Annotated in this window: 56 protein-coding genes (1 of these 56 only partly in view); 48 read left to right on the top strand and 8 right to left on the bottom strand. The window is 64.0% G+C overall.

The genetic code is table 11. The annotated features are described in order from the left end of the window. Positions 1–947: the 5' portion of a tripartite tricarboxylate transporter substrate binding protein gene (locus tag FJ694_RS02050; RefSeq protein ID WP_157263959.1), read on the bottom strand. Its footprint begins 67 nt before the window's first position; the window shows 947 of its 1,014 coding nt (coding positions 1–947); its start codon is at positions 945–947; its stop codon lies beyond the left edge, outside the window. Between the two features lie 221 nt (positions 948–1,168). On the opposite strand from FJ694_RS02050, the gene FJ694_RS02045 reads away from it, so the two are divergent. The 6 genes from FJ694_RS02045 (at position 1,169) to FJ694_RS02020 (ending at position 8,689) form a co-directional block, all read left to right on the top strand. Then, complete coding sequence (locus tag FJ694_RS02045; RefSeq protein ID WP_157263957.1) at positions 1,169–2,068, top strand: LysR family transcriptional regulator; 900 nt, start codon at positions 1,169–1,171, stop codon at positions 2,066–2,068. A 143-nt stretch (positions 2,069–2,211) separates the two neighbouring features. Continuing rightward, positions 2,212–3,204, top strand: a complete 993-nt coding sequence (locus FJ694_RS02040) for a Bug family tripartite tricarboxylate transporter substrate binding protein (protein WP_157263955.1) — start codon at positions 2,212–2,214, stop codon at positions 3,202–3,204. A gap of 16 nt (positions 3,205–3,220) precedes the next feature. Next, positions 3,221–4,201, top strand: coding sequence for a Bug family tripartite tricarboxylate transporter substrate binding protein (locus FJ694_RS02035; RefSeq protein ID WP_157263953.1), 981 nt, complete (start codon positions 3,221–3,223; stop codon positions 4,199–4,201). Between the two features lie 4 nt (positions 4,202–4,205). Beyond that, a complete protein-coding gene (locus tag FJ694_RS02030) occupies positions 4,206–5,264 on the top strand; it encodes a lactonase family protein (RefSeq protein WP_310735026.1) in 1,059 nt (352 codons plus the stop codon). Between the two features lie 19 nt (positions 5,265–5,283). Next, positions 5,284–7,917 (top strand): aconitate hydratase AcnA, encoded by a 2,634-nt coding sequence (acnA, locus tag FJ694_RS02025; protein WP_157263951.1) that lies wholly within the window; start codon positions 5,284–5,286, stop codon positions 7,915–7,917. A gap of 22 nt (positions 7,918–7,939) precedes the next feature. Next, entirely contained in the window at positions 7,940–8,689 is a 750-nt protein-coding gene (locus tag FJ694_RS02020) for an ABC transporter substrate-binding protein (protein WP_157263949.1), read from the top strand. Positions 8,690–8,801: 112 nt separating this feature from the next. On the opposite strand, the gene FJ694_RS02015 is transcribed toward FJ694_RS02020, so the two are convergent. Next, positions 8,802–10,829, bottom strand: a complete 2,028-nt coding sequence (locus tag FJ694_RS02015; RefSeq protein WP_157263947.1) for a sigma-54-dependent Fis family transcriptional regulator — start codon at positions 10,827–10,829, stop codon at positions 8,802–8,804. A gap of 401 nt (positions 10,830–11,230) precedes the next feature. On the opposite strand from FJ694_RS02015, the gene FJ694_RS02010 reads away from it, so the two are divergent. From FJ694_RS02010 to FJ694_RS37550, 5 genes are all read left to right on the top strand, one after another. Next, the gene (locus tag FJ694_RS02010; protein WP_198320686.1) at positions 11,231–11,854 is read left to right on the top strand and encodes a QcrA and Rieske domain-containing protein; all 624 of its coding nucleotides are present in this window, start codon (positions 11,231–11,233) and stop codon (positions 11,852–11,854) included. 80 nt (positions 11,855–11,934) lie between these two features. Continuing rightward, a complete protein-coding gene (locus FJ694_RS02005; RefSeq protein ID WP_157263945.1) occupies positions 11,935–13,656 on the top strand; it encodes a methanol/ethanol family PQQ-dependent dehydrogenase in 1,722 nt (573 codons plus the stop codon). Between the two features lie 25 nt (positions 13,657–13,681). Next, positions 13,682–14,152 carry a DUF1097 domain-containing protein gene (locus FJ694_RS02000; RefSeq protein ID WP_157263943.1) on the top strand — a complete coding sequence of 157 codons (471 nt, stop codon included), beginning with the start codon at positions 13,682–13,684 and terminating at the stop codon, positions 14,150–14,152. A 42-nt stretch (positions 14,153–14,194) separates the two neighbouring features. Continuing rightward, entirely contained in the window at positions 14,195–15,634 is a 1,440-nt protein-coding gene (gene aldA / locus FJ694_RS01995) for an aldehyde dehydrogenase (protein WP_198320685.1), read from the top strand. A gap of 276 nt (positions 15,635–15,910) precedes the next feature. Then, positions 15,911–16,045, top strand: a complete 135-nt coding sequence (locus tag FJ694_RS37550) for a hypothetical protein (protein WP_259373142.1) — start codon at positions 15,911–15,913, stop codon at positions 16,043–16,045. A 39-nt stretch (positions 16,046–16,084) separates the two neighbouring features. Here the strand turns inward: FJ694_RS37550 and FJ694_RS37545 are convergent, their stop codons facing one another. The 3 genes from FJ694_RS37545 to FJ694_RS01985 all read right to left on the bottom strand — a co-directional run bounded on the left by FJ694_RS37545 (position 16,085) and on the right by FJ694_RS01985 (position 17,470). After that, entirely contained in the window at positions 16,085–16,219 is a 135-nt protein-coding gene (locus FJ694_RS37545; protein ID WP_259373141.1) for a hypothetical protein, read from the bottom strand. Between the two features lie 97 nt (positions 16,220–16,316). Continuing rightward, positions 16,317–16,886 carry a DUF6880 family protein gene (locus tag FJ694_RS01990; RefSeq protein ID WP_157263941.1) on the bottom strand — a complete coding sequence of 190 codons (570 nt, stop codon included), beginning with the start codon at positions 16,884–16,886 and terminating at the stop codon, positions 16,317–16,319. A 314-nt stretch (positions 16,887–17,200) separates the two neighbouring features. Next, complete coding sequence (locus tag FJ694_RS01985; RefSeq protein ID WP_157263939.1) at positions 17,201–17,470, bottom strand: hypothetical protein; 270 nt, start codon at positions 17,468–17,470, stop codon at positions 17,201–17,203. A gap of 236 nt (positions 17,471–17,706) precedes the next feature. On the opposite strand from FJ694_RS01985, the gene FJ694_RS36620 reads away from it, so the two are divergent. The 31 genes from FJ694_RS36620 to FJ694_RS01830 all read left to right on the top strand — a co-directional run bounded on the left by FJ694_RS36620 (position 17,707) and on the right by FJ694_RS01830 (position 51,274). Beyond that, positions 17,707–18,417, top strand: a complete 711-nt coding sequence (locus FJ694_RS36620; RefSeq protein WP_198320684.1) for a histone — start codon at positions 17,707–17,709, stop codon at positions 18,415–18,417. A gap of 848 nt (positions 18,418–19,265) precedes the next feature. Continuing rightward, the gene (locus tag FJ694_RS01975; protein ID WP_157263937.1) at positions 19,266–20,285 is read left to right on the top strand and encodes a DUF7146 domain-containing protein; all 1,020 of its coding nucleotides are present in this window, start codon (positions 19,266–19,268) and stop codon (positions 20,283–20,285) included. A 236-nt stretch (positions 20,286–20,521) separates the two neighbouring features. Next, on the top strand, positions 20,522–21,610 hold the full coding sequence (locus tag FJ694_RS01970) for a DUF932 domain-containing protein (protein WP_157263935.1): 1,089 nt from the start codon (positions 20,522–20,524) through the stop codon (positions 21,608–21,610). A 217-nt stretch (positions 21,611–21,827) separates the two neighbouring features. Then, on the top strand, positions 21,828–22,670 hold the full coding sequence (locus tag FJ694_RS01965; RefSeq protein ID WP_157263933.1) for a helix-turn-helix domain-containing protein: 843 nt from the start codon (positions 21,828–21,830) through the stop codon (positions 22,668–22,670). Positions 22,671–22,935: 265 nt separating this feature from the next. Continuing rightward, positions 22,936–23,235 carry a flagellar transcriptional regulator FlhD gene (locus tag FJ694_RS01960; RefSeq protein WP_157263931.1) on the top strand — a complete coding sequence of 100 codons (300 nt, stop codon included), beginning with the start codon at positions 22,936–22,938 and terminating at the stop codon, positions 23,233–23,235. Between the two features lie 155 nt (positions 23,236–23,390). Beyond that, the gene (locus FJ694_RS01955) at positions 23,391–23,699 is read left to right on the top strand and encodes a hypothetical protein (protein ID WP_198320683.1); all 309 of its coding nucleotides are present in this window, start codon (positions 23,391–23,393) and stop codon (positions 23,697–23,699) included. A 38-nt stretch (positions 23,700–23,737) separates the two neighbouring features. Next, the gene (locus FJ694_RS01950) at positions 23,738–24,805 is read left to right on the top strand and encodes a FlhC family transcriptional regulator (protein ID WP_157263927.1); all 1,068 of its coding nucleotides are present in this window, start codon (positions 23,738–23,740) and stop codon (positions 24,803–24,805) included. A 275-nt stretch (positions 24,806–25,080) separates the two neighbouring features. Then, positions 25,081–27,099: a MobH family relaxase gene (gene mobH / locus FJ694_RS01945; protein WP_157263925.1), complete on the top strand. Its 2,019-nt coding sequence runs from the start codon at positions 25,081–25,083 to the stop codon at positions 27,097–27,099. An 18-nt stretch (positions 27,100–27,117) separates the two neighbouring features. Then, positions 27,118–29,010: a conjugative transfer system coupling protein TraD gene (gene traD, locus FJ694_RS01940; RefSeq protein WP_157263923.1), complete on the top strand. Its 1,893-nt coding sequence runs from the start codon at positions 27,118–27,120 to the stop codon at positions 29,008–29,010. A 13-nt stretch (positions 29,011–29,023) separates the two neighbouring features. Beyond that, entirely contained in the window at positions 29,024–29,668 is a 645-nt protein-coding gene (locus FJ694_RS01935) for an IncC plasmid conjugative DNA transfer DtrJ family protein (protein ID WP_157263921.1), read from the top strand. Between the two features lie 183 nt (positions 29,669–29,851). After that, entirely contained in the window at positions 29,852–30,313 is a 462-nt protein-coding gene (locus tag FJ694_RS01930) for a hypothetical protein (protein ID WP_157263919.1), read from the top strand. Between the two features lie 20 nt (positions 30,314–30,333). After that, a complete protein-coding gene (locus FJ694_RS01925) occupies positions 30,334–30,897 on the top strand; it encodes a lytic transglycosylase domain-containing protein (protein ID WP_157263917.1) in 564 nt (187 codons plus the stop codon). Further along, positions 30,894–31,550, top strand: coding sequence for an OmpA family protein (locus FJ694_RS01920; RefSeq protein WP_157263915.1), 657 nt, complete (start codon positions 30,894–30,896; stop codon positions 31,548–31,550). The genes FJ694_RS01925 and FJ694_RS01920 overlap by 4 nt, the downstream gene beginning before the upstream one ends. Before the next feature lie 332 nt (positions 31,551–31,882). Further along, positions 31,883–32,236, top strand: a complete 354-nt coding sequence (locus FJ694_RS01915) for a hypothetical protein (RefSeq protein ID WP_232539857.1) — start codon at positions 31,883–31,885, stop codon at positions 32,234–32,236. A 39-nt stretch (positions 32,237–32,275) separates the two neighbouring features. Further along, positions 32,276–32,575 carry a type IV conjugative transfer system protein TraL gene (gene traL, locus FJ694_RS01910; RefSeq protein WP_157263913.1) on the top strand — a complete coding sequence of 100 codons (300 nt, stop codon included), beginning with the start codon at positions 32,276–32,278 and terminating at the stop codon, positions 32,573–32,575. Between the two features lie 18 nt (positions 32,576–32,593). Continuing rightward, positions 32,594–33,205 carry a type IV conjugative transfer system protein TraE gene (gene traE / locus FJ694_RS01905; RefSeq protein ID WP_157263911.1) on the top strand — a complete coding sequence of 204 codons (612 nt, stop codon included), beginning with the start codon at positions 32,594–32,596 and terminating at the stop codon, positions 33,203–33,205. Next, complete coding sequence (locus tag FJ694_RS01900; protein ID WP_157263909.1) at positions 33,150–33,992, top strand: type-F conjugative transfer system secretin TraK; 843 nt, start codon at positions 33,150–33,152, stop codon at positions 33,990–33,992. Before traE ends, FJ694_RS01900 begins: the two co-directional genes overlap by 56 nt. Positions 33,993–33,994: 2 nt before the next feature. Further along, entirely contained in the window at positions 33,995–35,368 is a 1,374-nt protein-coding gene (locus FJ694_RS01895) for a TraB/VirB10 family protein (protein WP_157263907.1), read from the top strand. Further along, positions 35,355–36,191: a DsbC family protein gene (locus tag FJ694_RS01890; RefSeq protein ID WP_157263905.1), complete on the top strand. Its 837-nt coding sequence runs from the start codon at positions 35,355–35,357 to the stop codon at positions 36,189–36,191. The genes FJ694_RS01895 and FJ694_RS01890 overlap by 14 nt, the downstream gene beginning before the upstream one ends. Beyond that, entirely contained in the window at positions 36,188–36,940 is a 753-nt protein-coding gene (locus FJ694_RS01885; RefSeq protein WP_157263903.1) for a TraV family lipoprotein, read from the top strand. The genes FJ694_RS01890 and FJ694_RS01885 overlap by 4 nt, the downstream gene beginning before the upstream one ends. A gap of 47 nt (positions 36,941–36,987) precedes the next feature. Next, on the top strand, positions 36,988–39,597 hold the full coding sequence (traC, locus tag FJ694_RS01880) for a type IV secretion system protein TraC (protein WP_157263901.1): 2,610 nt from the start codon (positions 36,988–36,990) through the stop codon (positions 39,595–39,597). Positions 39,598–39,635: 38 nt separating this feature from the next. Further along, positions 39,636–39,953, top strand: a complete 318-nt coding sequence (locus tag FJ694_RS01875; RefSeq protein WP_232539856.1) for a hypothetical protein — start codon at positions 39,636–39,638, stop codon at positions 39,951–39,953. Next, positions 39,950–40,534, top strand: a complete 585-nt coding sequence (gene traF / locus FJ694_RS01870) for a conjugative transfer signal peptidase TraF (protein WP_232539855.1) — start codon at positions 39,950–39,952, stop codon at positions 40,532–40,534. Before FJ694_RS01875 ends, traF (FJ694_RS01870) begins: the two co-directional genes overlap by 4 nt. Positions 40,535–40,674: 140 nt before the next feature. Next, positions 40,675–40,914: a hypothetical protein gene (locus tag FJ694_RS01865; RefSeq protein WP_157263897.1), complete on the top strand. Its 240-nt coding sequence runs from the start codon at positions 40,675–40,677 to the stop codon at positions 40,912–40,914. A gap of 3 nt (positions 40,915–40,917) precedes the next feature. Continuing rightward, the gene (traW, locus tag FJ694_RS01860) at positions 40,918–41,547 is read left to right on the top strand and encodes a type-F conjugative transfer system protein TraW (RefSeq protein ID WP_157263895.1); all 630 of its coding nucleotides are present in this window, start codon (positions 40,918–40,920) and stop codon (positions 41,545–41,547) included. 5 nt (positions 41,548–41,552) lie between these two features. Further along, a complete protein-coding gene (locus tag FJ694_RS01855) occupies positions 41,553–42,683 on the top strand; it encodes a TraU family protein (RefSeq protein ID WP_157263893.1) in 1,131 nt (376 codons plus the stop codon). Positions 42,684–42,691: 8 nt separating this feature from the next. Next, complete coding sequence (gene trbC, locus FJ694_RS01850; protein WP_157263891.1) at positions 42,692–43,441, top strand: type-F conjugative transfer system pilin assembly protein TrbC; 750 nt, start codon at positions 42,692–42,694, stop codon at positions 43,439–43,441. Next, complete coding sequence (locus tag FJ694_RS01845; protein ID WP_157263889.1) at positions 43,438–45,660, top strand: conjugal transfer protein TraN; 2,223 nt, start codon at positions 43,438–43,440, stop codon at positions 45,658–45,660. Before trbC ends, FJ694_RS01845 begins: the two co-directional genes overlap by 4 nt. Positions 45,661–46,051: 391 nt before the next feature. Further along, on the top strand, positions 46,052–46,945 hold the full coding sequence (gene traF / locus FJ694_RS01840) for a conjugal transfer protein TraF (RefSeq protein WP_157263887.1): 894 nt from the start codon (positions 46,052–46,054) through the stop codon (positions 46,943–46,945). Between the two features lie 10 nt (positions 46,946–46,955). Beyond that, positions 46,956–48,389 (top strand): conjugal transfer protein TraH, encoded by a 1,434-nt coding sequence (locus FJ694_RS01835; RefSeq protein ID WP_157263885.1) that lies wholly within the window; start codon positions 46,956–46,958, stop codon positions 48,387–48,389. A 20-nt stretch (positions 48,390–48,409) separates the two neighbouring features. After that, positions 48,410–51,274 (top strand): conjugal transfer protein TraG N-terminal domain-containing protein, encoded by a 2,865-nt coding sequence (locus FJ694_RS01830; protein ID WP_157263883.1) that lies wholly within the window; start codon positions 48,410–48,412, stop codon positions 51,272–51,274. A gap of 16 nt (positions 51,275–51,290) precedes the next feature. Here the strand turns inward: FJ694_RS01830 and FJ694_RS01825 are convergent, their stop codons facing one another. Beyond that, the gene (locus tag FJ694_RS01825; RefSeq protein WP_157263881.1) at positions 51,291–51,635 is read right to left on the bottom strand and encodes a hypothetical protein; all 345 of its coding nucleotides are present in this window, start codon (positions 51,633–51,635) and stop codon (positions 51,291–51,293) included. Here FJ694_RS01825 and FJ694_RS01820 point away from each other — a divergent pair. Further along, positions 51,634–52,221: a hypothetical protein gene (locus tag FJ694_RS01820; protein ID WP_157263879.1), complete on the top strand. Its 588-nt coding sequence runs from the start codon at positions 51,634–51,636 to the stop codon at positions 52,219–52,221. The genes FJ694_RS01825 and FJ694_RS01820 overlap by 2 nt on opposite strands. A gap of 28 nt (positions 52,222–52,249) precedes the next feature. Then, positions 52,250–53,305, top strand: a complete 1,056-nt coding sequence (locus FJ694_RS01815; RefSeq protein WP_157263877.1) for a S49 family peptidase — start codon at positions 52,250–52,252, stop codon at positions 53,303–53,305. Between the two features lie 49 nt (positions 53,306–53,354). Here FJ694_RS01815 and FJ694_RS01810 read toward each other — a convergent pair whose 3' ends face one another. Together FJ694_RS01810 and FJ694_RS01805 are read right to left on the bottom strand one after the other, a co-directional pair. Next, complete coding sequence (locus FJ694_RS01810; protein ID WP_157263875.1) at positions 53,355–53,804, bottom strand: hypothetical protein; 450 nt, start codon at positions 53,802–53,804, stop codon at positions 53,355–53,357. A 95-nt stretch (positions 53,805–53,899) separates the two neighbouring features. Continuing rightward, entirely contained in the window at positions 53,900–54,199 is a 300-nt protein-coding gene (locus tag FJ694_RS01805; RefSeq protein WP_157263873.1) for a KR domain-containing protein, read from the bottom strand. Positions 54,200–54,451: 252 nt separating this feature from the next. On the opposite strand from FJ694_RS01805, the gene FJ694_RS01800 reads away from it, so the two are divergent. The 4 genes from FJ694_RS01800 to tnpC all read left to right on the top strand — a co-directional run. Beyond that, positions 54,452–54,769, top strand: coding sequence for a hypothetical protein (locus FJ694_RS01800; protein WP_157263871.1), 318 nt, complete (start codon positions 54,452–54,454; stop codon positions 54,767–54,769). 19 nt (positions 54,770–54,788) lie between these two features. Next, the gene (tnpA, locus tag FJ694_RS01795) at positions 54,789–55,124 is read left to right on the top strand and encodes an IS66 family insertion sequence element accessory protein TnpA (RefSeq protein WP_157263869.1); all 336 of its coding nucleotides are present in this window, start codon (positions 54,789–54,791) and stop codon (positions 55,122–55,124) included. Then, positions 55,124–55,498: an IS66 family insertion sequence element accessory protein TnpB gene (gene tnpB / locus FJ694_RS01790; protein ID WP_157263867.1), complete on the top strand. Its 375-nt coding sequence runs from the start codon at positions 55,124–55,126 to the stop codon at positions 55,496–55,498. The genes tnpA and tnpB overlap by 1 nt, the downstream gene beginning before the upstream one ends. Next, positions 55,498–56,622: IS66 family transposase (gene tnpC / locus FJ694_RS01785; protein ID WP_157263865.1), on the top strand; the 1,125-nt coding region annotated here is incomplete at its 3' end. The genes tnpB and tnpC, both read left to right, overlap by 1 nt.

The raw sequence follows: 56,622 nt of genomic DNA, 5'->3' as shown, positions 1-56,622 counted from the left end.
GCGTCGAACTGCTGGCGCGACGTCACCGTGGGCTCGGCGCCGAGCTCGGCGAAGCGGGCCTTCACGTCATCGGCGGCCATGGCCCTGGCGACCTCGGCCTGCAGCTTGTCGAGCACCGGCGCGGGTGTCTTCGCCGGCGCCGACAGGCCCACCCAGTGCACCATCTGGAATTCCGGCAGCCCGGCCTCGGCAAAAGTCGGCACGTCGGGCGCCTTGGCCGCTCGCTTGGTGCCGGTGACGGCCAGGGCGCGCAGCCGGCCAGCGGAGAGGAACGAGCCGCCTGCGGTGATGCTGTCCAGCAGCACGTCGATCTCGCCGCCCATGAGCGCGGTGATCGACTGGCCGCCGCCCTTGTAGGGCACGTGCTGCAGCTCGACGCCGGCGGTCACGCCCAGCAGCGCCATGGCCAGGTGCGATGTGCTGGCCACGCCGCCACTGCCGAAGTTGAGCTTGCCCGGCTGCATCTTGGCCGTGGCGATCAAGCCCTTGAGCGTCTTGTGCGGCGAGGCCGTGGCCGTCATCAGCGCCAGCGGCGACTCCGCCACCTTGGTCACGCCGGTGAAGTCGCGCAGCGTGTCGTAGCTCAGCCGGTTGCCGTAGAGCGCCGGCGCGGTGACGAAGGGCGCGCTGTTGAACAGCAGCGTGTAGCCGTCGGCCGCTGCCTTGGCCACTTGCGCCGTGCCGATGGTGCCGCCGGCACCGACCTTGTTCTCGACGATGAACTGCTGGCCCAGGTTGGCGCTGAGCTTGGCCGCAAGGATGCGCGCCATCACGTCGTTGGGACCGCCGGGCGAGAAGGCCACCACGATCGTCACCGGCTTCACCGGCCAGGCCGGCTGCGATTGGGCCTGGGCCTGCAGCGTGGCACCCGCGAGCAGCGCGGCGCCCAGCGCGAGCAGGGCGCGGCGCAGGCGCGTGAAGGCGCCGGGGAGGGACGGTTGCGGCATGGACGGTCTCCGAATTTGATCTGAAGAGGGCACCGGCCGGGTTCCGGTGCGACATGACGCGCAATGTACTAAGGAATGCATTAGTACAAAGATCAGGGTTTGCCCGTAACTCATGCCGCATCTTTGAGATTACTGAGCGGCAGGCCTTTTTCAGCAAGGGGTGCGAGATGGCGGCATCGAGGCTTGCATGGAGCATGGAATGACTTGGTACAAAATGCGCCATGCGTCACGATCTCACCAGTCTGGATCTTTTCGTTGCCGTGGCCGAGTGCGGCAACCTCACGCGCGCCGCAGAGCGCAAGCACCTGGCGGTGTCAGCGGTGAGCAAGCGCATCGTCGAGCTGGAGGCGCTGGCAGGCACGCCGCTGCTGGTGCGCCAGCCGCGCGGCGTGCGGCTCACGCCGGCGGGGCAATCGCTGTTGCACCACGCGCGGCAGATGCTGCAGCTGGTGCAGCGCATGGACGAGGAGCTCGGCCGGTACGCCGGCGGCCTCAAGGGCCACGTGCGGCTGCATGCCGTGGCCTCCGCGCTGACGCAATTCCTGCCCGCGGAGCTGGAGAGCTTCCTCACGCGATATCCGGACGTGCAAGTGTCGCTGGAGGAGCGCACCGGCAAGGCCATCGCGCGCGCGGTGGCCGACGGCAGCGCCGACCTGGGGCTGGTCGCGAGCCCCGTGGCGCTGGCGGGCCTGGCCGCGCTGCCCTACCGCAGCGACCGGCTCATGCTGGGCGTGCCCAAGGGCCACCCCCTGGCGCGGCGCAAGGCGGTGCGTTTCGAGGAAGCCCTGAAATACCCCTTTGTCGGCCCGCATGCCGAAAGCTCGCTGTCGATGCTGATGCAGCAGGGCGCGCAGGCCTGCGGCGGCACGCTGCAGCAGCGAGTGCAGGCCAGCAGCTTCGAGGCGATGTGCCGCCTGGCCGAGACGCGGCTGGGCATCACGCTGCTGCCCGCGGGCGTGCTGGCGGCGCCCGTGGCGGCCGGCCGCCTGCGCGCCGTGGAATTGCAGGAGCACTGGGCGGCGCGAGAGATGTCCATCGTCGTGCGCGACCTGGACGAGCTCAGCCACATCACGCGCGCGCTCATCGATCACCTGCAGCAGGCGGCCGGCACGCTGCCCTGATCTGCCTGGAAAAGCGGCAAGCGTTCTCAAACGGAGAACGCTGTGTTGGCAAAAGACCGTTTTTCAGCCCCGTTCCGCCTCCCTAGCATCTGCCTCCACACCGAACAACCGGCCCGCGGCCGGGCACGACAGGAGACACCGACATGCAGACCAAGCGCCGCCTCATCGGCCTCACCGCGTGCGCCCTGGGCGCCGCGTTGTTGGCACCCGCCACCGCGCTGGCGCAGGCCGCTTACCCCGCCAAGCCGATCACCATCATCGTTCCCTTCTCGCCCGGCGGCGGCGTGGACGTGATGGCGCGGCTGCTGGCCGAGAAGCTGCGCCCGGTGCTGGGCCAGGTCGTCAACGTCGAGAACAAGGCCGGCGGCAGCGGCATGATCGGCGCGGTTGCCGCGGTGCGTGCGCCCGCCGACGGCTACACGCTGCTGATGGCCACGGCCGGCGAGACGGCGATCAATCCGCACGTGCACAAGGCGAAGATGCAGTACGTGCCGGAGAAGGACCTGGCGCCGGTGAGCCTGGTGGTGAAGGTGCCCAACGTGCTGGTGGTGAACCCGGCGCTGCCGATCAAGAGCACGGCCGAGCTTCTGGCCTACGCCAAGGCCCATCCGGGCATGAGCTACGGCACCAGCGGCATCGGCAACCCGCAGCACCTCGCGGGCGAGCTGCTGGAGAAGCTCTCCGGCCAGGCGCTCACGCACGTGCCCTACCGCGGCGCCTCGAACCAGCTCACCGACACGGCCGGCGGCAGCGTGGACATGACCTTCGTGAGCCTGGCCGGTGCCAAGCCCTTCATGAAGGACGGTCGCGTGCGCGCCATTGCCATGACCTCGCCCAAGCGCTCGCCGCTGGCGCCGGACGTGCCGGCGCTGGCCGAGACCAAGGGCCTGGAGGGTTATGCGCTGGAGAACTGGTTCGGCCTGTTCGCGCCTGCGGCCACGCCCGCGCCAGTGATCGACAAGCTCAGCGCCTCCGTGGCGCAGGTGCTCAAGGACCCGGATCTCGTGAAGCGCCTCAACGAGCTCGGCGGCGAGGTCACGCCAATGCCGCCGGTTCCCTTCAAGGCCTTCATCCAGGACGAGTCCAAGCGTTTCGCCAAGATCGTCCAGGACGCCAACATCACCCCCGAAAACTGAAGCCAGGTAGCACAAGATGAGCATGCAACGCAGAAACCTCCTGGCCCGTGCCGCCGTCCTGGGCCTGCTGGGCGCCGCTTCGGTGGCCGCCCACGCGCAGGACTACCCCGTCAAACCCGTCACGCTGGTCGTGTCCTTCTCCGCAGGCGGCAACAACGACCTGCGCGCACGCCAGCTCGGCGTGCCCGTGGGGCAGCTGCTCAAGCAGACCATCGTCGTGGACAACAAGCCCGGCGCCAGCGGAAACATCGGCCACGAGTTCGTCTCGCGCGCTGCCGGCGACGGCTACACGCTGGGCATCGGCGCGATGGGCCCGCTGGCGGTCAACCCGACGCTGTTCCCCAAGGTCAACTTCAACCCGAAGGACTTCGTGCCGGTGGTGCTGATCGAGCGGGCGCCGCTGGTGCTGGTCACGCGCGTGGAGAAGCCCTTCAAGACCTTCAAGGACGTGGTGGCCGCGGCCAAGGCCAAGCCGGGGGCGCTGACCATCGGCAACGCCGGCACCGGCGGCGCGCACCACCTCAGCGCCGAGCTGATGGAAGAGGCTGCCGGGCTGGAACTGCTGGGCGTGCCCTACAAGGGCGGCGGCCCGGCCGCCACCGCGCTGCTGTCGGGAGAGATCGACATGATGTTCGAGCAGACCTACGCCGCGCTGCCCTCCATCCAGGCCGGCAAGACCCGGGCCCTGGCCGTCACCAGCGACAAGCGCCTGCCCAGCCTGCCCGACGTGCCCACCATGGCCGAGCTGGGCTACCCGCAGGTCACCGTGTCGAACTGGCTGGGCGTGATTGCGCCCAAGGGCACGCCCAAGCCCGTGGTGGCCAAGCTCAACGCGGCTTTCAACCAGGCCCTGGCCGATCCGGCACTGCGCGAGAAGATCGCCGGCCCGGGCAACGTGGTCGGCGGCGGCAGCCCGGAGGAGTTCGGCGCCTTCATCGAGGCCGAGGGCAAGCGCTGGAGCGCGCTGATCAAGGCCAAGAACATCCGCATGGAGTGACGCGATGACGATGTTCGCCTACGTCGGCTGCCGCACCACGCGCGAGCGCAACGCGCGCGGCGAGGGCATCAGCGTTTTCGCGGTGGGCGCCGACGGCGCGCTGACGCTGGTGCAGCTTGTCAAGGACCTGGTCAACCCCTCGTATCTCACGCTCAATTGCGAGGGTACGCGGCTCTACACCGTGCACGGCGACCAAAGCGAGGCGAGCGCCTTTGCCGTGGACCGCGCCACGGGGCGGCTGTCCTTCCTCAACACGGTTGGCACCGAGGGCCGCAACCCGGTGCACCTGGCGCTGGACCCCGAGGAACGCCACCTGGTGGTGACGAACCACCTGGGCGCCAGCCTGGCCGTGCTGCCGCTGGCGCAGGACGGGTCGCTGCTGCCGCTGAGCCAGCTGGTGAAGGTGGACGGCCCCATCGGCCCGCACCGCGTCGAGCAGAAGCAGGTGAAGCCGCACTTCAACGCCTTCGACCCGTCGGGACGCTTCGTGCTGGTGCCGGACAAGGGTTGCGACTGCACCTGGTCCTTCCGCTTCGAGAACGGGCGGCTCATGCCTTGCGAGCCGGCCTTCGTGCACTCGCGCGAGGGCGCCGGGCCGCGCCACATGGCCTTCCATCCGCACGGGGCCTGGGCCTACGTCGTCAACGAGCTGGATTCGACCGTGACGGCCTACCGCTTCGATGCCGCCACCGGCGCGCTGTCGCCCTTCCAGTGGCTGCCCACGCTGCCCTTTGACTTCACCGGCGACAGCCGCTGTGCCGCCATCGCCATCGACGCATCGGGGCGGCGCCTCTACGCCTCCAATCGCGGCCACGACAGCATCGCCGTGTTCCGCATCGACCCGGTCTTGGGCCAGCTCAGCTTCATCGAGGCCGTGCCGACGGGCGGGCGCACGCCGCGCGCCTTCACGCTCTCGCCCGATGGCTCCTTGCTGTACGCGCTCAACGAGGACAGCGACAGCATCGTGACCTTCGCCGTCGACGCCGTCTCTGGCCGCCTTGCGCCCACCGGGCAGCAGGTTGCCACCGGCAGCCCGGTGTGCATGGTGTTTTCGGCGGCCTGACATTTCCCTTCGCAGTTCCATGTCCAACACTTCGTCCCAAGCCGCCGGCCGGCTCGCCGTCAACGGTGCCGAGCTGCGCTTCATTGACCTGCCGGCCCTGTTCGGCGAGCAGCTGAAAGAGCTGCCCACCGTGCTGCGTCTGCTGCTGGAGAACGTGCTGCGCCACACCAATGGCGCCGAGCGCGAGGCCGCAGTGGCGGCGCTGTTCGGCTGGCTGGAGACGGGCAGCAGCGAGGCCGAGATCGCGTTTCAGCCCGGGCGTGTGCTGATGCACGACACCACCAGCACCCCGGCGCTGGTGGACATCGCCGCCATGCGCGACGCGCTGGCCGAGGCCGGCGTCGATCCGGCGGTGCTCAACCCGGGGCTGCCGGTGGACGTGTCGGTAGACCATTCGCTGGCAGTGGAGGTGTACGGCCGCCGCGACGCGCCGCAGGTGAACCTGGGTCACGAGCTGCGCCGCAACCAGGAGCGCTACCGCTTCCTGCGCTGGGCTTCCAAGGCGCTGCGTGGCGTGCGCATCAACCCGCCAGGCACCGGGATCATGCACACCATCAACCTGGAGCAACTCGCCACCGTCGCGACCACCGAGCAGCGCGACGGCGAGGCCTGGGCCGTGCCTGACGTGATGATTGGCACCGACAGCCACACGCCCATGGTCAACGGCATCGGCGTGCTGGGCTGGGGCGTGGGCGGGCTGGAGGCGCAGACGGTGATGTTCGGCATGCCCACCATGCTGCGCATCCCGGACGTGATCGGTGTGCGCCTGACCGGCGCGCTGCGCCCGGGCGTGCTCGCCACCGACCTGGCGCTGACGGTAACGCAGCGGCTGCGCGCCATCGGCGTGTCGGGGGAGTTCGTCGAGTTCTTTGGTCCCGGCGTGTCCACGCTCAGTGCGGGCGAGCGCTCGGTGATTGCCAATATGGCACCCGAGTACGGCGCCACCACCGGCTTTTTCGCGGTGGACGACAAGACGCTGGACTACCTGCGCGCCACCGGCCGCTCCGCGGCGCATTTGGCGCTGGTCGAGGCCTACACGCAGCGCGCAGGGCTGTGGTTCGACCCCGAGGCGCGGCCGCACTTCACTCGCGGCATCGAGATCGACCTGGACACGGTCGCCATGCACATCGCCGGCCCCCAGCGGCCGCAGGACCTGCTGGCGTATTCGGATGCCGCCCGGGTGCTGGCCGCGCGCGGCTTCAAGCCCACGGCGCCGCATGCCGACATGCCGCGCCACCCCGTGGCGGTGGCTGCCATTACCAGCTGCACCAACACCTCCGACCCGGGCCTGCTGATCGCCGCCGGGCTGCTGGCGCGCAAGGCGCGTCAACGCGGCCTGAGCGTGCCGTACTGGGTGAAAACCTCGCTCTCGCCCGGATCGCCCGCCGCGGCCGCCTACCTGGAGCGCGCGGGCCTGATCGACGACCTCTCGGCCGTGGGCTTCGACATCGTCGGCTTCGGCTGCGCCACCTGCATCGGCAATCCCGGCCCGCTGCCCGACGTGATCCGCGACGAGCGCGCCAGGGGCACCATCCACCCGGTCGCGGCCACCTCGGGCAACCGCAACTTCCCCGGCCGCATCCACCCGGACCTGGATCTGGGCTTCCTGATGTCGCCGCCGCTGGTGATCGCCTTCGCGCTGGCCGGCAATGCCGAGGTGGACCTCAGCGCCGACCCGGTGCAGGTCGCGCCCGACGGCACGCCGGTGTCGCTGCAGGAGCTGTGGCCCACGCGCGAGGAAGTCGCCGCGCACCTGGCGCAGGCGCTGGACGCGGACGACTTCAGGCGCGAGTTCGCCATCGCTTCGGCCAACCCGATGTGGCAGGCGCTGCAAGCACCCGAAGGCGAGCGCTTCCCGTGGGATGCGAAGTCCACCGCGCTGCGGCGTCCGCCCTTCGCCTCGGTGGAAGCCGGCAGCCAGCTCGGCCGCTACAGCGCGCAGCCGCTGCTGGTGGTGGGCGACGACGTGACGACCGACCACATCTCGCCGGCCAGCGCCATCCCGCCCGACAGCCTGGTGGCGGACTTCCTGGTCGAGCGCGGCGACGACCGCAACGACCTGAACGTCTTTGCCTCGCGCCGCGGCAACTGGGAAGTGATGCTGCGCGCCGCCTTCCACAGCAAGACGCTGGTGAACCTGCTGAAACCCGGTATGCCGGTGGCGCACACGCTGCATGTACCCAGCGGCGAGGTTCTGCCGATATGGGACGTGGCGCAGCGCTACCGCGACGCGGGCGAATCCGTGGTGCTGGTGGCCGGCGAGCGCTACGGTACCGGCTCCTCGCGCGACTGGGCCGCCAAGGGCCAGCGGCTGCTGGGCATCCGTACCGTGCTGGCGATGAGTTTCGAGCGCATCCACCGTTCCAACCTGATCGGCATGGGCATCCTGCCGCTGCGCCTGCCGCAGGGCGCTGACCCGAAGTCGCTCGCGCTGCAGCCCGGCGACCGTATCGAGGTTGATGCCCAGCCCGACGCGCTGTCGCCGCGCTGCGCCGTGCCCGTGCGCGTGCTGCGCCGCGACGGCCGCGTCGAATCGTTCACCGCCACCGCCGCGGTGGAGACGCAGTTGGAAGTGGCGCTGCTGCGCGACGGCGGCGTGATCCCGGCCATTCTGAAGAAGACCATTGCCGAGCAGCAGGCCGCGCACGCTTGAACCTTGAACCTGGAACCTGGACATGCAGATCACGCAAGACCTCATCGCCGCTTTCGCTCCCACCGGCCGGCTGCGCGCTTCCATCAACCTGGGCAACCCGATCCTGGCCGGGACGGACCCTGCCACCGGCGCCGCCAAGGGCGTCTCCGTGGACCTCGCCACCGAGCTGGCGCGGCGCCTGGGGGTCGAGCTGGAGCTGATCGTGGTGGACGCCGCCGGCAAGTCGGTGGAAGTGGTGGCGCAGGAGAGGGCGGACGTCGGCTTCTTCGCCATCGATCCGCTGCGCGGTGCCGACATCGCCTTCACCGGCCCCTATGTGCTGATCGAGGGCTGCTATCTCGTGCGCGAGGGCTCGGCGCTGCGGGCCAACGAGGAGGTGGACCGCGACGGCCACATGGTCGTGGTCGGCAAGGGCAGCGCCTACGACCTGTACCTCACGCGCGAGCTTCAACACGCGCGCATCGAGCGCTCGCCGACCTCGCCGACGGTGGTGGATACCTTCATGGCGCTGGGCGAGGCGGCCGACGTGGCCGCGGGCGTGAAGCAGCAGCTCGAAGCCGACGCGGCACGCCTGGGCGGCCTGCGGCTGCTGCCGGGGCGCTTCATGGTCATCCGCCAAGCTATGGGCGTGCCCAAAAGCAGGGGCGCCGCGGCGGCCGCAGCTCTGGGAGCTTTCGTCGAAGAGATGAAAGCTTCAGGCTTCGTGGCCGAGGCACTGGCGCGGCATGGCATTCAAGGCGCCTCGGTAGCACCTGCAGGCAACTCTGCTTGACCCAAGCCGCTTACCGGGGCGGCGTTCCAGCGTTCCAGCTGATTCCAATTTCAATTTGGAAGTAAGACGACGATCCACTTCACGTTGTGAAGGTGCTGACAGGGTCGTGTAGCTATCGCAGTCCGTTGGCCACGTCCATTGGTGAAATGATTCCGAAGCGCTTCATCTGACGGTAGATCGTCGTTCTGCACTGTCCTGTCTTTGCCGCCACGGCCGAGATGTTCCAGCGGCAGGCTTGCAGCATCGCGTGCAACCTCTCCGCTTCTGGAGGCAGGCGCTTTACGAAATCGGTGCCTGCAGCCCCTGCCATGGAGCAGGGCAGCAGCAGCGATGCGGCCGGTGCCGCTGTTGCAACCACGGCCATCGCCTCGTCTGCCGTGACTTCAGGCGGCAGGTGCTCGCTCAGGATGCCTTCCTCGTCGCACAGGGCTAGTCCGTAGCGCAGCACGTTGCGCAACTGCCGCACATTGCCGGGCCAGCGGTACCGGCGCAGCAGCGACCGTGCCTCGTCGGAGAGGGCTGCGCGCACGCCGGCTTCGCTTGCCTCCTCCTCCAGGATCAGGTCGATGAGGTAGTCCAGGTCCTGGCGCTCGCGAAGGCCGGGCAGCAGCAGCGTGGCGCCGCACAGCCGGTAGTAGAGGTCCTCGCGGAAGCCGCCGGCGGCGATGGCCTGGCGCAGGTCACGGTGCGAAGCCGCAATGACGGTCAGCTCAACCCGCACCGGCTGCTCCGCGCCCAGTGGCAGCACCTCCTGCTCGGAGAGCACGCGCAGCAGCCGGGTCTGCAGGTGCAGCGGCATGTCTCCGATCTCGTCGAGGAACAGCGTGCCGCCGTGCGCCTGCAGGATCAGTCCCTTCATGCCGCGGCTGCGTGCTCCCGTGAAGGTGCCGGCGGTGTAGCCGAAGAGCTCGCTCTCGATCAGCGACTCCGGAATGGCGGCGCAGTTCACCGCCACGAATGGCTTCGCACGCCGGGAGCTGGACTCGTGCAGCGCGCGGGCGAACAGCTCCTTGCCGCTGCCGGTCTCGCCCTGGATGAGGATGTTGATGCGCCGGTTGGCCAGGCGTTGTGCCTGGTGCTGCAGCGCGCGCATCTTCCGGTCTTCGCCCGCCAGGCGCTGCAACGCCGCGCCCACGGGCAGCGCCGCAGCGCCGTCAGCGCCATCGCGTGAAGCGCTCTCCTGCACGGCTCGCACGCGCGGCGCGATCACGCTGCAGAAGTAGCTGCGCTGGTCTACCAGGGAGGGCAAGGAGCGCTCCATCGCGTCCGAGGCACGGGCCAGGCGCCAGATGTCATCCATCGTGGAGTCGAACAGCTCGGTGAGGTGGCGCCCCGCGACGGGATCGGTGCCTCGCCGCGGCGGCAGCGCGCGCAGCCATTGGCGGGCAGCGGCGCTGGCGCCCACGAGCACGCCCTCTGCATCGAAGGCCAACAGCATGTCGCCGGTCACGTCCACCAGGGCCCAGCTCGTGGCCAGGCGCAGGATCCAGCGGTCCCGGAAATGGCGCATGAACGTGGCGTCGCCAATCATGCGCCCATACAGGCGCGTGAGGTGCAGCGCCAGGTGCTGGCTCTCCCTTGCGTCAGTCTGTGCCTGCGCCGACACGTCGAGCACGCCCATGAGCCCGCCATCGGGGTGGAACAGCGGCGTGGTGCTGCAGCTCAGCCCGGTGTTGTTGGCATAGAAGTGGTCGGCGCTGTGGCAGGTCAGCGCGGTCTGTTCCTGGATGCAGGTGCCGATGCCGTTGGTGCCGGCAATGTGCTCCTGCCAGTTGGCGCCCAGGTACAGGCCGAAGCGCTGCGCGTCCCGGGCCCAGGTGTCGTTGCCGATGTAGTCGATGGTGATGCCATTGGCGTCGGTGAGCAGCAGCACGTAGCCCAGGTCCACCACGTGCTTGAAAAGCTGCTCCATGCCCGTGCGGGCAACCTGCAGGTACTCCTCCAGCCGCTCGCGCGACGCGCGCACGCGCTCGGCGCTTTCGACGCATGGGTCGAAGCGGTCCGCCGGGTCGAGCCCATGCTGGTGGTAGCAGCGGTGCCACGAGCGGTGGATCAGGCTGTCCGGCGAGTCGCTGGCGGGCACTGCGCCGCTGGCGGCACGCAGGACGCGCTCGACGTGCGGTTCGGAGGAATTCAACACGGCAACTCCTTCGGATTTGGGCCATCGAGACAGTTCGTCAAGCGCAGTTCTCAACACGGCCGGGCCAGTCCCGATGGGCCGTCCACACAGCCCGGACCGGATGGTCAACCGCGCACTGTATGCGAGAGCGCGGTGCCGTCGTGTCGGTATCGGCCCGCAGCCTGCAGAGCCGGCAACCGTCCCTAGCGCCTGGCCAGCGCATCACCTGTGGCCTTGCCAGGCCATCAACGCATCACCTGTACACCTTCCGCGCATCACTAGCACAAACCCGAAGGTGCACACGCAACCCGTTGATTTGAAAAGCCCAGCATTCCTTGCCTGGCAAGTGCAAGAGCGCTGACCGGACATGGCATGGGCCTTGCGCAAGGGCGTCGCCTCAACGCAGTTCCCAGGACATGACCATGAATCAGCGACGAATCACCACCGGCCCGATGCCCGTGCGCATCTGCTCGCCCGACCAGGCGCGTCGAGACGCCTTGCGGCGGGGCGCATGTGCCTGCATCGGCGCCGGTCTGAGCGCAGCCGGTATGGGTGCCGCCTGGGCCAATGAGACTGCCTCGCAGCGGCCGGTCGCCGGCGATCGACTGGTGCTCGCCGGTGGAGACGAGGCGCCGCGGCCCCTGGCGCCATCGGACGTTCCGCTGGGAGCCAAGCCCGTGCAGGTATTCCCCTTCGACGCCGCCGGCGGTGTGGTGCGCGATGGCTCGCGCCTGAACAAAGTTTTGCTGGTGCGGCTCGACCCCGCCGGGCTCGACCCCGCCGTGCGCAGCCGTGCCGCCGACGGGGTGCTGGCCTTCTCGGCGGTGTGCACGCACCAGGGCTGCGACGTCAGCGAATGGAACGAGGCCGAGAGGGCGCTGCTGTGCTTTTGCCACTTCTCGCGCTTCGACCCGGCCCGGCTCGGCCAGGTGATCGCCGGGCCGGCTACCCGCAGCCTGCCCAACCTGCCGCTCAAGGTGGACAGCGGGCTGCTGACCGTGGCCGGAGCTTTCAGCGCCGCTCCAGGCGCCAAGGCCTCGGGCTGACGCCCGCGGCCTGCCCCTGCGCAGCAGCACGAGGGCTGCTGCCGCTTGTAGATGCAACAACAACCTTTTCAGGAGACACCATGAAGACATCAAAGATCCTGCTTGCCGGCTGCCTGGTCGCGCTGCTGCCCACGGTTGCGTCGGCCCAGCTCAGGCCCTACGAGCCGGTGACGGACGCACGGCTGGTCAACCCGGAGCCGTCCAACTGGCTCATGTACCGCGGCAACTACGCCGGCTGGGGCTACAGCCCGCTGGAGAAGATCAACGACCGCAACGTCGGCAAGCTGAAGCTGGCGTGGTCCTACGTCACAGGCATGAGCGAGGGGCACCAGGCGCCGCCCATCGTCAACAACGGATACATGTACATCTCCACCCCGAACAACCAGGTCATCGCCTTCGAGGCCAAGTCCGGGCGGGAGCTGTGGCGCTACAAGAAGCCCATTCCCGAGGAGCTGCAGCAACTGCACCCGACCAACCGCGGCGTCGCGCTCTACAAGGACAAGCTCTATTTCGCGACCACCGACGCGATGGTGGTCGCGCTCGACCCGGCCAGCGGCAAGGAGCTGTGGAAGCAGCCCATTGGCGACTGGAGGGCCGGGTACTACTCGACACTGGCGCCGCTGGCGGCCAACGGCAAGGTGGTAGTGGGCGTCTCGGGCGGTGAGTACGGCGTGCGCGGCTACATCGTGGCGCTGGACGCCGAGACCGGCAAGGAGGTATGGCGCACCTACACCGTGCCGGCGCCGGGCGAGCCCGGCGGCGACACCTGGCCCGGCGAGACCTACAAGAACGGTGGCGCCTCGGTGTGGATCACCGGCACCTACGATCCCGAGACGAAGTTGTCCTACTGGGGCACTGGCAACGCCGCACCCTGGATGCCCGACACGCGCCAGGGCGACAACCTCTACGCCAACTCCACGCTGGCGCTGGACATCGACACCGGCGCGCTCAAGGGCTACCACCAGTACCACTGGAACGACGCGTGGGACTGGGACGAGGTGTCCGCGCCGCTGCTCATCGACGTGGAGCGCGGCGGCAAGAAGGTGAAGTCGCTGGTGCATGCCGGGCGCAACGGCTACCTGTGGCACCTGGAGCGCACCAGCGACCGCATCAACTTCGTGGATGCCTGGCCCTACGTGAAGCAGGACGTGTTCGCCTCCGTCGACCCGCGCACGGGCCGGCCGACCTACCGCGAGGACAAGCGCCCCGGCACGGGCAAGACGGTGTCGTTCTGCCCGTCCCTGTGGGGCGGCAAGGACTGGTTCCCGGAAGCCTACAGCCCCAAGACCGGCATGCTCTACGTGCCGGCCAACAACAACCTGTGCTCCGAGCTCAAGGGAGAGGCGGTCAACTACCGCAAGGGCGAACTCTACATCGGCGTGTCGCTGGACAACATCCTCACCAACGTGCGCATGACCGAGGAATCGCGCCAGCACGTGGGCGAGGTACAGGCCTGGAACGTGGGCGCCAAGAAGAACGTCTGGACCCACAAGTACCCGGAGATGAACTGGGGACCGCTGCTGGCCACGGGCGGCAACCTGGTGTTCGGCGGCGGCACCAACGACCGCATGTTCCGCGCCTTCAACGCTTCCACCGGCCAGGTGCTGTGGGAGTACCCGGCCAGCTCAGGCGTGACGGGCGTGCCGTCGTCCTTCGAGGTGGACGGCGAGCAGTACATCGCCGTGCAGGCTGGCTGGGGCGTGGATGCCGAACGCATGCAGGGCGCCTTCAACGCCGTGCTCAAGCACAAGACGCTGGTACCTCAGGGCGGCACGGTGATGGTGTTCAAGCTCGCCAAGTGAGCCCGACAACCCAAGGAGACTGGACATGAAACTGCTGCACACCCTGGCCCTGAGCATCGCCGCGCTGGTGGCGCTGTGGGTCTACCTGAGCATCGGCCGGCCCGAGTTGCGCTTCAATCCCTGGATCGGCTTCGTGGCCTGGGCGGCCTTCTTCGCGGCCGGTGGCGGTGCGACCGGGGCGCTGAAGTCGATTGCGGGCGGGCTGGCCGGCGTGGTGCTCACGGCCGCGACCATGGCTGCCGTCACGGCGCTGGGCGGCGGCCTGCCCTGGCTGATCGGCCTGGTGGCGCTGCTGGCCTTTGTGCTGGTGGCCATGGCCGACATCCCCGTGCTGGCCTACACGCCGGCCGCGTTCCTGGGCGCCGCCTCGTTCTTCGGCGCCGGCGCCAAGGCCGACGAGACCGTGCTGCTGGTGTCCATCACCTGGCTTGCCGGCGTGGCCTTCGGCTTCGCATCCGAGCACATGGGCAAGCGCTTCGCGCGTCCTGCGGCCTGAATGGCTCCCCACAAGACTTCCCCACGTGAAAGGTTGAAAACCATGATCACCGAGTACCGCAACTACATCAACGGCGAGTTCCTGGCCAACCCGGCCGGCTCGCTCATCGAGGTGCGCAACCCGGCCACGCACGAGCTGCTGGCCCACACTCCCGACGCGCCAGCCTGGGTGGTGGATCAGGCCGTGGAAGCCGCGCGCAAGGCCCAGCCCGGCTGGGCACGGCTGCCCGCGGTGCAGCGCGCTCGGCACCTGCGCGACATTGCCGCAAGGCTGCGCGAGCACAAGGAGATGCTGGCCCGCACGCTGACCTGCGAGCAGGGCAAGGTGCTGTCACTGGCCCGCGTCGAGGTGGACTTCACGGCCGACTACCTTGACTACATGGCGGAGTGGGCACGGCGCATCGAGGGCGAGGTGCTGGAGAGCGACCGTGCCGGTGAGAGCATCTTCATGCTGCGCAAGCCGGTGGGCGTGGCCGCGGGCATCCTGCCCTGGAATTTCCCGCTGTTCCTCATTGCCCGCAAGCTGGCGCCGGCGCTGGTGACGGGCAACACCATCGTCATCAAGCCCAGCGAGCTCACGCCGATCAACGCCTTCGAATTCGCGCGACTGGCCGCGCAGACGGACCTACCGCCGGGCGTGTTCAACCTGGTGGGCGGCACTGGCGCAGTGGCCGGCTCACACCTGGCAGGCCATCGCGACGTGGGCATCGTCTCCTTCACCGGCAGCGTCGAGACCGGCAGCCGCATCATGGCCACCGCGGCGCGCAATCTGACGCGTGTGAACCTGGAGCTCGGCGGCAAGGCGCCGGCCATCGTGATGGCTGACGCCGACCTGGACTTGGCCGCACGCGCCATCCATGCGTCCCGAGTGATCAACACCGGACAGGTCTGCAACTGCGCTGAGCGGGTCTACGTGCAGCGCAAGGTGGCCGACGACTTCGTCAGCCGCATCACGCAGCTCATGGCAGGCACGACCTACGGTGACCCGATTGCTGAGCCCAACGTGCACATGGGTCCGCTGGTCAGCCAGGCCGGGCTGGACAAGGTCGCGGGCCTGGTAGACCGGGCGCGTGCCGAGGGCGCGGAGGTGGTGCAGGGCGGACGCCGCGCGCAACTCGAGACCGGCTTCCACTACGAGCCCACCGTGATCACGGGCTGCCGCTCCGACATGGAGATCATGCGCAAGGAAATCTTCGCCCCGGTGCTGCCGGTGCAGGTGGTGGAGGATCTCGATGAGGCCATCGCGCTGGCCAACGACTCGGAATACGGCCTGACCTCGTCCATCTTCACGCGCGACCTCGCTTCGGCCATGAAGGCATGCCGCGAGCTGCAGTTCGGCGAGACCTACGTCAACCGCGAGCACTTCGAGGCGATGCAGGGGTTCCACGCCGGGCGCCGCAAGTCCGGCATCGGTGGAGCCGACGGCAAGCACGGCCTGTACGAATTCACCGAGACGCACGTCGTCTACATGCAGCACGGCTGAATCCGTAGTCTTGCCGCCTGGTGCCGCCTTGGCCCGTCAACCGAGGCGGCGCCCATGCACACAGGAAGCATGGCCCGAAGCGCGCGGGCCGTCGCTTCCGCAGCGCGGCGAGAGGTGGACTGTCCCCCGGCTACGGACCGCATCGCGGCATGCCCGTGGCTCCGAATGCTCTCGAATGAGCATACCTACCCTGACAACCCCATGGTTCTCTGCAAAAACAGCAACGTGTCTTCCTTCGCCGTGGCGCCTGCTCCGCCGCAGGAGTACGCTGCTGCGATGGCCGACGTCGAACGGCGTGCCTTGGCAGGCGAGCTGACGCTGGCGCAGGTCAGGCAGGAGATCTTTGCGCTGCGCGAGCGGTTCGGCGCAGGCGTCGCACTTGTGATGCAGTGGGCAGCGTGCTCGCGCTGAGCCTGGGGCCAGCTTCACGCGGGAGTCTCGAGGCGAGCTTCAATCGGACTTGGTTGAGAACTGGCTGGAGTCCGTAGCGATCAGCGTCGCGAAGGCGTACTGCATGAAGAGCAGGATGGCGTGGGCCTGGGGCTTGATTTCAAAAGCGTGCAGTGCGGTCTGCGAGTACGTCATATCTCTTTATGCCAAATTCCCTTCCTACAAAGTTGAGAAAGCATCCATGTTTACATAAATACAATTGTAGTGGTTGTGTTTGCAATCATCCCGACGCTCAGTACAACCGCTCGTCTAGTCTTGAAACGTCGCTCTGATCGAGCAATTTGCCAGCATCACGCAACAGGGCATGTCGACCGCCATAGTTGTCCTGGGACAGCAGTTCCATGAGCCGGGTCAGCCAGCCGCCGGCAGGCGTCTTGCACCGCGATGCCGCGCACAGCCAGAGCCCGCAGGCTGCTTCCATTGCTCGTCCGATGTCTCCGTAGGAGTCGTCGACACGCTCGAAGAAGTCGGCGTCGGCCTCGATGAACGCTTCGGCCAGCTCCAGCACCGCGCTCGGATCCGTGGCCATCAACTCGCGCTCGACCTGCTCCAGCCAGATCTCCAACTCCGTGCCGAAGTGGCTTGATTCAGGGAACTTCAGGTATTTGTCATCCCGACGCCAGCGCGCCAGGATTTCTCGAAATTGCGAGGCGACCAACGCTGGTTGATTTGCCAAGCGAAGTCGCGACAGGCGTCGTGCGACCACGTCGTAGTCCTGGGCCAGTTCCAGAAGCACCGATGCAAGGACGTCCGCGTCCTGATCGCGTAGAAAGGCTTCCAGGCCGTCATCGTGCTGATCCATTGGAGCGATATGTCCTCACCAGGCTTTGGATAGGCCGCCTTTGTCGCTGTTCACGCTCCATGGGGTCTACCGGCTTGGGCCTGTTGCATAGGGCCTTGCTGTTTTCTTCACTTTCCCGCGCACGACTTGGCATGCGATGCCAGACGAGAACTGCAGGAACTCGTTGTTCAACAATATTTGAACGCCCGCAGTGTGCATGGAAAGATTAGGTTTATCCAACATGCCGGACCCGTCAGCGGATCGTTCGGCGGTCAGCCGCGTTCAAGGCTGCTGTGCCCATCCTGAGAACCAGCTATGTTCGCAAGACGGCACGCTCATGTGCCGGTGCGCATCCACTGCCCGACTGCTTCAGCCAGTGCACGCTCCGCTTCACTGCCATCGCAGCCAGCGGTAGGAGCAGCCAAATGCTGCTCCAGCGACCAGCCCTCGGGCCGACTGCTCTCCCACCACGCCCTGGCCGCGGCGGCCAGCGCCTGCATGGGCACCGGTATCTCGCTGGCCATGGCGTCGGATGGTCCGACGCTTGTGGAACCCGGGCCGAATGCAAACTGCAGCATCATCCCCACAGGGCTGGTTCGGTTCATGGGCGCCCTTTCACATCTGGTCCAGCTTCGCCAATGTACCGCGCGCAGGCTGCGCCAAATGGCGCATCAGCTATTGGTTTTGCCGGGATCGCCGAAACCCGGCCCCGCGGACCGCAGGTATCGGGCGATAGGGTTTCGTGTTCCTGCCCACTGATTCGTTCAAAGGCATACGCGAGCAACGGCAATAATCGTCGACTGTTACAACACCAGTTCCTTCGTTGAGGAGGTACACGACCATGCCAACCAAGAAAATTTCCGCTACCAATAAGGCCGCTGCTACCAAGTCCGCTGCGAAAAAGGCAGCACCCGTCGCCAGGAAAGCGGCGGCCAAGAAGGCTGCACAGCCGGAGGCAGCAGCCGCCACGTTCCGCACGAAGATCGACCTGACCAACCTCGTTGTCGGCGCCAAGACGGTCAAGCAACTCGCTCGGGCGGTGGCCAAGCTGGCGCAGACCTTGGCCAGGATGGACGAGAACGGCGCCGTGAAGCTGGAGCAGCCGGTGACGGCCAAGGCAGCGCACTTAGCAACGACCGATGTCAAGGCTGCCAAGCGCTTCGGCATGCAAGAAGGCCGTGCACCGCGCGGTGCCAAGACCGCAGATCCGGCTGCCAAGAAGACCGCTGCCGTGAAGGCAGCAGAGCCGCTGGCTGCCGCGCCTGCGAAGAAGGCCGCCGCCAAGAAAGCCGCGGCCAAGAAGACACGTGCCCAGCCAGCAGCAGACAGCGCTGAGGTGAGGGAGGCAGACGATGTGGCTGCACCCGTTGCGAAGACGCGCGCGGCGAAGAAGGCATCGGCCAAAAAGGCATCGGCCAAGAAAGCGGCTCGCAAGACTGAGAAGGTCAATGGCTCGAACGAGCCCGCACGTGCCGCGGACGGTGCATCTGCTGCCGCTCCTAAGGCGCCGCCGGCCACCGACACCCCGGGCGCTGAAGCTGCCGCATTCTGAGGGCTGAACGCTTGGTACAAGCGCTGCCCTGCCAGCCGGAGTGATTCGGCACTCGGGGCGGGGACGGCGCGCTGGCGGCTTTGTCCGAGCCAACGGTGACAGGCCTGTACCTTGACATCGCAGCTTCGGGAGGCACGACACGGGACAGTCGAGCTTGATCACTCCGGACGGTGATGAGGCCAGGCGACCGCGAGTCGGCTCGGCTTCCGTCCTTGTCGTGGTGAAGCAGTGCTTTGAGAGTTCCTGTATGCCAACGTCGCTGGAGAGGAAATTCGAGCGGCCATTGCAAGCAGCGAGGCTTCAGGACGCAATATGCGCATCCTCTCGGTCGTTTCCTTCGCGCGCCAATCACGCACGTTGGATTGGACCCGATGGTTTTCCACAGGTAGCTGTCATACCTGGCGTCTCAAGGCGCGAAGTCAGCCCTAGAGCACTGTGCCGCAACCGCGGCGCGACGTAATTCGCATGAAGCCGTGCCTGCCAAGGCACGCACGCGTGGCCATGAACTTGCCCTAGCCGGGCTCGCTTCTGTGGCCACTGCCGTGAGGGTCGCACCTCATATGCCCAGACCGTGCCGTCAGGCGCGGTGCTGAGCGCCAGCATTCGCGGCATCACCTGCACGCAACGAGTTCACTGACTGTCATCGCAGACAGGCCAGTCGCCGCGCCTTCCTGCCTTGCGAGGAAGACGTCAACGCATGCGCCGGCACACCTGATCGGCCGCATGCCCACGATGCCCAGCTACGGGCGTCGCCACGAAGCGCACTTGATTCGCGGTGTGCTGCTCTCCCGAGCAGCTGCACGCGGCCGGCTCGCGCTTTTCATCCATCTAGCCTTACGGAGCCCGAGATGAGCAATCAAGATGATTTCGAAGAGCGAGTCCGTGAAGTGAAGGCACGGGCCTACGGCCACTGGACGGGGATCCTGACCGCCTTGGGGGTCGATCCAAAGATCCTGAACCGAAAGAACCAGCCCTGCCCGATGTGCGGAGGCACGGACCGGTTCCAGTACACGGACAAGTTCCAGGAAGGGAACTACTACTGCCGCTCGTGCGGCGCCGGCGGCGGGCTCAAGCTCGCTCAGCACACCCTTGGATTGAGGTTCGGCGAATTGCTCGAGCGCATCGAGCAGCAAGTGGGACGTCTGCCATCGAAGCCCGTCGAGCACAGCGGCCCGTCCGCGCAGCGGATGAAGCAGCTGTGCCAGCGCATCTGGCACGAGGCGCGCCCGATCACCGCCGGGGACGAGGTGGACCGGTACCTGCGCAATCGCGGCCTGGTCCTGGAGCACTACCCGCGCACGCTGCGTTTCCATCCTGAATTGGGGTACTACAGGAAGGATGGAAGTGGGAAGTCCGTAAAGGTTGCCGCCTACTCGGCCATGCTGGGTTGTGTTCAGGGCCCTGACGGACACGGCATCACGCTGCACCGGACCTACCTCAGCGACGGTGCCAAGGCCTTGGGCGAAGAGTCCAAGAAGCTGCTGTCCAGCGGCATCGAGGGAGCAGCAGTACGGCTGCAGGAGCCAACCGACGAGCTCGGCATCACCGAAGGAGTCGAGAACGGCCTTGCCGTGCAGCTGGCCACCGGCAAGCCTGTCTGGGCCGCGCTCAACTGCGGGAACCTGGAGCGCATCTGGATTCCGGACACGGTTCGCCGGATTTGCATCTACGGCGACAACGATGCCGACGGCGGCTTCGAGGGGCAGGCGAGCGCCTACGTGCTCGCACGACGGCTGATGCGCGAGTCGAAGCGCGTGCACGACAAGGGCTTGTCCCGCGAAGTGCAGGTCTTCATCCCGCGGCGCAGCGGTACCGACTGGGCCAACGTTTGGTTCGCGAAGGTTGCGAGCCTGCGCCAGGCGGCATAAGCTCGGAGGGGTGGCGAAAGCCGCCCCTTCTTCAGCGGGCCTGTCCATGCGGGCGCGGTGAAGAAGGATCTCAACTGGTAGCTGCCATACCAGGCCGCTTCTGCGGCAAAGGTAGCCTCTACGCGCAGGGCACATACGCCCTACATCCGCCAGTCGCGTCAATGCGACTGGTCCAACCCCCGCGGGGACGCGCTCCCCGAGGGGGATGCCGTCCCCGTTTTTCTTTGGAGTTCCAAATGAAGAACGGACGTACTCTTCTGCAGCTCGCCGAGGAACTGCAGCGCCAACTCGCCAGCAAGCGCGACATGATCGTCCCCACGGTACTGATGGACCATCAGACCCAGGGCGGTGAGACCAGCATCGCCATCACTGCTCCCGATGGCGTGCAGAGCTACAAGACAACGGAATTGTTCCGTCGGCAACTTGCGGACAAGCTGAAGATTCCCTTCGCTTACTTCGAGCGCATGCGCGCCACGCAGCCTGAGCTGCTGGACCGCAATGTGAACACGTGGCTCAAGAACGAGCCCGAACAGCGCATGGTGCGCACGCTCGACGGGCAGGCTCGCGCCTACTTGTCGGACCGGTATCGCCGGCTGGATAACTACGACTTGATGGAGCACGTGCTGCCAATGCTCAGGGAGCTGCCTGGCGCGCGCATCGAGTCGTGCGAGCTCACGCCGGTGCGGATGTACCTCAAGGTCGTCACGCCCAACGTCGAGTACGAGATCCGGCGTGGCGACATCATCCAGGCGGGCGTTGTCATCAGCAACAGCGAGGTCGGCCAGGGAACGCTCTCGGTCCAACCCCTGATCTACCGGCTCGTGTGCAGCAACGGGATGATCCTGCCCGATGCGGCGATGCGTAAGTCCCACGTCGGCCGCACTGCCGAAGCGTCCGAGAACGAGATCACGTTGTTCAAGGACGACACCCTGGAGGCCGAGGACAAGGCCTTCTTCCTGAAGGTCCGCGACGTGGTGCAAAGCGCCGTGTCGGAGGCCACGTTCACGCTGGCCGCGGAGAAGATGCGGCGCACGCTGGGCATCCAACTTGGCGCTGACCCCGTCAAGACGGTGGAGAACCTGGGTGTTCGCTACCTGCTCAACGAGCAGGAGCGCACCGGCGTTCTGCGCCACTTCATCAGCGGTGGGGACCTCTCCGGCTACGGCCTGGTCAATGCGGTCACGGCGTTCGCCCAGGACGTCGACGACTACGACCGGTCAACCGAGCTTGAGGCGCTGGGCGGCAAGCTCATTGACCAGAAGGCCTCCGATTGGGAGGCATTGATGGCCAAGGTCCGGCCGCTGCCGCTGCCCGCTGCGGCCTGACCGGCACGACCGGATTAGTTCTCCTCCCAACTTGTTAGGGCATCACCTGTCCAAGGTGATGCCCTTTTCCTTTCTTGCGACGTGAACGATTGCACATGAATGCGCGTTGAACATCGGGATGCCGGCAGGGGCAACAACGGCTTTCCGCATACGTAACGCCCGCCTACACTCCGAGCCCAATCCGCGCACCTTCACCACTTTTTGATCAAGACCACTCATGGAACGCAGTACCGAGTCCGAGGCGCTCAGCCACTTCAAGACTGACGCCCTGGTGGCCTTGCTCGACAGACATGGTGTTCCGGAACGGCAGCGCGTCAACACGCTGGAAAAGGCGACCGGAATCTCATACGGTGCCGCGCGGCGTCGCATAACAGGAGAGACGGGGCTGGAGGTTGCTGAGGTGGTGAAGCTGGCGGCGTTCTTCAAGGAACCGCTGTTTTCGCTTCTCGGTGCGTTGGTTGACGAAGCCGGTCATCCCGCCACGGCGTGCATTGGCGGAATGCAAATTCCCTGCTGCATTTGGCCCGGACCTTCATCTTCGGACTCGCCGCGCTTGGGGCTCTTCGTCGCGTACCGCGGCGAGTCCGACAAGTGGATCGTCGTGCCGGCAACTGAAGCGGGAAACCGCCCAACCAATGAGGTGCGACGCATTGTCTACGAGGCCAGTACGCTGCCCAAGATCGCCATCGTCTCGCGCGATGCAGCTTTCTGTGCCGCTGCCTTGCAAACGCTGCGCGCCCGGGGTCTGGATCCAACTATCTACCCTGCGGCGAAGAGTCTGCGCCACGCCATGCAGGCAACCAGTTTCGACGGTTATGTGCTTGATGAAACTGTGCTGTCAAAAGACCTGGAACCCACGCTCGATGAGGTGCGTGGGCGCAGTACCGCCGCGCCAATCATCGTGCTCACCACGCCAAATAAGGCAGATCGCAACCAAGAGCGCGCACTAGAGACTGTTGTCAACAATTTCCACGTTCAGCTCTATGACAAGCCGACACGTATGCTGCACCTGTGCAGTGCGTTGGAGCTGGGTTTGAGAACCGCAGCACGCAGTCGCTGACAAACGGAAAATAGCGGCCGGCACCAGCGGCGTGCTGTTTTGCTTGAATAATTCTTCCGTTAGCGGCGAAATTTCCGTCTAGCGAATTCTAGTTTCCAAAAAATGAAAATGTAAAGTTGCACCACTTGAATAAGTGGTGGCGTCCACTGTTGCTGGTGCCTACGCTTTGCAGCAGGTTGACGACGAACGGCGAAAGTCAACCTGATGTGGCGGTTCGAGACGGAATCAACCGCATCGCACCGCCTTGGCAGACCGGAAAGTCAACATGGACGTGCTGTCGGACATCAAGCGGCTGAACCTCTACAGCCTCATGTGCATGCGAGACATGGCACGTGCAGACATCGCCGCTGCCATCGTTCGGTTTGGAGTTTCCCGTGAGGCTCTTCAGCGCATCGGAACCATGCCGCCGCATTGCCTCCTTGAGCTGGTTCAACGGGTCGGCGAACGCAGCCTTTTCAAGCCGTGTGTCGATATAGCTGTACTGCTTGACAGAGCAGAAGGCAGTGCGAGCGCCGGCCACTTGACAGCCGACACCCCAACGATCGCCAAAGTTCGCAAGGGTTGAACGAACGTCTTCAGGTAGGTGCTTGAACGTTTGTAGCGGGCTGCAAAGGTTCATGCACTGCCACTTTGGGCCGGCGACGAGCAGCGAAAGCCGGTCTGTTTGAGCAACCTGACAAGGTTGCTCTGCCGCCTGAAAAAGCAGACCGGAGATACACCGTGCATGAACGAATGCTAAGTGACGTGGAGCAGGTCAACTTCACGATTCTGTGCCTCATCCGGGATGCCGCGCTCGCCGACATCGCTGATGCCGTCACACAATTCAAGCTCAGCACACCGGAGCTGCAGCAACTGTGCAGCCTGGGACCAGACGGCGTCCTTGCTCTTGTCCATGCCGCCGGCAACGAGCTTCTCTTCCAGCCCCACCGCAATCTCGGCGGCTTGCTCGAAGTTCCGACATCGGTCCTCGGCATCATGTTGTCGGCGCAACGAATAAGCTCTGTGCCTGCTGCTTCATCCGCTTTGTAAGTCCCGCCTGCAGTGTCACGCCACTGGAGCCAGGCGGCATGTACAGGCTCACGACCTTGGAAACCGCGAGGCAGTGCCTACGGCTTGGTGCCCGGCCTCGCACCACGCAATGGCTGACCGGGCTGAGCAACAAGGCGGTCTTGCGTCTGACCGCCGAGGCCAATGTCGCGATACCGCGAGGAAGGCCGCCCTATAGCGAGGAGCTCTTTCACAGCGCCGCGCTGTCCGTCAAGGCGGAAATCTCCACGTTCGCGGGCGACTACGCGTTCCTGATTGAGCAGCAGGTCCTGCCTGCGCAGGCGCTCATCAGCGCATACCGGCACTACTGCGCCGGCCGCCTGGAGCCCGCTTTCTCGTTCGACCAGGCGTTCTTCATCGTCTCCTGCCTGAGCGGCCTGTGGGCGGCGCCGAAGCGCACTCTGTTCCTGCGGCCCTGCGGAGGCTGCGCCAGCCTGCACCTGGTGAGCAACCCCGACGTGCCGACCGCGTGGTGCCCTTTCTGTGCTCCTCATGCGCCCAAGGCAGTCGTCATGCAGCTGCCTTCGTTGCAAGTCGTAGCTCGCCGCGGGGAGAGCGTTCAAAGCGCGGCTGCCTCAGCGCTGGAGCAACGCATCCAGGCGATTCGGATGCAGGAGGCGTTGGAGCGCCTGGGCGCCAGCCAGCGGCACGTCCAGATCCTGGCCGGCTCTGCGGCCGATGGCGACGGCGAGGGCGAAGGTGCGCGAGCCGGCCTCGGCAAGGAAATGCCGCTCGAGCGTTGGAGCCGGCAAGTCAAGACCCTGGATCGCGCCGTGTTTGCCGCCCTGGCCTGCACGTACCGCCGCGTGTCGGACGAAGGATGCACGGTCGAGCAGGCGTTCGTGGCTGCGTTCCGGCATGTCTCTTCGCTGCCGGGCCCAGCGCCCGCGCGGCTGCGGTTCGACCGGGCATTCAACGTCATAGCCGCCCTGGACGGTCTCTGGGGGTCTCAACGTGGCCTGGAACTCGTGCAGTGCCCTCGCTGCCGATCGCAGCACCTGTCGAGCCTGCTGGAACTTGAGCCGGCCCACTGTCCGTTTTGCCAGGTCGCGCGCCGTCCAGTGGTGTTCGGGCTCAAGCAGCGCTGAGCAAGCCGAAACCTGCGGGACACGGTTCCCGGGGACCTAGGCTCAAGTCAGGCAAAAACGGCGTGATTTTTCGTGGACCGTCACAGCCGCGCTGCCCATGATCGGTGCCGCAATCACCTGGCGCTGACATGCCGATACGCGAGCTCCTTGCGCGAATGCCCTTTCCCTGGCCCTCCGCCCGTGCCCCGGCACCGGCTGCCCGTGTCGAGCCGCCCATCGAGCCTGCCTCTGCCGCAGCACCGCCCGGCGGCGGCAGCGCCTTGCATGCCCGTTCCGTGGACGAGTTGCTTGCTCCACACGGCGAGTTGCTTGGCCGGCTGAAGCTCTGCTACGGCTGCGACCGCGCAACCTTCGTCGCGGACCTTCTCACCCCTGTGCGGGCGTATGCGGCCTACGTCGGATCGCTTCCGGCGACCCCTGACAACTACTTCTGTGAGCCCGGCGGCTTGTTGCGCCTGGGGCTCGAAGTCGGGTTCGTCGCGCTGCAGGCAACGGACGGCCACATCGTGTCCGGCCGTTCCACCATCTCAACGCGTCAGCAGCTCGAGCCGCGCTGGCGCCATGCCACGTTCCTTGCCGGCCTGTGCGCCGAGATGCACCGCACGCTGAGCCACGTCGTCGTCACCGACGTGCAAGGCGAGGAGTGGCCTGCGTATCTGGCACCGCTGTCGCAGTGGCTGGCGGATCGAGGCCAGGCGCGGTACTTCGTGCGGTGGCCCGTCAACGCACAGGAATTTCCGGCGCTGGGCCTATGCGCACTGTCCCAGGTGGTGCCGTCGGCGGTGCTGCAGCATCTCGCCTCGGGCAACAACGTCGTGGTGCCGCAGCTGATTTCCACTCTGTCTGGCAGTCCTCTGCTCAGGGAGCCCAACATGATGGCGGAGATAGTGCGGCGCTCCGCAGCCCTCGTTGTCGACCGGGATCTCATCATCTGCGCCAGCCGCAGCGGCCGGCCCGTACTGGGCGCCCACCTTGAGCGCTATGTCCTGGACGTGATGCGACGGCTCGTGGTCTCCCATCAGGCATGGGAGCCCAACGGCGATCGCTCGCGCGTCTGGCTTGGGCGTGAAGGGCTGTTCCTGGTCTGGCCCAACGCCGCCAACGAAATCCGCAAGGTATTCGAGGACGACGAGACCCCCGGCATGCCCAAGACGCCGCAGGAGATGCAGGATGTCTTGCTGGCGTCTTCCGTCGTGGAGCCGTTTGCTCTTGATCAGCCGCTGTGGACCATCGCGCCTCCCCCCGGCGGCCAGCCGCTACAGGCGCTCAAGCTCACCACGCCGGAGATCCTGCTGCCGGTCCATGCTCAAGGCCCTCGCGCGTTGACGTCGCCTTTGGTCCAGGCTGCTCCAGCACCGGTTGCTGCGGCCGCAGCTGCCGCCACTGCGCAACGGACGGCTACGGCAGCGGCCTCCCCCGGAGTGAGCTCCACGCCAGCATCACCAGGCCCGCGCCCCGGTGCGAGCACCATCCAGGCATCCAACCCACAGGGAAGCCGGCCTGCAGGCGTGTCCGCAGCGCAGCCGGTCTCCGCGATCGTCCCTGCTGCACCTGCTGCTCCGGCCGTGCAGCCCAAAGCCGTGGCGGCCCCGCCGCAGCATTCGCAAGCTGGCGCCGCCTGTCCTGTCGCACAGGCCTCACCCGCTGCGCCGCCAGCGCAGCCTCCTTGCCAAGCAGGCGCCGTGGCACCCGAGGCGGTCCTCGCCACCGCGCTGGACCCCCAGCTTTGGCTGCCGGGCATAGGGCCCGCGCCGATGCAAGCACCGGCATCTGACCCTGTGCCTGCAGCCGCCTCTGAGCCGGTCCCTGCTGGTGAACCTCCGCCGGCGCTCCCCACCGCGGCCGCGCCGGCCGTACCTGCCACCCAGCCGCCCGACGCGGAACCGGTAGCTGCAGGCAACAGCGCCTCGGCTGCGCCAACACCGGCCGACACCGGCGCTCTCCCTGCACCACTACCGCCGACTCCACTCGCCTTGCAGGCCCCGATGCGCCTGAACAGAAAGGTCCGCGACGCGCTGGCGCTGGCTGTCGAGTCGCTCAACGGCGAACCCCGCGCGGCGTCCGCCATGACCACCCCGGCTGGCGTCTTTGTGCCGCTGAGCTTTCTTCGAGCACAACGGGTGGAGGCGCCGGTAGCGCTTCGAGAGCTCGCTGAGAACGCCATGGTGTCGACGCGCGCCGATGGGCGCGCCGTCACTGAAAAGCACGAGTTCGCCGGCGAGATGGAGCTTGGCATCGTGCTCAAGCCGGCATTCGTCAAGGGCTTCAACCCGGCTGACTTCACGGCGGATTGACCCCAAGGAGCCGCAAAGATGTTCGCACGCAAGTTCGAGATGCCATGGCGGCCCGCCTACGAAATGTGGGCCGCATGGACTTGGTTCGCTGGCATGGCCTTTTTCACCTATATCGGCGTCAAAGGGAACCTGCGTGCCGACGCAGCGATGCCGTTGGCCATGGCCGCGATGGCCATGGCGATGTTGCGAGCGCACCAGAGCCTCGACGTCCTGGTGAAGCGTGCCTCGTTGTCAGGACGCGCAATGCAGGTGATTACCACCCGGCGCCTCGCTTCCTTCACCAACGACCCGGAACAGGTGTTCCTCGGCTTCGGCTTTGAATGGCTGCCGGTGCACTCGCAGCGGCTCTACGAGCTGTCCAAAATAAACTACAAGGACTACTACGTTTCGCCGCTGCTGCTTCGTGCTCTCGGCTACACCGTCAAGCCGCAGCCCGACAGCGAGATTGGCGTGCCCTACATCCACGGCGTCGAATTGCAGGAGCGGCCGTTGTACCGGCCGCTGCAGAACTTCATCGGCGGGCTGCTGTTGGTAGGGACCACACAGTCGGGCAAGGGTGTCGCGCTGTCGACGTTCCTGACGCAAGCCATCCGCCGCGGCGACATCGTCGTCTTTATCGATCCGAAGAATTCGGAACGACTCAAGCGCGTGGTGCGCCGCGCGTGCGCCGACTACCGGGAACCCGACACGTACATTGAGTGTCATCCCGCCTTTCCGGAGCGTGGCGTACGGCTCGACTTCCTCTTCAACTGGCAAAAGCCCACCGAAGTGGCTTCGCGGCTGCAGTCCATCATGCCGGTGGATACCGGTGGCGCCTTCGCGGCGTTTTCGTGGGACGCCGTCAACGTCGTGGTCCAGGGCGTCGTCTACATCGAGGACCGTCCCAACCTGATGAAGCTCACCCGCTACATCGAGGGCGGCATCGAGTCCCTGCTGGAGGCTGCCCTCGCTCGGTTCTACGACGAACACCTCGCCGCAAACTGGCGGGAAGCGCAGGACATCCGCGAACTCGTGGGCGCAGCGAGCAAGGGCCAGATCAAGCGGCCCTCGGACGTCACGACGCCCCAATTGCTGGCCTATGTCATCTACTACGAGCAGCGCATCCCCGAGCCCCAGCGCGAGAAGATCATCGACTCCATGATCCGCGTGTTCCGGCACAACAGGGAGCACTACCAGAAGATCACCGCGAACCTGCTGCCGGTGCTGTCCATGCTCACGTCAGGCGACCTTGGTCGAACGCTGTCCCCCGACCCGTTCGACCTGGACGACAAGCGTCCCATCATGAACTTTGAGAAGATCGAGCGCGGTGGCCACGTCCTGGTGCTTTGCACAGACTCCCTGCCCGACCCGGCCGTGGCATCCGCGATCGCCGCACTGGCCATAGCTGACCTGGCCGCACGCGCAGGCATGCGCTACAACCTCGGCATCAAGGCCAGGCTCACACTGGTGGTCGACGAGATGGCCAACGTCATCAACCGGCCGCTCATCGAGATCCTGAACAAGGGCGCAGAGGGCGGCATCAATACCATCTGCGCGATGCAAACCCTCGGCGACCTGGCCGCGCGGTTGGGCTCCGTCGACGCGGCCCGTATGGCTCTTGGCAACCTCAACAATCTGATTGCATTGCGTTCCAAGGACCGGCCGACTCAGGACTTCGTGGCAGAGACGTTCGGCAAGACAGGCATCCACATGGTGCGCGTCGGCCTCAACGAAGGCGCCGACGCGCACGTTGGCGATTGGAGCTCTGGCCGCAGCGTCCAGCTCAGCGAATCGATGGAGGACCGGGTACCGGTCGACATGCTGGGCAAGCTGCCTGACCTGCAGTACTTCGGCATGGTGGGAGCACGCTTGGTCAAAGGCCGCTTCACCATCCTGGACCCCGAAACCGAAGAACTGGCCCAGGCTGCATAGCTGAAGGTTCGCCATGAACATCGTCCGGGCCGTGCTTATCGCGGGTTTGGTGGCGCTGGTCATCGCCGTGCTTGCCATCCCAGCCATGGTGCCGCCGGCGCGCTTCCTGCAAATCGTCAAGGCGGAGCACCAGATCAACCGCAACTTCGTCACGCAGCAGGCGGCTGACAGGGTCATGCTCCGCATGCTCGACATGCAGGACGCCGCCTCTGAGAAGGCCAAGCCCACAGCCGCACCCGTGCATCAGCCAGCAGCCGGCGCCAGCAGCGTGCACATTGACTCCGCGGTGGTCGGTCGGCTCGGCCAGGTCGGAGACCAGCTGCTGCGCAACGACTACATGCGGTCCCTCGACGGCATGCTGCTTCTCGTGATCTATCGGCTCAGCCTGGCGGTGGAGTTCGTGCCAGTCATTTTCGTTTTCATGCTGGTGGTATTCGTGGACGGGTCGGTGCTACGCATGGTGCGCACGCGGCAGTTCGTGGCGCACTCGTCCGAAGCTGCAGGCATCAACGCGGCCGGAGGCGTTGCGCTGGGCTGTGGAGCTGCGGTCATGCTGGTCATGCCGGTGGAGGTGCACCCCATGGTGTTCCTGGCAAGCAGTCTTTTGAGCCTGTTCGCGTTCAGCCGGTTCGTCGCCAACTACCACGTCATCAAATAGCCCGGCATGCCGGGTTACGGCCAATTTCGAGCCCTCTGATCTTTCGATTTTTCGGCGGGATTTTTTGTCGACACGGCGCACGCCGCTGCCTACCCTGACGTCTTGAACCGGCGACTCAGGGCGCTGAAAACCTCTAGGCAGGTGGTGATGCAACTGGCCCAAACAGCAACGCGAGGTAGGTCGATGCCTAAACAGATCGACGGTGCCGACCGTGCAGCCGACATTGTGCAAACCAGTCTGTGGCTGCGCGAGCACGAGTGGCTGTACTCGGTGATGAAGTCGCCGCGTAACACCTGCCCCAAGTTCCGGATACCCGATTTGCTCGCGGCATGCGTGACGTTGGCCTTCTCCTCTGACGGCTTGCAGCATCAACTCATCACCTATTTGCGCTCCGAGTTGCTGCTGCGGCAGCCGGAGAAAACGCGCCGATCCTGCGATATATGGAAGTCGCAATTCGACCTGTTGATGATCGCGCATCGGGATGACTGGAACCGCTTTCCGCACCCAATGTTCAACCTTGACCAAATCTGCACCGGCTGCGTTGCCGTCGTGATGACCATGGGCGACGCGCAGACGCAGGTGTTGAGCCAAGCCCGGCGCAACGTTGTCGCCCGCACCAGCAGCGCGGCCATCATCAGGAACTGAGAACCGTGAAGCGCGCTAACTTGCTCAAGCACCTGGGCTTCGCGGTGGCTCTTCTGCCTGTTGCGTGCCAAGCATGCTGGAACGAAGCCGCACAGCGCCACGGTGTGCCCGCGTCGCTGCTGTACGCGGTCGCCAGCGCTGAGTCCGACCTGCGGCCTGACGCGGTCAACAACGGGCATCGCAATCGCACCGGGACGTATGACATCGGCCTCATGCAGATCAACAGCGGCAACCTGTCCCGCCTCGCCGCGAAGGGCATCACCGAGAAGTCGCTCTATGACCCCTGCGTGAGCATCGACGTGGGCGCGTCCATCCTCGCCGAGAAGATCAAGGCTTATGGCCCGACGTGGGAAGCCGTGGGCGCCTACAACGCGGCATGCACGCAGCTGAAAGGCGCTGATTGCACCGCGGCCCGCAGCCGCTACGCATGGCGCGTGTACCGTCGGATGCCCGGCGTGAGTGCGGCCAGCCAGCTCCAGCCGGGCTCTCGCAAGGGCACTCCGGCGTCCATGGCTGCCACCTCACCTTCTGCCGGCCCTGCCGCGGCGACCAGGTTCATCCTGTCCGTGAAGGTGTCGCAGTGAGCGCCACGCCCACTTTCACAGTGGCCACCACCTGCCTCGCCGCCGGCGCGCTGCTGTTTACGGCCGGATGTGCGAGCGTTCATCCCGCGGCACAGGCTCGCACGACGCCGCAACTCTCGACAGCGCCGGTCAAGAGAGTGGTTCAAGTCGCATACGGTGCAGACGCAACGTTTGTCGTCTGCATTGAACCAGCATGTCCCAAGGTCACGCAAAAGACGATTGCCCAGGAAGGCATGGTCTCGGTTGGCGCTTTCGAAGGCGCATCGAGCGCAATGGCAGCGCGCGGCCCGACCGGTGTGTCGGCGGCCGTGCCCCCGGCGCAGGTCATCGTCACCTTTGCCTTGGGATCGTCCGGTCTGACGCCCGACGCCAAGGCTCGGCTCAAGGCAGCCCTTTCTCGATATGGGTCCGCCGGTCGGATCACGGTCGCTGGGCGGACAGACAGCTCCGGCAGCGCAGCCGTGAACAAGGCTCTGGCACTTGCGCGCGCCGCCGCCGTTCGGGACTTTCTCCTGAAGCTACAGCCATCGCTGCAAGGCGTCGTCCAACTGGACGCGCAGGGCAACTGCTGCTTCACCGCATCCAACGACAGCCAAAGCAGCCGTTCTTTGAACAGGCGCGTTGAAGTCAGCTTCTGGGGCGAAGGCGCGTGATGGATCACCCGGTCCTCAAGCCGCCTTCGCTCCTTCCTGGGGAATCGGAGCAGCGCGCGCAGCAATGCGCTCTTGCGCCGGAATCCCCTGCATCTCCGGGCAGGCGCCGACCGCGGCCGGGGTGGAAACCCACCCTGGTGCGGCGGGAAACCTTCGCCTTGCTGCGGAAGCTTCAGAAATCCACGTCGGACCCCGCCATTGACCTCAGCTACTTGTCGGATGCCTGCATCCGCATAGCGCTGGAGCTTGGGCCAGAGGCCGTCGTGCAGCGCGCGCTGGCGGACATGTCCCCGGTGCGTAAGCCCTGACCACCTGTTGACTGGAGTTCACTCATGCACAGCGTCGCCCCGGTTTCCATCTCGGCATCCATCCTGCAGAGGAACAAGAAGGCCGCCGCCACCAGCTTTCTTCTGCTGCTTCTGCTGGCGCTGGCGGCCATGCCCAGCCATGCGCTGGACCTGATCGCGTTCACGGGCATCGCCGGACCGATGGTCAGCGCGCTCACCCAACTCGCGACGCTGGCGCCAGGCGTGAAGGCGCTTGTCGGCTTCGTCGGCTTCGTGGTCGCGCTGATCTCGCTTGCTGCACTCCGCAACTTTGCACCGGTGCTCTTCTATCTGGGACTGGCGATCTTCGGCGCGGTGGGATTGACCATCGCGGGAGCCATCATGGGAGCCACCATCTGACCGCGGCACCGGGCAGGCAGCTTCAACGAGGAGATGGCGATGCAGTCTGATGCCTACATCCCGCGCCGGCTCGACGACGCGTGGAAGATTGGTCTTTGGGATGTCGACGTCGCCGTCCCTGCCCTCTTCGGCTTTTTCCTCGGCTGGATGTCAGGCACCAAGCTCGGCTTCGTGATCGCGGCCGGGCTGGGCCTGTACGTGAGCCGCTGGATCTCTCGCGTCAAGAGCGACAAGCACCCTGCTTACTTCCTGCACTGGGCGTATTGGTCTTTGCCGTCGAATCCGCTGACGGCACTGCGAGCCACGCCTCCATCTCACATTCGCCGCATGGTCGGCTGATCGCGCGCGAGGCCCGCCATGGACCCCAATGCCCGTACTGACGACGTTCGCCTGCTGAAGAAGGACAAGCGCATGCTGGGCACAGCGCTTGTCGTCTGCGGTTTCGCACTCATCCTGAGCCTGCTCATCATCCTGAAGTTGATTGGCAGTGAGCGGACCATCGTGGAGCCCCCTGACAACAACCGTACCTTCTGGGTCACCAGCTCGTCAGCTAGCCAGGAATATCTGGAGCAGATGGCCGGGTACGTCGCCTGGCTCGTGCTCGACGTGTCCCCCAGCAGCATTGACTGGAAGAAGGAGACGCTGCTGAAGTATGTCGAGCCCGACATGCATGGCGAGTTCAAGACCGCCATGGAACTCGAAGCTCAGCGGCTGAGGAAAAACAACGCCGCAACGTCGTTCGAGATCAAGCAGTTCAACACGGATGAAGCGCAGCAGCTCGTGCTCGTGACGGGCCGGCTTCGTCGCCTGGTCAACGGCGTGGACGTCAGCGAACCGCGGATGGCCACTTTTCGCGCGCAGTTCCGTCTCAAGGGCGGGCGGGTTCACCTTCGTGTTTTCAAAGAGGTCGCAAATGTCCAATCGCAGCCTGCTCTCGGCGCTGTTGTTTCTGGTGCCGCTGCTCGGTAGCGCCGGCAGCGCGCTGGCGCTGCAAGAGAAGGACGTCTCGGATGGTGCCCGGGTCGAGGCGATCGTTTCGACGAAGGATCCGACCCGTATCCGCGTTGACGGTGCGCAGATCACTGTCGTGTTCGGGAACATTTACTCCAGCACGTGCGGCCCTGCCACACCGACGGCGACGCAGGGGGCGCCTGCCGCTGCGCCTGCAGTGAATCCCGCCGGCGAGGTGGTTCTGGAGTGCGATACCGACAAGGGCGAGGTGTACGTCCGGCCGGTTCCCTTCTTTTCCGGGCCTCCTGGCAAGGGAAGCGATCCGGCAGCTGGCAAGCCCATCAGTCTTTTCATTTCGACCAAGTACAGCACGTACACGTTGCTGCTGCACCGCTCCGACGTCCCCGCCGAAACCATCGTGCTGCGGGACAAGGGGGTCCAGGCCGCGGCGACCGAACGGGCAGAAGGTGGTTCAACTGGCAGACAGGCGCCACACGTGATGGGACTCAAGGCGATGCTGGTCGCCATGACGGCGTCACGGCTGCCCAACGACGTGCAGATGCAGTCCGTCAACCGTGAAGTTCCGTTGTGGGTCGAAGCGCGGTTCGTCCTCGAGAGGACGTACTCCCGCCGCGGCTATGTCGGCGAGCGGTACCGCCTCACCAACGTCAGCGGCAATGACATGGTGCTCGCTGAGCAGGAGTTTGATCGCGAGGGCGATGACGTCCTCGCGGTATCGGTCGAGAACCACAACCTGCGTCCAGGCGACAGCACGGCCGTCTACGTCATTCGCCGCGGGAGCTGAACATGGCCAAATTCAAGGACTGGGCCAGAAGTCGCTTCGACGCGCTGTCTCCGAAGGCCAGGCAGTGGCTGACCCTGGGTGGTCTCGCGGGCGTTTGCTTCGGGTGCTTGTGGCTGGTCTTCGCGAGCAGCTCCTCCACATGGCCCGCGCCGGCGCCCGACGCGGTCGCGGCCAACAGCAAGCCCACGAACCTCGATGTGATGACGCCGGGGTCGCAGGTCACCGATGCTGAGGCCTGGGCCGGCGGCGCTGGCCGGCGGGTCGCGGCGCTCGAAGCAGAAAATGACCGACTCAAGGAGAAGGACCGGCGCAGGGATGAGGCCGAGGAACGGCTGACCAAGCGGCTGGCTGAACTTGAAACCAAGTTCGGCAATTCGCCGTCAACTTCTCCAGCGCCAGCGCCAGCGCCAGCGCCCCCAGCGCCAGCACCTGCTGCTCAGCCTGCGCCTGCTGCGCCTGCGCAGACATCCCCCGGCGTCTATCCGCCTGGCTCCCCAGGCGCGCCCCTGGGCGGCCTTGGGGGTGCGTTGCCGACGGCGTCCGCGCCGCCCGAGCCTCTTGTCCCGCCGGTCGTCAAGGTTTCGGTTGGGCGAGGTCTGGACGCTGCAGATAGCGCTGCGGCGGCGGCAAGCGCGGCGCCGGCAGCATCCGCACCGCAGAACAACCTGAGCAACTTCCTTCCGGTCAGCTTCACGCGTGGGCACTTGCTGAGCGGACTGGATGCACCCACGGGCGGCCAGGCGCAGAGCAATCCGCACCCGATCCTCATTCGCCTCTCCGACAACTCCGTGCTTCCCAACCGCTTCAGGGGCGAGTACCGGGAGTGCTTCGTCATCGCAGGTGGGTATGGGGAGATCAGCTCGGAGCGCGCGATGGTGAGGACGGCGTCCCTGTCCTGCGTCCGCGACGACGGCGGCGTGCTCGAAGTCAAGATCGAAGGGAACGTGATGGGGGAGGACGGCAAGTACGGAATCCGCGGCCGACTCGTGACGAAGCAAGGGCAGATGCTGGCCAACGCGCTGCGTGCGGGGATCGTCGGCGGCATCGGCCAGGGATTCGCGTCCGCCAACACCACCTACAGCACCTCCGCTTTGGGCGCGGTGGGAACGACGTCCGGATCTCAGGCCCTTCGAGCGGGTGTCGGCTCAGGCATCGGCCGCGCCATGGAAAGGCTCGCCGACTACTACATCCGACTCGCTGAGAACACTTTTCCCGTCATTGAAGTCGACGCGGGCCGGGAGGTCGATGTCGTCATCACCAAGGGCGTGCGCATCGACGCGCCACCTGTCAGGGCCAGGCCAACGTCGACAAGAGCAACAGCGAACGAGGAGCCGATTGACCGCTACACGAGGATGGCAAGCGATGAAGAGGAATGAGCATTTCGTCGTACTGCTGGCCGCTGCGCTTTGCGCGCCTGCGGCATGGTCAGCACCGACCCCCGCTGAAACGCGGTTCATGGCCAAGCTCCAGCAGGCGCACCCTGGCACCAAGTTCACCGAGGTGAAGCAGAGCGTGGTTCCAGGCCTGTACGAGGTGTGGATGGGCGCCAACGTGGCGTTCGTGAACGAGAGAGAGCCGCGGTACTTCATTTTCGGCCGGGTCATCGACACCGTGACGCTGACCGACCTGACGGGGCCGAAGCTCGCCGCAGCACAGCCGGTCGGCTCGCCCTCAGATGCGGTCCAGCCAGCAGCGGCGGCCGTTGCGATCGACAAGCTGCCACTTGGTGACGCCATCAAGACGGTGAAGGGCAACGGCAAGCGCTCGCTGTTCGTCTTCAGCGACCCCGCATGCCAGTTCTGCCGCCGCTTGGAGCCCGAGCTGGCTCAAATGAAGGACGTCACCATCTACACGTTTGTGGTTCCGTTCCTCGGTCGCGAGTTGCCCCAGGCGGTCCTGTGTGCCCAGGACCGCAGCCGTGCGTGGCAAGACTGGATGACCAAGGGCGACCGCAGCAGCCTGGCCTCCACGGCGGCCCAGTGCGAGTCGCCTCTGGACCGCAACGCGAGTCTGGCACGCAGCCTCGGCGTGGCTGGCACCCCGACCGTGATCTACGCGGACGGTTCTCGTACCGAAGGCTACGCGCCCCAGGAGGAGATCGAGACCCGCGTTGCGGCAGCCAGTGGCCGCCAGGCCGTGGCTGCAACCGCATCACCACGGGCTGCCAGGCCCGCTGCAACCGTGGAGGCCCGTCCATGAGCGCGCCGCGGCTGTTTCGTTCTCTTCTCTGGATCGGCGCCGCTGGTGTGGCTGCCAGCGGCTGCGGCAGCATTACCGGGCTTGACGGCACGTCGGAGTACGCCTGCAAGGCGCCCCCCGGTGTCCGGTGCGACTCCGTCTCGGGGACCTACTACAACGCCGTCAACGACAACCTGCCGGCGCAGCGCAAGCAGTCGGCTCCGGCCGGACAGGCTCCCGCTGACACGCAGCGCCGCGGCGGTCCTGCCCAGACGTTGCCAGCGACGGCGCCTTCCAGGACGGCCGCAATGATGCCGACCGTGGCGCCTGCAGTTCCCCCGGCTGGATCACGTCCGGGCGAGATCACGCCCCTGCGCTCTGCCCCGCGCCAGCTGCGCCTGTGGATCAAGCCGTGGGAAGACGGTGAGCGGGATCTCAATGGCGAAAGCGTCGTGTACGTGCAGGTCGACAACGGTCGATGGCTGCTCGATGCGGCCCAGCGCTCGGCACGGGAGCGGTTCGCGTCAGCCCGTGCCCCTACAGCGACCGCTTCAGCTGCCGGTGCGCGCAACCGGTCCGCCCAGGCGGCTGGCGCTGTCAATCCCGCCTCGCAAGTCGCCCAGCCGAATGCCGGTGGCGCGAACGCTTCGCCGGTGTCCTTGGCGGGGCTGCCCGCAGCCCGGCTACTGCCTCCCGAAGAAGACGCGCGTCGCCTGCAGGACGCATTGCGCGCGCTGCGGCCGCAGCAGGCCCCTGGCCCGTCCGACTGAGCCTTCGCTGTACCTGGTCCTCTGTCCTGCAACTGGAGCTTCCGGCCATGCTTTCCCCGAACCGTCTTGGCTTCCTGACCCAAATCCTTCGCGGCAGTCCGAGCCTGGGGACCCTGCTCGGCCTCGAAACCGAAGACGACTCTCCTGCCGACAGGTTTGCGAGCTGGCTCCCTTACTACAGCTACTTCCCTCACGAGCAGCTGTTCGAGAACAAGAACGGGATCGGCTTCCTGCTGGAGGTCATGCCCCAGTCGGGCGCGGATGAACGCATGGTCGACGTGCTTCGCTCGTTCTATGCCGCGCTTCCGGCCGGCACGGGCGTGCAGTTCAGCCTGTTCGGCTCGCCCCATGTCCGCCCGATCCTGCGCGACTACGCGGCGATGCGCATGGAGGACCACGACCAATCCGAGAACGCGCGCGCGCGGGGCCGGCCGGTCCGCAACGAGAACCTGTTTCGCACGATGGCGCGGCGGCGCTTCCAGTTCCTCGCCGATGGAGCGCACCATTCGCTCACGAACGGCTTCCACTACTGCCTGCGCAATTTCCGGCTTATGGCGAGCGTCACCATGCAAGGCGACGCGCACAACTCCGCACGCCGCAAGGAGATCGTCTCGGTTCGCGAGGGGCTGGCGACTACTTTGCGCGCAGCGTCGCTGCCCAACCGCGTCTGTGATGCCAGGGACTTGATCAACTGGTGCCGGCCGTTCGTGAACCCAGACCTCATCACGAGCGCCGAGGTACCCGAGGTGAACTACGACCCTGGGCGGGAGATTCGTGACCAGATAGTTGATCACGACACCATTCAGGACCCGGAGGTGAGCGGCCTGAAGCTCTGGAAGCCTGGTGGAAGCGATCCCTTGGAAGTTCGCTTCCTGTCTATCAAGAGCTTCCCGGAACGCTACTTCCTTTGGCAGATGGGCGCTCTCGCCGGCGATCTGATGCAGCCAGCGCTGCAGTACAACTGCCCGTTCCTGCTCACGATGGGTGTCCACATCCTCGACACCAACGGCACGCGCACGGCCGTGACCGCCAACAACATGCGCGCCACCCAGAATGCAGGCAGCAAGCTTGCGAACGTCATGCCCGACGTCGACAAGAAGGCGCGTGACTGGTCCGCTGCGGCAGAGGTCATCGACATGGGCGGGACCCTCGTCAGCCTCTACCACGAGCTGGCCCTTTTCGTTCACCCGTCAAAGGCCGTCCAGGCCCAGGAGGCAGCCAAGTCCATCTGGCGCGCCCGCGGGTTCGAGCTCAATCCGGACTCGTTTCAACATCGCCAGGCGTTGATAGCGAGCCTTCCGATGACGCTGTCGCCGAAGTTCCATGCCGACATGCGCAAGATGAAGCGCGTGTCACGCAAGACGGATGCGAACGCTGTTCACCTGGCACCGCTGCTCGCCGAGTGGAGGGGCACAAGGACACCGACTCTTATTCTTGGCGGACGGCGCGGCCAGCTCACGCCGTTTGACCTGTACGACAACGACTTAGGTAACCCGAGTGCGGGCGTCATCGGCGCTCCAGGCTCGGGAAAGTCAACGCTGCTCAACGAGTTCGCATGGTCCTATCGCGCCATAGGCGCCAAGGTGTGGATGTGTGACCTGGGCCGCAGTTTCGAGAAGCTGTGCCACAAGGCCGGAGGGCGCCACATCGAGTTCCGCCCTGATTCCCGCATCAACCTCAATCCGTTCAGCGTCGTCTCCGAGCCAGGCATCGGCGAGGATGGCCAGCCCGAGGGCGGCATCGAGGAAGACATCGACATGCTCAAGCCGGCGCTGGCCAAGATGTGCTCGATGAGCAGCCCGCTGAGCGAGGTGCAGATCAAGGCACTCGGAACTCTGACCTTGCGGCTCTACCGGGAGTACGGCCGCGAGCTGACCATCACCGGCCTTCGCGATGCCTGCAAGAGCGGAACGATCGCCGACCTCGAGCTCAAGGATGACCAGCGCATCAGGGACTTGGCCATCATGCTGACGCCCTACTGCAAGGATGGCGAGTACGCACGGTTCTTCGAAGGGAAGAACAACGTCGACTTCGAGAACGATTTCATCGTCATCGAGAACGAGGAGCTCAAGCGCCGCCCTGAACTGCATGCGGTCGTCAACATCCTGCTGCTCTATCAAATCACCGGGATGATGTATCTCACCCGGGATCGCAAGAAGCTGCTCGTCATCGACGAGTTGAAGCAACAGCTTGGCGAGATCGGCGCAGACGATCCGATCAAGGCTGCTGTCGTCGAGGAGGCGGCACGCAGGGCACGCAAGTACGGCGGCGCGCTTGTCACGGCGACGCACTCGGCCGAGGACTATTTCGGCAGCAAGCAGATGGAGGCCGCCTTGGCCTGCTGCGACTGGATGTTCCTGCTGCGGCAGAAGGTCGAGTCGGTGGAACTCCTGGCCCGGTCTGGGAAGGTCGCCATGGACGAGGCGAAGAAGCGCCTCGTCCAGTCGCTGCGCACGGAGCCTGGCGTGTTCGCCGAGTGCTATGTCTCGTCTCCAGTAGGAGAAGGTGTGGGGCGGATCATCCTCGATCCGTATAGCCATCTGCTGTTTTCCAACCGGATCGAGGACAACGCTCCCCTGGACGAACTCCGGCGTGCCGGCTACTCGATCGACGAGGCCATTACCGAACTGCTGCGTCGTCGGGGACACCGCGTATGAGGGCGCCTGTCATCCACGTGGCCATTTCGGTGGCTGTGATGTCCCTGGGCCTGCTGGCCTACGACCGTTTCGTGGTCAGGCCGTCCCGGCTCATCGGTGTTGTGGACGTGGGCGCCGTCTACCGGAGCAAGGAGTCGCAGTTCGCGCAGATGCTCAGCCGCAGCACCACGGACCAGGAACGTGATCAGGCCATGCAGCAAGCCACTCGGTTCTCGCGCCAGCTGCCAGAGGCGCTTGACGAGTTGCCGCAGGCCTGCGGGTGCCTGGTTGTCGTCAAGAGTGCGGTGGCTGGCCTGGCTCCCAACATGATTGACCTCACGCCGATGCTGGTGCGAAAGCTGGAGTCGGCAAAGTGAGAGCACGCGCCCCGGCGCTTCGCAGTCCCGTCGGCTTCGTCGCCTGGTGGCGCCGCGGCTTTGTCCTGTTGGCGTATGAGTTCCGCAGGCATCGCGTGGTGTGCGGGCTTGTCGCGCTGGTCTGGACCATGGCGCTTGTGCGGCTCTTCGTCGACAGCACGCCATGGCTGCCTGTGCTTTTCAATTGGACTGGCAGCCTCCCCTACCGGGTGGCGTACGTCGAATACGGGTCGCGTTCAATCAGCCGTGGCGACCTGGTCGTCTACTCGTTCACCGGCGAGGCGGGCAAGTCCGACTACCCGGGTCTGCGCAACCAACCCTTCTTCAAGCTGGTTGCCGGGATGCCTGGGGACCGCGTTTCGGTCCGTGGCCGGGACGTGTTTGTCAATGGCGCCTTCGTGGGCACGGCCAAGACCCATGCGTTCGACCGACGGCCACTGGAGCCGATAGCGCCCACCGTCATTCCGTCTGGCTATTTCTACGTCATGGGCACCACGGCGGACAGCTTCGACAGCCGATACCGCAGCAGCGGGTTGGTGGACGCCCGATCCGTCATCGCCAAGGTGCGGCCGATTTTCTAGGAGGTGACGCCGTGATGCTCCGTGCCATTGTTCGCAGCCGAGGCCCTGCCTTCGCGCGCACGGCCACTGCAGGCCTGCTCTGCGCCTTTGCGGCATGCGCAGGCGCCCAAAGCGCTGCACCGATCGGCGGTGACGTTCCCATGAGCGAGTACCTGGCTCTCCTGAGCCAGGTCGCTCCGCCGGCGCGCGAGGGCGCCGAAGCGTACCTGTCGGCGTTCCAAGCCCGATGCGGCCGGCAGCTCAGCACGCTGGAGCTGCGGCGTGCGATGGCCGCGGGCACTGGGGATCCAACCTTGATGTCGATGATCCGCGCGGCGGCAACGCGCGATCAGCTGGCCATGCTGCGGTTGCGCTCTGCAGTGGCCTGCACTGGAGGCTGAACCGTGGCCACGCTTCGCACTGCCTGTGTCCTGGCCGCGGCCATCGGTTGCTCATCCGCCTTTGCAGTCACGCTGGGCACCATCGGGCCGGTCTACCCGATCTCCGAGCCGCATTTCCTGGAGCAGCTGCTTGCCAAGCTGCGTGACAAGGAGAAGACCGGGGAGCTGCGCCGCCTGGAGCAGGAAGCGCGCGAGAGGGCAACAGCGTCGGTCATGAATCCGCAGGCCGTCGAGGGCATCAAGGTAGTCCGCTTCCCGCGCACCTTCTATGTCGATCCGACGTTCACTCTGGACCACAACATCACCGACCAGAACGGGCGTGTTCTGTTTCCGGCTGGCACCCGCAAGAATCCGTTGGAGGTGGTGCCGCTGTCCAAGCAGCTTCTCTTTTTCGACGGGCGCGACAAGGCGCAGCAGGCCATCGCGCGAGACCTCATCACGAGGAACCGCGGGCGGATCAAACCCATCCTGGTCGGCGGCAGCTACATCGAGCTCATGCGCGCCTGGAAGGTGCCCTTGTATTTCGACCAGCGCGGCACGTTGACGAGGCGTTTGGGCATCACCGGCGTGCCTGCTGTCGTTTCCCAAGAAGGCATGCGCCTTCGCATTGACGAAGTGGCGGTGACGCAGTGACCAGCATGCGCGTGCTCATCAGATCGCTGCTCCTGGTCGTGTTCTGGCTGGGGAGCCTGCCTTCACATGGTCAGTCGGCGCCTGCGCCGGCGCCCAGCGCCACGTGCCCTGGAAAGTTTCCGAACCCCATCACTGACATCTGCTGGTCCTGCATCCTGCCGATCACGCTGGGCTCGATGACGCTCATGAACATCGGCAGCCAGGAGGACAACGGCGACAACCCGGCCAGTCCAGTCTGCAGCTGCGGCGTGAACCCAACGGTGGGGCTCTCGATCGGCTATTGGGAACCTGCACGCCTCGTCGAAGTGACCCGCAAGCCGTTCTGCATGCCGACGCTCGGCGGCGTGACCTTGGACCCGGGCGTCTATGCGCCTCACGGGACCGTCTTTACACCCAACGAAAGTGACGGTTCCGGTTCGGCGTTCGCCCAAGCGCACTTCTACCTGAACCCGGTCCTGTACTGGCTCCAAGTGGTTGCGGACTTTCCTTGCTTGGAGCGGGGTTCTCTGGATCTCGTGTACCTGACCGAGGTTGACCCTCTCTGGAATGACGACGAGCTCACGCTGCTCCTGAACCCGGATGCGCTGCTGTTTGCGAATCCGATTGCGGTGGCTGCTTGTGCTGCCGATTGCGTTTCCGCGACGGTAGGCTTCGGACTGAAGTCACTTTTCTGGTGCGGTGGCTGTCAGGGGGGCATCTACCCGTTCGACGGCAACGTGCCGTATGCCATGGGTGGGCTGCGAAATGCCGAGCTGCTGGCTCACCGCTTGACGGCCAAGATGCACCGAGAACTCATCGCCTGGGGATGGCACGGGCAGAAAGGCATGTGCGGGCCCTACTTCGAGCCGGTGATGGACAAGACCGCGTACAAGACCCAGCTCGTCTACCCGATCCCGACGACCGCATCCAACGGGCTTTCGTGCAGCGGCGGCGACGCGCTGCAATCGTCCTCAGGCATGTGCCGCAAGCCGGATGGCACGCTGTACAGCCCAATGGCTGTCGCCGGCGAAGGACGATGCTGCCGGCCGTTCGGCCGCACCACGGTACTTTGGGGAGCCGGGAAGCAGTATCCGGTCCGCGGTGAAGACTTTTCTTTCATGTTGTTCCGCAAGCGCAACTGCTGCGTCGGGTTTTGAGGTGCACCATGCGCGTCTTCAAAATCGCCTCAACAGCCCTACTGGGCGCCGGCCTCGCCGCTGCGTTGGCACAGAGTGCAGCGCAGGTGACCCCCGCCGACATCGAGCGCGCCAAGCGTAGCCAGCCGGTCATCACGCAGCAGGACATCGACCGCGCCGTGCGACAGCACGGCATGCCCAACGCGGCGGACCTGGCGAAGGTCCCTCCAGCCGGCGCGCCCAATATTGGAGCCCTTCCAAGCCCCACCCCGTCACAGGCTCGCCAACAGGTGGATCTGGCAGCAGTGGCCAGAGGTTTCGAAGCTGGTGGCAATGCACCGACCGCGCTCCTGCCAGGCGGAGGTCCGGCGCTGCTGGTGTTCATCAGCTTTTCGATGCCGGATGCCACGTTGGCACGGCTCGTGGAGCAAGCGGCGAGGTCGAATGCCACCCTGGTTGTAAGGGGCCTGATCTCAAACTCCTTGCAGCAGACGGCGCTGCGTGCACGGCAGCTCATCGGCCAACGAAAAGTCGGCTTCCAGCTCGACCCGCAGGCATTTGACCGGTTCGGGGTGAACGTCGTACCGACGTTCGTCCTGCTGAAGGATGGCGCCGTGCCGGCACCATGCGCCGCGGGCACGTGCTATCCCAACGCCAGCTTCGCTGCGGTGTCAGGGGATGTCAGCGTCGACTATGCGCTGGAGCACATCAAGCGGGCCGCGCCATCGTTTGGCAAAGAGGCTGGCGTGCTGCTCTCCGCCATGAAAGCCCGGCCATGAGAAGCGGCGTACGTGCTTTGGTTTGGGTGCTCGCAGCCACTCTCGCGCTGGGCAGGCCCGTCGCCTTTGCGCAATCACCCTTCAACGACGGCCTCGCTGCTGGAAACGCCGCCAATGCCAGTGCCCGGGGAACCGTGAATCCGGCCAACGCTGCAGCCGTGGTCCCGGGCTACACCTCCACTCCGCCAGAGGCCGCTTTGGCTGGCCGCCCCGCGCTGGGCGCAGAAGCTCAAAACAGGCTTGCCGCCTGTGCAACCACCCCGGGCGACGTTAACTGCCAGGCGCTGCGCAATGCCGTGAACTCGGCCAATGCGCCACGACCTGGGCTATCTCTGGGCGATGCCGGTGTCGCCGGTGCCGACCGGATCGCGCGCAATCCGGCTCTCGGGCTTGGCAACCTCGCCAGCTACTACAGCGGCTGCACCACCGGCACGACGACCACGCCCGCCCGCACTGAAGTTCGCAGCTGCCTGCGCTACGAAGCAGGTAGCCCTGTGGATTGCTCGAACCGGCTGAACGTCGCAGTGGAACGCGGATCTACTTGCGAGCCAGGATCTTTCTTCTCATCGGCTGCTGCAGGCCCCTACCGTGTCGAGGCGCAGTGCCTACCAGATCGCGACAACGGCCAGCAGCACTTCCGCCTAACGGAGAGCGGACGGTTCGTCGCTGAATTCGACCTCAGCACGGGCAACGTCTCACCGATGCCCGCCCTGGTTGGCAATGCCGGCGATGTCATCGGCCGGCTGTTCTTCAAGGGAGTTTATGCCGCCAGTAACGGCTGCCTTGGTGGTACGTGCCAGGTATCGGTATTTGTCGCGTCCTTGGTATACGGCGAGTGCAGCAGATTTCCGAATGCGTTTGGCTGTGGCGAACGGTACCCGTTTCGCCGGAACGCATCGAATACAGGCTGGGAGACCAACCCAAACTATCCGTCTCAGCTGCAACGAATGGACTTGGTGTACCAGCAACCCAGCACTGCACACGAAGAAATTGACACATGGGCAAATTCTTGCCCGACCAATCAAACAGCTGGCAGATGCAAGGTGGTATCCGCCCCCGTCTGTGTTGACGGGCCATCAACCAAAACGATCGATGGAGTAGCGGTAACGCGCTCTTGCTGGGAATACAAAAGCGCAATGGATTGCGGTGGTGGCGGCATCCAGGACCAGTGTTCCGCCCTGACCTCGCAAAGCTGCAAGAAAATTGGGGCCGAATGCCAAAGCAGAAACGCAAGCACTGGGATATGTGAGGTCTACAAAGATAACTACTCCTGCGATCTTCCAGCACAAACGGCTACCACGGCAAGCAACTGTCCCTCCGACGTTTTCTGTCTTGGAGGAAATTGCTTCAATATCTCCTCCGTTGCGGATGCCGATTTCGCTCGCGCCATGACATATATGGAAGCCGCCCGTCATGGCGGTGTCTACCTGGACCCGGCGCGCATGGAGGTATTTCAAGGCGAAGCGGGGAGTTGCCGTAATCGCTTGTTCACCAACTGCTGCAAGAAGGACAGCAGCGGAAAAGGATTGACAAATCAATCCGCCTTCGGCGTTGGAACGAAGCTCGTGTACGACGTTCTAATGAAAGCTGAAAACCGAGAATTTGTCTACTACGGGCTCAAGGCGTTGCTGGGAAGTGCCGGTTTCAGCGGCAGCTTCACTTCTTACGGAATCACCATTGCTGTGAATGGCACCGCCATTCCCGCCGGCTCTACCGTTTTATATTCGTCATCCGCTGCGGCGGGCCAGGGTGTCGTTATCGCATTCGACCCTTGGTCGTTGGCGCTGGCCGTAGTTGTATTCGTAGTCCTCTCGATGATGTCTTGCAACGAAGAAGAAGGGCGAATGGCATTGCAAGAAGGCGCAGGACTCTGCCACGAAATCGGGACTTACTGCTCCTCGTGTATTCGAGTTCTTGGTAAGTGCGTTTCCTGCATCGAACGCACAACGGGAAAATGTTGTTTCAACTCGCTGCTGGCTCGACTCATTAATGAGCAAGGGCGAGCTCAAATCGGCAAGGGCTGGGGGTCCGCACGAAGGCCGGAATGCAGCGGCTTCACGGTCGAGCAGCTCCAGGCACTCAATTTCGGCGCAATGGATTTCAGCAAGTTTTACGCTTCCATCTCGCCAACCATGCCGGACATCAATGCCCTGCGTTCGCAGAACTCCGGAAAGGTATCGTCTTGCTATTACGGGGCAGGCAAATGCGCAACTCCATGAATTCTATGGCGGTCCTAACAGTACCCGCGATTCTTGTTGCTGGAGCATGGGGCAACCTTGTGAGCGCCGCCCCCCCACTGGCCGTCGAAAATCTGCGATCGCTGCTGGTCGCCGCTATCGACTCACCGACCGGGGAGGCATCGGCCGAACTCTCCGGTGAGATGATTTCCGCTATCTCCGCCCGATTCAAGGCGTCCGGCCCGCTCAAGGCACAGGTCACGACCCTCCGCCGTCTCAAGCAGCCAGGCTGCAGCCGGCTCAACGTGCGGCTATCCCAGGACGGAATACAGCTTCCCGGTGCTCCGTCGCCTCAGCCGAGGACGCTAGATATCGGGATGAATTATTGCCGGGATGGCTCTGCGCCGGTGAGTGCTGAGTAAAGGTGCGGACCATGTATCGCAAAATCATTGCAGTTATCGTCTCGACTCTTACAGTGGCCGCTGGACCAGTCGCCGCTCAGCGTGCCTCAAACCCAGCATCGCCTGCATCCCTTTCGATCGCGGACAGCCCCCCTACGTCGAATCAATCCTTCCTGGATGACATCCGACGCGGTTGGCATTTTTTCAACGATCCTGAGCCGGAGGTCGATGAACCTACGGAACGAGCGAAACCTGCTCCACGTGTCTCCCGTCAAACAAAAGACGCTGACACAGAAGACCTGCGCCGGTTCGAGGCAATGCAAAAGGAACTGGAGCAGTATAGAAAAGTTGCAGTCTTGAATCCCACCGACAATAATGTCCGCAGGTATATGGAAATGGAGAATCGGGTCTACCGGATGGCGGGACGGTTCTCTGAAGTCACCCAGCGGGTTGCTTGGTCCACGCCTGAGCTGGATATGTCTTTGCAAGGTCGCCCTATTAACGCACGGGCAATTGATGTGTTCGACAAAGTTCAGGCCGGGCAGCGCCAAGAAGCTATAGCGGCATTGGCCAAGAGCCATGTCATGATTTTCTTTTTTAGGAGCGATTGTCCCTACTGCCACGCCTTCTCACCGACTTTACGGGCCTTCGAGGCTAAGTCCGGTATCAAGGTCGTGCCTGTAAGTCTGGATGGTGGGGGGGTGCCTGTTTATCCGGAACCACGACGCGACAACGGCATCGCCACGACGCTGCAAGTGACCCAGGTCCCTGCCCTCTATTTGGCCGAGCCTGCATCGGGAAAAATCACGCCGATTGGATTTGGAATACTTTCGGAGTCGCAGTTGATAGAAAGAATTTCGACCGTCTCTACTCCTGGTGCAGAAGCAACCCTGCCCTCGGCGACGCGACGGATCCGGCTGCAGTGAGGACGACGCCATGAAGCACCACTCCTATTTCCGAAAAGTCGTGGTTCTCGGGGCAGCTGCGTCTTTAGCACTTGCCCCGTTGCAACTCAGAGCAGGAAACCTTGATGCCGAAGTAAACGATATGTTCAATTCGCTTGGCGCAGTAGGCAATTACAGCGCTCCAGGTGCATTCAAAGGCCAGACCTATAACACTCTCACTGGCGGTAGCCTTTACGTGCGATCGCCGAATCGAACGTATCAGCTCCTTACCATGAACTATCCATCGGCAAAAGCGGGATGCGGAGGAATTGACCTCTTCGGCGGCAGCATGTCCGCCATTTCGGCGGAAGAATTCAAGGCAATGCTGCAAAACATAACGTCGGCTTTGCCAGGCATAGCATTTCAAGTGGCTCTAGATGCTGTGTCGCCATTGCTTGGCGGTATAACGAAGTGGGCTAAAAGTCTTGAATCGTGGATCAATAACGCACGTATCAATAGTTGCGAGACTGCCAGTTCCTTAGTTTCAAACGCCATGGAAGCTAGCGGCGTGAGCGCAACTGACATGTGCGCCAAGATTGCGGTATCAACGGGCTTGGAGCCTGATATCAATAAGGCGCGCCAACGCTGTAAAAACGATAGAGCTTCAATATTAAAGGCCTCACGCGATTCAGGTGGGCCAGACAGCGACTTGGCTCCCTTTGTGGGAAACTTAACTTGGGTGGCTCTTCAAAAGGTACCTGATCTGGATGACGCGTCTCGTGAGATCGCGATGAGCATCATAGGCACCTACATATACTATCCTGAAGAAGCAGAAAAGCAACCCGACGTTTTTGCTCCTACTATTAAGGATATTGGAACCCTGCTTAACGGTCAACAAGACGCCGGGAGTGGAAAAGTTCGTATACAAATGCTGAAGTGCAATAACTACAGCAGCTGCGACACGGTTCGTTATGAAGATGTTGAGCACACACCTCTGACTACACGCGTCGAGCAGTTGATGACTCAGATTGCCGATCATATCCGCAACCGAGCCGCTTATGGCCCGGCAGATGGTCGTTTGATTAATTTTGTCAACGCGACGTCGATACCGATATGGCGTCTGCTTGCGATCGGAAGTACGACGCCTAACTCAGATCTAAATACCGTTTTGATCCAAAACTACAAGCATGTCGTGGCAACCGACTACGCGATGATGTTTCTGAACCGTTTTGCCTCTGTCGGCTTGAGCGCTTTGCAAAGGAATTACCGGTTGGACAAGAATCAAAAGGAGGATGCGAACCGCCTGCGTGGCGATCTGCAACATTTCTTGAGCCTTTTGCACGCTGATCTATCAGCTAAATATCAAAAACTCGCTTCTGTATCCCAAGTCACGGCAGATATCGAGCAGTTAGACCGGAGGCTGCGAGTGAACATGTCTTCGCACGTCTCCGACATGCTTCGACAGTCATATCTTGGGCCGAGATAGTTGAAGCTGAGGGGCACAAAATGTGGGAAATCTACGCATACCATAATAGCGAAGCACTGGCCGGCATCTTTAACGCTTTGGCCGCAATCATCAGTGCGCAAGGATATCTTGGATCGGTTGCTGCTGTCGCGGTATGCGGATTTTTCGCCGCTATGGTGGCTTATATGTTTGCGCCCGACAAACTGCAAGGGTGGAAATGGCTTGGAAGTGTCGTACTGATCTATGGAGTAATGATTCTGCCGCGCGCGACTGTTGGTGTGGTGGATAAAACGGGTGGTTCTGCCGTCACAGTCATACAGAATGTGCCGTTCGGCGCTGCCGCTTTGGGTGGGTTGACCAGCTCGATTGGCAATACGCTAACACAATTATTCGAGGCTGCATTCCAGGTAATGCCTGGCAATGGCTCGCTCCCGGCTGAGCTGGCGTATCAGCAGAACGGCATGATGTTCGGTAGCCGATTAATTCAAGAGTCCCGCCGTGTAGCGTTCTCCGATCCTTATCTTCGCGCTGATCTTTTGAATTTTGTCGAAAACTGTACGGTTTATGATCTAGAGGATCGTTCGATCGGTCCAGCGGATTTCAACAAGTCCGCCGATTTGTGGGCGGCGATGCGAACGACCAATCCGGCTCGCTTTTCAACGGTGTCTGATGACACTGGAGTCACCACCAAGCCGTGCGATGAAGCATATGTGATGTTGGATATGCGTATGCCAGCTCAAGTAAACGGCCTGGCGCAAAAGCTCAGCGGAAAGTTATATCCATCATTGCCAAGCGTTGCGGCGCAGAATGCTCTACTTAACGCTATTCCGCAAGCCTACATAGTCACTCAAATGCAGGCGGCGTCACTCGGAGCGACAGGGTTGCTTCGACAAAATGCCCTCATAAACGCCATCAATGACGCTTCGGAGATGCGCTGCCAGCGAATAAATGATCCCAGTTGCATGATGATGGCCACTGGTCGGGCAAATGCGGTGGCTGCTCAAAACGCTGCTTGGATAAATGGTGCCAAGATATCCGAGCAGGCGCTCCCGATTGTGCGAAATGCTGCTGAAGCTCTCACATACGCGGTATTTCCAATTATTGTTCTTTTGCTGTTTCTAACAAGCGGTAGGGGAACCATCACCGTCCTGAGTGGTTACCTTACGGTTTTGGTTTCCATTCAACTGTGGCCGCCCTTGTTTGCTGTGTTGAGCTACATGGGTTCGATTTACGCACAGTTTGATCAGGCTGCCGCTGTCGATATCGGCGGAGGGCTAAAAGTTCTGTCGCTTGAAACCGCCAACGGTGTATACGGCAATTCGATTTCCGCCCAGGCGGTCGTTTCTTATCTCATCATAGCGATTCCTCCGCTTTCATATGCTCTTGCTAATAGGCTGGTATCTTTTGGATCGACCTTAACCGGCGGCTTATTTGGTCTCCAGTCGACGATTGGAAACACGTCGTCAGCTGCTGCTGCCGGTAACGTGAGCCTAGGAAACATGACGCTTGATCAGCGGATGGTTTCGCCTATGGCATCTAATCCGTTTGTCAGTAGAACTCAGGATATTCAGGGCAATTGGCTTACGCGGGATGGCACAGGTAGAACCGCAGTTTCCTTCCTGCGTAACGAAGGGATTGCTTCGGTTGAAGCTTCCGCAAAGGTGACTGCGTCACACGTGGAGATGGCCAATAAAGCTGTATCTGCGGCCAAAGGCGAGTTGGTTTCGTCTGCTTCTTCGACGGCGTCAATACTCAGCGACGTTTACAGCCGTGCCACCTCGACGTCTCGTGGCACTCGGAACTCGGCTGGTCAAACCGTAAGTGCAAATGAGGAAATGACGTCGGCTTTGGAGACGATGAAAGGTGCCGTATCCAGGGCATCGAAGGCCACCAATGTGGGAGAAGACCAAACCGCTAACGCTCTCTTCAGACTGGCCGTTACGCCGGGCTTACTTGGCGCAATCGGCAGCAAGGTCGCTGGTGTCAGAATGGGCGCTCAAATGGAAAAAAATTATGCATTCAAGCTGAATGAGGTGGAATCGAAAGTGCTCGACGCCGTAGACTCTGACACGTTGAAGCGAGTTAAGAGTTTTGCTGACCGTGTGAGCCGAGATACAAGCTTCTTGAATTCCATATCAACTGACAGTACCAGCGGTTCTTCGTTCTCTTCAGCGTTGAATCGCAGCAAGACGCGGCTTGATTCCGCAGAGGCTAGGTTCAATGAGGCGGTCACCCGAGCAGAGGAATTTAGGAGTGCTCGTGATTCGGGGGTTGGCGGTACATATAACGTAACCGCTGATCCAGTGAACTCGTATATGTTGTATGAGTTGAATGAGGCTGCGCGCAGGTATCACGGCAATCCGCAGGCAATGGCCGCGCATCTAGCTTCCGGGCTGGGAAACATCTCAGCAACTCCATCCAGGTGGTCTGACGGAACCGCTGTGCCTGCTTCTACTGCAGACGTTAGGCAGTTGCATGGTGCTAATGCGGGCACTGTCCGGGGTGACCACGGTCGGCATGATGGCCCTGGGCGTGGCTCCTCTGGAGGAAGTGGTAGGCCAGGCCGGCCAGGTTCGCCTTCTTCCCGGCCCAGTGCTTCAACCGATACTGATACCGCTCTTTTGCCAGGTGCAATCGCACCTCCGAAAGAATTGGAGGACAGCAATCGGTTCCGTGAAGGCGTCAACAGTGGTGGTGATAAAGGTTTGGCCAATCGCCAGCCCAAAGACTTCGACAAAGATCACGGCATCGTTAGAGACAAGAATGGCCGTCCTTCTATGCAAGGAAGCATGGTCGGGCGTACTGGAGAAATGGTTGTTAGAGATGCAAGCGGTGTTGTAAAGGGAATGGTCAGTGACGTGCAGCGGCAAATTGAGGAAGAAAAGCAGCGCAAACGTCCAAGGTAGCACCTAGTGGTCAAAGTCAATGGCGCTCGTGCGGAGGATAGTGGCTTGGTGACTGATCTTGCGAGAAGTAGAACGCTTCAGTCTCGTCTCGCTGCGTATATGAATTCTTTGCTGATAGCGTCATCAACACAAATGCAGCTATACCAATAATCGCCGCAGTTATGGAACGCGTTGCTGTGTCGAACCCCATGTCTGGAATTAGACTTGCTATCGACACCACTATGGCAATAGCTAGTCGCACCGCTGTTAGCTTCAAACTGTTACGCATGGATCTGCCTCCTGTTGCAATGACGGTTTCTACTTTGAGGTCCTTGGTCTGGGAGATCGTTATGAAGCGAGTCGGTTTCGTGTCAAGGTCCATGCTGGCCTTGTGTGCGATCAGTGTCGCACCGTGCTCAGAAGCAGTGGCGCTCCATGGCAACAAGGCTACCGATGACTCGGTCTGTGACCTCGCTCCTCACACGATCGAGAGGCTATCGCGGAAGGCGTTGGTGCCATGGACCGCTAGCGCCGCGGATCAAGCCGAGGCTTACTTCAGACTAGGTGCCAACTTCATCGTCAAAAACTGCGTTGACAAACAAATCCTCATCCTGCACGGCAGTACTGACAACCAAGTTGATTCGCTTGTTTTGGAGAATATTGCCAATCGCGCGTGCGTAGCAGCCGAAGTACGACGCGCCTCTCTGCCTGTTGAAAGAGCGGGTCGTTCTTCTCAAGGAATCGAGCTTCGTTGTCCTATCGCGAAACATTCACTACTCGGTGCCGATCTGACCGCGCGCGAGAGCAAGGAATCTCTCCGTGCGCTTCTGCTGCGTATGCAGCAGTCCAACCACGCCACCAGCGACGATAAAAAATCTGTCGGTGTTGAGGCGCTTGGTGCACGGGATTGCTCGAAAGTATCGCTTGGAACCGTTGTACTCGGCGGTGCCTCGTCCGGTTGCAAGTGAAATTCACCTTCAATTAACGGGCTAGATCATGACTTCAGACAGATCGAGCGACCATGGCAGTGGTCACGAAAAAGGTCCGGTAGATGACTCCGCTGGATCTCACGAGCGAGACCACTTTCGGCTGATACTTGAATTGGTGCGTGAGATGCGGTCGCAGCGGCAGTCGTTTGAAACTGCGCAAAACTTGGCTGTTTCCGAACGGCGATCCGAGCGCCGCTGGAAGATGATGTTTCAGGCACTCGTCTTTGGTGTGCCCGTATTGCTTGGTATATTATATTTCTTATTTTTTCTTAGCACTACTGGGTTTCAGTGGGGACCGTTTGGAAAAGCGGTCGGCGTTGTTAGAATTGAAGGACCCATTGCAGCAGGTGAGCGTGCATCTGCAGACAAAATAGTTCCCTTGTTGGAGAAGGCGTTTTCTAATGCCAGCGTCGAGGCCGTGGTGTTGTCTATAGACAGCCCAGGTGGAGCTCCGGTTGAGTCAGAGCGCATATATACGGCCATTGGGTTTTATAAAAAGCAGTATCCAAAGCCCGTCATTGCCGTAGTCAATAATCTGGGGGCAAGCGCGGCATATCTTATTGCTCTTCACGCCGACCGGATTGTGGCAGGCAAGTATTCGCTGGTTGGCTCTATCGGGGCAGTCATAGCTCCCTGGCAGCTGGACAAGGCAATCGCCAAGTTTGATGTCTCCCAGCGCGTTTACGCGTCCGGAAAGCTCAAGGCGTTCTTGAATCCATTCACGCCAGTTTCGCCTGAAGTAGATGCGAAGGCGCAAATGCTTGTTGATCAAACTGCCGCGGTTTTTGTGAATGAGGTGAAGTCCCGGCGTTCGTCCAAGTTGAAGGCTGGTGTCAACATCGCGACAGGCGAAGTGTGGCCGGGGCCAGAAGCGCTAGTAGTCGGCCTAGTGGACGAGATTGGTACCTTGGATGAATTCGTCCGGACTAACTTTAAATCTAACGTTTACGATTTCGGTCCGAACACCAGCTCGACGGGATTCCTTGGCCGGGCGGTTCAAGATGCTGTTGTCTCGGTGCTGGAAGGGGTAGCGTTGCGTTCTGGTGAGCTGCAATTGCGGTAGTAGGCGCGGTTTGCATCGTTGAAGAACCTCACACGCTGCGAAGGCTGGTTTAAGAAGTGGCCGTCGACTCGGCGAAGCGCCTCTGGCGCTTGCTTTCTGACACCTCCACCGCTTCGAGGCTGCGCGGCGCCCGATCCTGCACTTGGCGGTGGATGGAGCCGGCCTCGTCCTCCGGCTCCCAGTCGGCTCGCACGGGGCGCCGCGCCACCGCCAGCACGGCCTGACGCTGCGCCGCGTTCAGCAGTTGAAGCGCGGCTGCAGCCGTGTCGTGCTGTGCCATCGCTGCATCGAGCAGGCAGCGCCACTGGCGCACCATGCCCTGCTCGGTGCTGGGCTCGAATAGCGCCGTTGCGCAGATCCAGTACTGCCCCATGGTGGTACCGCCGGCGTCATGCACTTCCAGCGACATCTCGTAGCCCGGCGCCGGGTTTCTCGGCTCGAAGGGCTGCGCCCGCAGCCTGGCCGCGGAGGGCCGCTCGCGGGGCGAACTCGGTGGCACCGGCTTTCGCCACCAACTGATCCAGGCCCTGAGACCGTGCCGGCTCCCGGGACGCGTGAGGTGCCCTGCGCGCCGGGCACCATGCCCCGCTCCTTTCAAATGACGTTGTCCAAATCCGCGCCCGCTGCGGCGGCCTGCTGCCTCCATGCGTCTTGGAAGGCGCAGGCCGCCGTGTACGCGGGTTGCCTCACTGCGCCCGACTGCGCGGTGAGCGGCGAGCACAGCGCGAAGACCTCCTGCATCTCCCCGCACAGCAGCGCCGCCAGGTTCAGCGTGCCGCCCACCTTGGCCGCGAACATCGCCTTTGCGTGCCGCTCTTTCGCCAGGGTGAGTACGCGCCCCTCGGCCGCGCCTACCGCGTGCACGACGCCCTGTAGCACCCCGAAGCGGGCCATCTGCCTCCAGCGCCGCTGGCAAGGAGTGCCCGTCGGCCGTGGCCACATGCACACAGCACCATCGCGTCGACGCGCTGCAGCCGTTCCACGTCCGCCGCGGCGGGCTCGCCGCGCGACGCCAGCTCCAGCCACATGCCCCGGCCGTGCACGCGGACGGCAGCTGCTGCACCGGCCGCGCACGCAAAGCCTGCAGCGACTGCAGCCGGCCAACCTCTACGCCGGAGAGGTCCAGGCCGGTGTAGGACCCGCAACGTGCTGGTGCCGCTGCGGGAGAACACCTCGGTGTCGGAGCCTGCAGCGCTGCGACAGGAACTGCGCCGATTGCAAATCGAGCCCTTCGCCTGGGTCATCAACGGCAGCCTGGCTGCCTCGGGCACCACCTCGCCCGTGCTGGCCGGCCGCATCGCGGTCGAGCGCGTGAAGATGCAGCGGGTGACTGCGCGCTTGGCACCACGGACCTTCGTGGTGCCCTGGTGCGTGCACAGCCGCGCATTAGCGTCGAGGGTAAGCGGTCGCCCTGCGGCGTCCTTCACCGCGGCCTTGCCATCCGAACAATGCCCTCATCGGTAACGCATGAGGAGCGACAAGGATGGAAGCAGGCAGGCAAGTCGTCAGGCGGCGGCGGCTGGACGAGCCGGCATGGCGTGAGGTGCTGCAGCGCTTCGACGGCGCCAGGATGACGGTGGAGGACTTCTGCCGTGCCGAGGGACTGTGCCGCAGCAGCTTCACCCGCTGGCGCCGACGGCTGCGTACGCCGGCTGAGGGTGCTGTGCCGGTGGTGGCGAAGGCGTCCAAGCAGGAGACGCCAACGGCGTTCGTGGATCTTGGGATGCTCGGTAGCGGTGGGAGCGCTGCGCCGCTGCCCGCGCTGGACCTGCGCATCGAGCTCGGCGGCGGCGTGGTGGTGCACCTGGTGCGGCGCTGATGTTCTTCCCCGAGGGCCGCATCCGCGTGTTCCTCTACGGCAAGCCCGTGGACATGCGCAACTCCTTCGACGGCCTCTACGCGCTGGCGCGCCACGGTCTGCAGCAGGACCCGTTGAGCGGGCATCTCTTCGTGTTCGTCAACCGGCGCGCTTCGCACATGAAGATCTTGTATTTTGACCGCAGCGGCTGGTGCGTTTGGGCCAAGCGGCTCGAGGCCGGGCGCTTCATCCGGGACTGGTCCGCGGTGTCGCACCGCGAGATGGACTGGACGGCGCTGAAGCTCATGCTCGAAGGCATCGAGCCTCAGCGCCAAGCCAAGCGCTACCGCCATGGCAGCGCAGTGCCGCCGTCGTCCCCGGTAACATCGGCGTGATGTCGACCACGCTGCCTGCCCGCCCTGTTGCTGCCGCCGATGCGGCCGTGCTGGACGTGCAGCAGCTCGCAGCCCTGGTGCAGCGCCAGGCCGATCTCATCGAGGCGCAGCAGCGCCAGATCGACTGGTTCAAGCGCCAGCTGTTCGGTCGCAAGAGCGAGCGCTTCGTGCCGCCGCCCGACCCTCAGCAGATGCACCTGGGGCAGTTGCTGGGCGAAGCCCCCGCCACGGCCGGGGCCGACGACTCCACCAGCGAGGTCGGCTCGCACAAGCGCCGCAAGCCGCGCAGCGACTTCGCCGATGACGGCGTGGGCGTGTCGTTCTTCGACGAGACGAAGGTGCCGGTTCACACCATCGAGGTGGTCAATCCCGAGGTGCAGACGCTCGCGCCCGAGCAGTACCAGGTCATCGGCGAGAAGGTCAGCTACCGACTTGCGCAGCGCCCGGGGGCGTACGTCGTGCTCAAGTACGTGCGCCCTGTGATCAAGCGGCTCGACACCCTGGCGCTGCACTGCCCCAGTGCTCCCGAGGGCGTCATCGAGGGCAGCCGCGCCGACGTGAGCTTCCTCGCAGGCTTGCTGCTGGACAAGTTCGCCTGGCATCTGCCTTTGTACCGCCAGCACCAGCGCCTGCTCGACGCGGGCTTCAAGCTCAGCCGCGGCTGGCTGACGCAACTGGTGCAGCAGGGGGCGCAGCTGCTGCAGCCGATCTACGACGCCCAGTTCGAGTCCATCCGCCTGTCGCGGGTGAAGGCCATGGACGAGACGCCCATCAAGGCCGGCCGCACAGGCACGGGCAAGATGCGCGCAGGCTACTTCTGGCCGGTGTACGGCGAGCTCGACGAGGTGTGCTTCCCATACTTCGAGTCCCGGCGCCACGAACACGTGCAACAGGCCCTGGGACTGCACAACGTGCCCGGCGCGGTGCTGCTGTCCGACGGGTACGAGGCCTACGGCAAGTACGCCAAGAAGACCGGGATCACCCACGCCCAGTGCTGGGTTCATTGCAGGCGCAACTTCTTCGACGCCCAGAACACCGAGCCGCGGGTGGCCGCCGAGGCCCTGCGCCAGATCGCTGCCCTCTACGAGATCGAGGAGCACATCCGCGATCACAAGCTCAAGGGC

This window comes from Azohydromonas aeria (genome assembly GCF_009760915.1).
GTDB classification, from domain to species: domain Bacteria; phylum Pseudomonadota; class Gammaproteobacteria; order Burkholderiales; family Burkholderiaceae_C; genus Azohydromonas; species Azohydromonas aeria.
This window is presented reverse-complemented; position numbering and strand designations above follow the sequence as displayed.

Bases quoted from the DNA above. Each gene is read 5' to 3' on its own strand.
- FJ694_RS01805 (WP_157263873.1), bottom strand. From the start codon at position 54,199: ATGGCCCGCTTCGGGGTGCTACAGGGCGTCGTGCACGCGGTAGGCGCG.
- trbC (WP_157263891.1), top strand. From the start codon at position 42,692: ATGCGCGTCTTCAAAATCGCCTCAACAGCCCTACTGGGCGCCGGCCTC.
- FJ694_RS01895 (WP_157263907.1), top strand. From the start codon at position 33,995: ATGGCCAAATTCAAGGACTGGGCCAGAAGTCGCTTCGACGCGCTGTCT.
- FJ694_RS02040 (WP_157263955.1), top strand. From the start codon at position 2,212: ATGCAGACCAAGCGCCGCCTCATCGGCCTCACCGCGTGCGCCCTGGGC.
- FJ694_RS01935 (WP_157263921.1), top strand. From the start codon at position 29,024: ATGAACATCGTCCGGGCCGTGCTTATCGCGGGTTTGGTGGCGCTGGTC.
- FJ694_RS02035 (WP_157263953.1), top strand. From the start codon at position 3,221: ATGAGCATGCAACGCAGAAACCTCCTGGCCCGTGCCGCCGTCCTGGGC.
- acnA (WP_157263951.1), top strand. From the start codon at position 5,284: ATGTCCAACACTTCGTCCCAAGCCGCCGGCCGGCTCGCCGTCAACGGT.
- FJ694_RS01915 (WP_232539857.1), top strand. From the start codon at position 31,883: ATGCACAGCGTCGCCCCGGTTTCCATCTCGGCATCCATCCTGCAGAGG.
- FJ694_RS01845 (WP_157263889.1), top strand. From the start codon at position 43,438: ATGAGAAGCGGCGTACGTGCTTTGGTTTGGGTGCTCGCAGCCACTCTC.
- FJ694_RS01865 (WP_157263897.1), top strand. From the start codon at position 40,675: ATGAGCGAGTACCTGGCTCTCCTGAGCCAGGTCGCTCCGCCGGCGCGC.
- FJ694_RS01885 (WP_157263903.1), top strand. From the start codon at position 36,188: ATGAGCGCGCCGCGGCTGTTTCGTTCTCTTCTCTGGATCGGCGCCGCT.
- FJ694_RS02020 (WP_157263949.1), top strand. From the start codon at position 7,940: ATGCAGATCACGCAAGACCTCATCGCCGCTTTCGCTCCCACCGGCCGG.
- FJ694_RS01835 (WP_157263885.1), top strand. From the start codon at position 46,956: ATGAAGCACCACTCCTATTTCCGAAAAGTCGTGGTTCTCGGGGCAGCT.
- FJ694_RS01875 (WP_232539856.1), top strand. From the start codon at position 39,636: ATGTCCCTGGGCCTGCTGGCCTACGACCGTTTCGTGGTCAGGCCGTCC.
- traF (WP_157263887.1), top strand. From the start codon at position 46,052: ATGTATCGCAAAATCATTGCAGTTATCGTCTCGACTCTTACAGTGGCC.
- FJ694_RS37545 (WP_259373141.1), bottom strand. From the start codon at position 16,219: ATGACGTACTCGCAGACCGCACTGCACGCTTTTGAAATCAAGCCCCAG.
- FJ694_RS01975 (WP_157263937.1), top strand. From the start codon at position 19,266: ATGAGCAATCAAGATGATTTCGAAGAGCGAGTCCGTGAAGTGAAGGCA.
- FJ694_RS01990 (WP_157263941.1), bottom strand. From the start codon at position 16,886: ATGGATCAGCACGATGACGGCCTGGAAGCCTTTCTACGCGATCAGGAC.
- FJ694_RS02030 (WP_310735026.1), top strand. From the start codon at position 4,206: ATGACGATGTTCGCCTACGTCGGCTGCCGCACCACGCGCGAGCGCAAC.
- FJ694_RS01930 (WP_157263919.1), top strand. From the start codon at position 29,852: ATGCCTAAACAGATCGACGGTGCCGACCGTGCAGCCGACATTGTGCAA.
- FJ694_RS01970 (WP_157263935.1), top strand. From the start codon at position 20,522: ATGAAGAACGGACGTACTCTTCTGCAGCTCGCCGAGGAACTGCAGCGC.
- tnpB (WP_157263867.1), top strand. From the start codon at position 55,124: ATGTTCTTCCCCGAGGGCCGCATCCGCGTGTTCCTCTACGGCAAGCCC.
- traL (WP_157263913.1), top strand. From the start codon at position 32,276: ATGCAGTCTGATGCCTACATCCCGCGCCGGCTCGACGACGCGTGGAAG.
- FJ694_RS01985 (WP_157263939.1), bottom strand. From the start codon at position 17,470: ATGAACCGAACCAGCCCTGTGGGGATGATGCTGCAGTTTGCATTCGGC.
- FJ694_RS02005 (WP_157263945.1), top strand. From the start codon at position 11,935: ATGAAGACATCAAAGATCCTGCTTGCCGGCTGCCTGGTCGCGCTGCTG.
- FJ694_RS01815 (WP_157263877.1), top strand. From the start codon at position 52,250: ATGACTTCAGACAGATCGAGCGACCATGGCAGTGGTCACGAAAAAGGT.
- FJ694_RS02045 (WP_157263957.1), top strand. From the start codon at position 1,169: ATGCGTCACGATCTCACCAGTCTGGATCTTTTCGTTGCCGTGGCCGAG.
- FJ694_RS02010 (WP_198320686.1), top strand. From the start codon at position 11,231: ATGAATCAGCGACGAATCACCACCGGCCCGATGCCCGTGCGCATCTGC.
- FJ694_RS01855 (WP_157263893.1), top strand. From the start codon at position 41,553: ATGCGCGTGCTCATCAGATCGCTGCTCCTGGTCGTGTTCTGGCTGGGG.
- tnpA (WP_157263869.1), top strand. From the start codon at position 54,789: ATGGAAGCAGGCAGGCAAGTCGTCAGGCGGCGGCGGCTGGACGAGCCG.
- FJ694_RS02000 (WP_157263943.1), top strand. From the start codon at position 13,682: ATGAAACTGCTGCACACCCTGGCCCTGAGCATCGCCGCGCTGGTGGCG.
- aldA (WP_198320685.1), top strand. From the start codon at position 14,195: ATGATCACCGAGTACCGCAACTACATCAACGGCGAGTTCCTGGCCAAC.
- traD (WP_157263923.1), top strand. From the start codon at position 27,118: ATGTTCGCACGCAAGTTCGAGATGCCATGGCGGCCCGCCTACGAAATG.
- FJ694_RS01890 (WP_157263905.1), top strand. From the start codon at position 35,355: ATGAAGAGGAATGAGCATTTCGTCGTACTGCTGGCCGCTGCGCTTTGC.
- FJ694_RS37550 (WP_259373142.1), top strand. From the start codon at position 15,911: ATGGCCGACGTCGAACGGCGTGCCTTGGCAGGCGAGCTGACGCTGGCG.
- FJ694_RS01950 (WP_157263927.1), top strand. From the start codon at position 23,738: ATGTACAGGCTCACGACCTTGGAAACCGCGAGGCAGTGCCTACGGCTT.
- FJ694_RS01965 (WP_157263933.1), top strand. From the start codon at position 21,828: ATGGAACGCAGTACCGAGTCCGAGGCGCTCAGCCACTTCAAGACTGAC.
- FJ694_RS01830 (WP_157263883.1), top strand. From the start codon at position 48,410: ATGTGGGAAATCTACGCATACCATAATAGCGAAGCACTGGCCGGCATC.
- traE (WP_157263911.1), top strand. From the start codon at position 32,594: ATGGACCCCAATGCCCGTACTGACGACGTTCGCCTGCTGAAGAAGGAC.
- FJ694_RS01960 (WP_157263931.1), top strand. From the start codon at position 22,936: ATGGACGTGCTGTCGGACATCAAGCGGCTGAACCTCTACAGCCTCATG.
- FJ694_RS36620 (WP_198320684.1), top strand. From the start codon at position 17,707: ATGCCAACCAAGAAAATTTCCGCTACCAATAAGGCCGCTGCTACCAAG.
- FJ694_RS01820 (WP_157263879.1), top strand. From the start codon at position 51,634: ATGCTGGCCTTGTGTGCGATCAGTGTCGCACCGTGCTCAGAAGCAGTG.
- traC (WP_157263901.1), top strand. From the start codon at position 36,988: ATGCTTTCCCCGAACCGTCTTGGCTTCCTGACCCAAATCCTTCGCGGC.
- FJ694_RS01825 (WP_157263881.1), bottom strand. From the start codon at position 51,635: ATGGACCTTGACACGAAACCGACTCGCTTCATAACGATCTCCCAGACC.
- FJ694_RS01900 (WP_157263909.1), top strand. From the start codon at position 33,150: ATGTCCAATCGCAGCCTGCTCTCGGCGCTGTTGTTTCTGGTGCCGCTG.